Consider the following 54,701-nt stretch of genomic DNA (forward strand, 5'->3'; position numbering starts at 1 on the left):
GTTCCGCGAGGCGGCTGCTGCGGTCGATCACGAGGCCGCCGAGCGTCAGCACGTCGTTCGCGTGGCCGCTGTTGCGGCGCAGGAGCGCTTGCACGCGCGCGTCGAGTTCGCGATAGTCGAACGGCTTCACGAGGTAGTCGTCCGCGCCGAGGCCGAGGCCGCTCACGCGGTCGTCGATCGCCGAGCGGGCGGTGACGAGCAGCACGGGCGTCGTGCTGCCCGACGCGCGCAGATTGCGCAGGACGGTGAAGCCGTCCATGCCGGGCAGGTTCGCATCGAGCACGACGAGATCGAAGCGCTCGACGCGCAGCAGCCCGTTCGCGGTCGCGCCGTCGGTTTCGAGATCGACGGCGTGGCCGAGCCGGGCCAGACGGCTGCGGATCGCCGCGCCGATTTCGGCATCGTCCTCCACGACGAGAATGCGCATGGTGCCGTTCGCAGGTAGGTGGATTAGGGGTTTCCCCGGGGCCGGGATGTCAGCATTTTCTCAGACTCGGTCGATAACCTGTGTCGAGCCGGAAGCAGTACGCAAGGCGGCATTAATACCAGAAATATTCAAGGAGACGGCAACATGCAGCATGTCACGGGCACGACGAACGCGCGCCGCGGCGTCACGCCGGCCTGCGCGGGGCCGTCGGTCGTCCGCCGCACGGCAGCACGCGCATGACGACGTCGCCGCGCCGCCGCGCACTGATCGCCGCCGGGCTCGGCATGCTCGCCGCGCCGGCGCTGGTGCGCGCGAAGCCGCGCACGGTGCGGATCTCGAAAGGCTATGGCGTGCTGTACCTGCCGCTGCTCGTGATGGAGAAGCAGCGGCTGTTCGAGCGGCATGCGGCGCGCCACGGCGTGCGCGACGTCGCGGTCGAATGGGTGCTGCTCGACGGCGGCAATTCCGTCAACGACGCGATGATGGCCGGCACGCTCGATTTCGCGGGCGCCGGCGCGCCGGGTTTCATCGAACTATGGGCGCGGGCGCGCGGCATTCCGAACGTCGAGGTGATCGGCATCAGCGGGCTGTCGACCACGTCGCTGTCGCTGAACGCGAACCGTCCCGGCCTCGTGTCGCTGCGCGACTTCACGCCGTCCGACCGGATCGCGGTGCCGGGCATCCGCACGTCGCTGTCGGCGGTCGTGCTGCAGATGGTCGCGAGCCGGCAGCTTGGCGCCACGCATTTCGCGCAGCTCGATTCGATCACCGTGAACCTGCCGCATCCGCAGGCGATGCAGGCGCTGATCCGCCGCGAGAACGGCGTGACCGCGCATTTCACGTCGCCGCCGTTCTCGACGCTCGAGTTGCGGCAGCCGGGCATCCATCGCGTGGTGAGCTCGGTCGACGTGCTCGGCCCGCTGACGCTCGACGTCGTGTTCGCGCCGAAGCGGCTCGTCGATGCGGAGCCCGCGCTGGCCGTCGCGTTTCTCGGCGCGCTCGACGAAGCAAACCGCCTGATCGCGCAGGACCCGCGCGCGGCGGCCGCGCTCTACGCGGCGTCGTCGGGCGTCGGCGTGTCGCACGACGACGTGATGCGGATGCTCGCCGCGCCCGACACGCGCTTCTCGGTGCTGCCGAACCAGCTGATGGACTACGTCGAATTCCTGTACCTGGCCGGCACGATCAAGGCGAAGCCGCGCGCGTGGCACGAGATGTTCGCGCCGATGCTCGACGACTACCGGTCGGGTTGAGCGCCGCCGGCCGCCGTGCCCCATTCATCGAAACACCCCGTGCCCGCGCGTTCGTCACGCGCGGCGCCGATCCAACCGACACGCAACCGATTCACCCAAGGAGCCTGAAGTGAACGCTACCGACACCCTGGACCCCGCGTCCGCCGAAGAACAGCGCATCATGTCGAAGATGGCGCGGCGCCTGCTGCCCATCCTCGTCGTGATGTTCCTGATCGCGTTCATCGACCGGCAGAACGTCGGTTTCGCGAAACTGCAGATGGTGCACAGCCTCGGCATGACGGAAGCCGCGTTCGGGCTCGCGTCGTCGCTGTTCTTCATCGGCTACCTGCTGTTCGAGGTGCCGAGCACGCTTGCGCTGCATCGCTACGGCGCACGCGTATGGCTCGCGCGGATCATGCTGACGTGGGGGCTCATCACGGTGCTGATGGGCTTCACGACGTCGATGCCCGCGCTCTGCTCGCTGCGCTTCCTGCTCGGCATCGCCGAGGCCGGCTTCTATCCGGGCGTGATCTATTACCTGACGCTGTGGTTTCCGCAGAGCTACCGCGCGAAGGTGCTCGGCATCTTCACGCTCGGCAGTGCGCTCGCGAACATGCTCGGCTCGCTGGTCGGCGGCGTGCTGCTGAGCCTGAACGGCGTGTGGGGGCTGGCGGGCTGGCAGTGGGTGTTCGTCGCGACGGGCATTCCGGCGGTGATCGTCGCGATCGTCGTGTTTCGCGTGCTGCCCGCATCGTTCCGCGAGGCGCCGTTTCTCGACGAGCGCGAGAAGCAGATCGTCGCGGCCGCGCTGGAGCGCGAGAAGCCGGCGCAGGCCGAGCACGGTCAGCCGTGGAAGGCGTTGCTCGATCCGCGCGTGATGCTGTTCGCAGCAACCTACATGCTGATGTCGACGTCGCTGTACGGCGTCACGTACTGGCTGCCGACGCTCGTGAAATCGTTCGGCGTGTCGAGCACGACGAACGGGTTCCTGAGCATGCTGCCGTGGGCGCTCGCCGTGGTGTTGCTGGTGTGGCTGCCGGCGAAGCTGCGTCGCGCGAAGAGCATCCTGCGCACGATCGCGATCGTCGCGGCGCTGGGCGCGCTCGGCTTCCTGCTGAGCCTCGTGCTGCCGTCGACGCCGTTGCGCTTCATCGCGCTCGTGCTCGGCGGCGCGTGCATTCCGCTGCTGTATCCATGCTTCTGGTCGATGCCGCCGCGCTATTTCACCGGCGCGCGGGCGGCCGCGAGCGTCGCGGCGATCAACTCGATCGGCAACCTCGGCGGCTTCTTCAGCCAGAACCTGATGCCGTTCGCGGGCAAGGCGACGGGCACCGCGTTCGGGCCGATGATCGTGCCGATCGTGTGCCTCACGCTGCTCGGGATCGGCGCGCTGGTCGCGTGGACGCGCTCGGAGCGGGGGATGGTGGCGGCGCGGGCGTGAGAGGAATGCAAGCCGGACCCTCTGTTTGATGCGTCGGCTATGCCAAATGGCCGACTGCCCGCGATCATGCCAGTGTGCTACCATGCATTACATATGTAATGCATGGAGGTTGCGATGAAAACAGCCACGATGCCCGCACTGCGGGTCGATCCCAAACTGCGTGAAGAGGCGGAATCGGTACTGGCGGAAAACGAGACGCTGTCCGCGTTCATGGAGTCGGCGTTGCGCGATGGCATTGCGCGACGGCGCCTGCAGCGCGAGTTTGTGGCCCGTGGTCTGGCGTCGCGCGACGAGGCGCGTCGTACCGGTGAATACGTCGAAGCCGCGGACGTGCAGGCCGAACTCGAGGGCATGCTGAAAGTCGCGCGCGCGGCGAAGGCGGCTGATTGATCTACCGGGTCCGATATACGCGGGCAGCGCGTGAAGACCTGATGCGACTGTATCGATACCTGCTCGAGCGTGATGTTGACGTGGCGGCGCGGGCTGCAGAGGCAATCGAGCAAGGTATGGCCATGCTTCGAATGTTTCCGTTCACGTGCCGCAAGATCGACGATGGCAATCCGTTTCTACGCGAACTGATCGTGTCTTTCGGCTCGTCAGGCTATGTTCTCCTGTTCGAAGTCGCAGCCGCGGAGCAAGTCACGATTCTTGCCGTGCGGCATCAACGGGAAGACGATTACCACTGAGCGGCCGTCGATACGGCGGTCCGCGTCCGCCGATGTCTCCGCAATCGGTCAGTCATCCGCGCGCGAAACCCCAGCCCCGCCATGCGCGAGCGCCACAGGCGCGTGCGGCAGCGGAATGTCGACCTCGACCGTCGTGCCCTCGCCGAGCGTCGTCGCGATCCGCAGCGTGCCGCCGACCAGATACGCACGCTCGCGCAACCCCACCAGCCCGAACGAACTCGACTTGCGCGGCACCGCGGGATCGAATCCCGCGCCGTCGTCGCGAATAGTCAGCGCGATCGCTTCGCCGCCGTGCACGAGTTCGACGCTCGTGTGCGACGCAGCCGCGTGCCGGGCGACATTCGCGAGCGCTTCCTGCGCGATGCGGAACACGGCCGTCGCATACGGCTCGTCGAGTTGCAGTTCGGGCGGCTCGACGTGCAGCGAACAGGCAATCCCGTGACGGTGCCGGAAATCCGCCACGAGCCATTGCATCGCCGCCGCGAAGCCGAGATCGTCGAGCATCAGCGGGCGCAGGTCCGACGCGATGCGGCGCGTCGCGGCCACCGCGCCGCGCGCAAGCGCATGCATCGCCGCGATCTTGCGCGCGAGCGATGCGTCGTCCTGTGGCACGCGGTCGATCAGCCATTCGAGATCGTTCTTCAGCGTCGCGAGCGTCTGCGCCAGTTCGTCGTGCAGTTCGCGCGCGATGCGGCGCTGCTCGGCTTCGCGCGCGCTGGCGCTGATCGCGGCGATCTCGCGCAGGTCCTCGCGCGACGCCTGAAGCGCCCGTTCCGCGCGCACGCGCTCCTCGACTTCGCGCCGCAGGTCGCGGTTCGACGCGCTCAATTGCGCGGTGCGCGCGGCGACGCGCTGTTCGAGCCGTTCGTTCGCATCGTTCAACTGCGCGCTTTTCTGCACGACGAGCAGATGCTGGTAGCGCGCGCCGGCCAGTGCGCGCACCGTTTGCGCATGCAGCCGGCCGTTCTCGAACAGCATCGCGAACAGCACGACGCCCGACGCGACGAGACCGTACGCGCGCCCCGCATAGAAGCCGAGATCGAAGCGACCGTGATTCAGCATCGACGACAGCGCGATGTCGAACAGCCACGCGACGAGCACCGTCATCACCCACAGGTCGAGCACCGAATGACGGCGCCGCTGCCGCCACATCAGCATCAGCGCGACGAGGTTCAGCCCCCAGACGACCGTGATCGCGTTCGTCATCGTCGCGGTCATCCGGTTGCCGCTCATGATGCGCGGCAGCAGGTCGTGGCCGGCGGTCGCGAGCAGCGCGAGCGCGACCGTCGCGCCGACTGCCGCCGCGATGCAGAGGACGACCGGAATCGCCGCGCGCCGCCGCGGGGCCGAGGCCGTGGCCGGGCGCCCGCGCGACATCGCGCGCAGCAGCGCGTACGCGGCGACCGACAGCGGAAAACCGCCATGCCAGAACAGGTACAGCCACGCGGTGGTCTGTTCGCCGGCGCCGAGCAGGCCGGTCGGCGCGAACAGGCCGGGGAAGGTCAGCATGTGCGTGCCGGCCATGAACGCCGTGAACAGGTAGCCGCCCGCCAGCACGAGCAGCGGCTTTTCGCGCAGGATCGCGTACTGGCCGAGCAGCAGGCCGGCCGTCACCATGTCGTTGACGACGATCGCCGACTGGTACACGGGAATGAACGCCCAGCCCGGCGCGAGCGGCATGGCCGCGAACGGCGCGAGCGCGGCGAAGATCACGGCCGATACGAGCACCGTCGCGAACGCGAGCCGCTGCTCGCGCCGGCCCGGCGGCAGCGACGACATGAACAGGCGCGACGTGTCCGGATCGTCGTCCGGCGGCGGCGCGGGCGGGAAGCGGAAGGCGGCCGTCATGCGTCGTCGGCGCCGAAGTCGAGATCGTGGCGCACCGCGTAGCGGACCAGTGCGGCTTCGTGCGGCAGCCCCATCTTCTCGAGGATCCGCGTCTTGTACGTGCTGACCGTCTTCGCGCTCAGCGCGAGGTCGGACGCGATCCGCGTGACGGTCTGGCCCGTGACGATGCGGCGCATCACGTCGAGCTCGCGCGCGGACAGCCGCTCGTGCGGCAGCGCCTGAGCTGGCGCGCGCAGCGTATGAGCGAGGCTTTCGGCCGCGGACGGGCTCACGTAGATGCCGCCCGCCGCCACCTTGCCGACGGCCGCGACGAGCTCGGCGGTCGCACTGTCCTTCGTCAGGTAACCGGTGGCGCCGGCCTTGAACGCGCGTGCCGCGTACTGGGTTTCCGCGTGCATCGTCAGCACCAGCGTGCGCAGCGACGGCACATGGCGCTTGACCAGCCGGATCAGTTCGATGCCGGTCGGCGCGGGCATCGACAGGTCGAGCAGCAGCACGTCGGCGGCGGCGCGCTCCGCCAGCGCGAGCGTGCCCGCGCCGTCGCTCGCCTCGCCGACGATCTCGAAACCGCCGGCCCTCTCCAGGATGTGACGCAGTCCGTCCCGCATGACTGCGTGATCGTCAGCCAGAATTACCCTGATCATCTTCCAGCGATCCTCTTCGGGATGACGCCGCGTGTTGCCGTCGGAGTTGTCGCAGCGGCCGTTCTTCTGATCAATATATGCCTCCGAACCCGAAAACGGTACGCGTTCGCGAAATTTTCGGGATGGCTGGTCGCGGAATGTGCACTGAAACGAAATAATTCCCTGGAATGCGTACCGTGCGCGGGTCATGCGAATCAGGGTATTCCCGGGTGATCGTGGCAGCCGACACGGGCCCGCGCGGCATCGTCGGAGTCACCCCGCGAACCGGTCTGATTCGGGACTAAACTGGTGCCCGATGCCACCTGAGCGAACCGAGGAGCCCTGCAATGATCGACCTGGCCGATATCCTGCAGTCCGCGCTGCCCGCCGCCGTCGCCTGGGCCGAAGCGGAGGCGGCGCGTGGGCTCGCGCAGGGCGCGCCGCTGACGCTGGCCCAAGCCGACGACGCGCGCACGGTGGGCGTCGCGCAACCGGAGCGGATCCGCGTGGTGGCGGTCGACCGCATGCCGTTTCCCGACACGCCGACGCTTGCCGCGATCGCCCGCGACACGGGGCTGCTGTCGCCCGGCACGATCGGCCTCACGCTCGGTCACGCGGTGTACGTGCTGCGCGGGCAGGACACACGCCGCCTGCTGACGCACGAATTCCGGCATGTGCATCAATACGAAGCCGCCGGCTCGATCGGCGCGTTTCTTGCGCGCTATCTGCACGAGGTTGCCACGGTCGGCTACCACGACGCGCCGCTCGAGGCCGACGCACGGCAACACGAGTTCGATTGATCCCTGACCCCGACACCGGCGCGAGCGTGCGCATGTCGCGATGAACGTATCCAATTCCCCCGCCGGCTCGTTGTTCGTGCACCGGGCTGCACCGTTCGGGCGTATGCGATGAGCGACACGATCCACGCATGGATCGGCGCGATCGGCGCGCATCCGCTGCTCGTGTTGGCGATCGTGTTCGCGGCCGCCTGCGCCGAGGCGATCGCGCTGATCGGCACGATCGTGCCGGCCGGCGCCGTGATGTTCGCGGCCGGTGCGTTGATCGGCGCGGGCGCGCTCGACGCATGGGCGACGATCGGCGTCGCGGCCGTCGGCGCGGTGATTGGCGACGGGATCAGCTACGAAGTCGGGCGACGTTACCGCGGGATGATCCGCAATGCGTGGACGCGCTTCGGCTATGGAAGCGCCTACGCGCGCGGCGAGGAATTCGTGCTGCGTCACGGCATGAAGAGCATCGTGCTCGCGCGCTTTCTCGCGCCGGTGCGTGCGGTCGTGCCGGTCGTCGTCGGCTGCGCGACGCTGCCGCGCCGGTCGTTCTATCCGGTCAACGTGCTCTCGGCGCTCGTATGGGCGCCTGTCCACGTCGCGCCCGGCATCCTGTTCGGCGCGTCGGCCGCGCTGGCCGCGGCGATCAGCGTGCGGGTCGCCGCGATCCTGCTGGTCGTGGCCGCGCTGGTCGCGCTCGTGTGGATCGGCGTGCGCGTCGCGCTGCGGCGCGGCTGGCCGTTGTTGTGCCGCGCGCTCGCCGAAACCGTGCATGCATGCGCGCGCCGCTGGCCGCGGTTCGGTGCGCGGCTGCACGACGGGATCGCGTACCTGCGCGGGTTGCCGGGCGCGGTGCCCGTGCTCGCGCTGTTGTTCATCGGCTGCGTGTGGCTGTTCGCGGGGATCGTGCAGGACGTCGTCGCGAACGATCCGCTGATGCATGCGGACATCGCGCTGTATGCGTTCCTGCAGAACCTGCGCACGCCGCCCGTCGACGCCGCGATGAGCGCGCTCGCCGTGCTGCACGGACACGACACGGGCCTGATCGTCGCGGCCGCGTTTCTCGTCTGGCTGCTGATCCATCGCTGCTGGCTGACGGCTGCATGGTGGCTCGCGACGGTCGGCGTCGCCGTCGTGCTGGTGCCGGTGTTCGGCGCGGGCGTGTCCGGCGCGACACCTGCGAGCCTGCCGCCCGGCGCGCCGCACGTGCCGCTGCCCGATGCCGACGCCGCCTTCGCGATCCTCGCGAGCAGCGGCCTCGGCTGGGTGCTCACGCGCGACCGGCCCGCGCTGTGGCGCATTCCGGTCGTGACGGCGGTCGTGCTGTGGATCGTGCTCGGCGGTTTTGCGCGGCTGTACGTCGGCGATACCTGGTTGTCGGGGCTGCTGGGCGGATGGAGCCTCGGGCTCGCGTGGTTCGCATTGCTCGCCGGCGCCTATGCGTACTGGCACGTGCGTGAGCATGTGCAGTCGAGAGGCGCGCTCGTCGCGGTCGTCGTCGTGCTCGCGACGGCCGGCGTATGGACGGTTCCCGCGCAATGGCAGCTCGATCGCGCGGCGCGTCCGCACGTCGGCGATGTGGTCGCGATGACCGTCGACCAGTGGCTGCGCGGCGGGTGGCAGCGCGTGCCGACGCGGCGCACCGAGATCGGCGGCGACCGCGAGGAATATCTGCCGCTGCAATGGAGCGCGACGTCGGACACGCTCGTCCGTCATCTCGCGCAGGCCGGCTGGCAGCGCGCGACACCGTGGTCGCCGGCCACCGCGCTGCGCTGGCTGCTGCCGCAGGCGCCCGTCGACACGCTGCCCGTGCTGCCGCGCTACACGCATGGCGAAAGCACGCGGCGCGTGTTCGTCCGCATCGATCCGGCCTACCCGGAAAGCCGCTTCGTGCTGCGGTTGTGGCGTTATCCGTACGTGTTGCAGGATGCGCTCGGCACGCGGCCACTGTGGTACGGCGCGCTGTACCGCGAAACGCTGCGCCGGCCGGCGCGGCTGATGACGATCGTGCATACGACGACGATCGACGATGCGGCGGCGATTGCGCATGCGTTGGCGGTCGAGCCGACGATCGCGCATCCGCCGGCGGGGACGACGGCCGCGCCGGCGGAGATGCTGCTAGTTTGGATGGTCACGCCGTGAGGGGGCAGGCGGGACGTGCGCCCTTTACGCGTGCGATGGCTGTGCGGGAACGACGGACAGGCGCAGGCCGACCGTCTTGAGCACCGCGAGCAGGGTTTTCAGCGTCGGATTGCCGTTCGGGGACAGCGTGCGGTACAGCGATTCGCGGCTGATGCCGGCTTCGGCCGCGACGGCGCCGAGCCCACCGTAGGCTTCCGCGACCGTGCGCAGCGCGAGCAGGCCGGCCGCGCGGTTGTCCGGATCGTCGAGCGATTCCATCGCGACGCGCAGATAGGCGACCGCGAGTTCGCGGTCGGCGCCGAGTTCGGCGACTTCCGCGTCGTGGTGCGATACCGCGCCTTTGAGCTTGTTCACATTTGCCTCCGTTTCCAGTTCGACCAGTGTTCCTTGGCGCGCCTGATGTCGTCGGACTGACGGGCCTTGTCGCCGCCCGACAGCAGCAGCACCAAGGCGCCCCCGTGCCGGCCGAAGTACACGCGGTAGCCGGCGCCGACATGGACGCGCAGTTCGATCACACCTTCGCCGACCGGCTCGCAATCGCCGAAATTGCCGGTCTGCACGCGGCGCAGGCGCTCGCGGATTCGTGCCTGCGCGAGCTTGTCACGCACGGCGTTCAGCCATTCGGTGAAAGGCTCGCGACCATCGTCGCGTTGATAGCGAAGCAGTTCGAACTTGGAGAGAATTGTAACTTATAAGCTACAAAAAAGTAAATGGAACGAGGCGGTTCGCGTCGCAATGGATTTGCGGCCGCCGCGCATGCGGCGTCTTCATGGCTCGGGATGTCAGGGCGTGAAGCCGGCTTCCCGGACGACGATCATTCTTTCATCCGGTATGGCGCATGACGATTCGGTCGAACGGCCGGTATCGATGGCGTGATGGCGGGAGACGCGCCCGGGGGCACTGCCCGGCTTCAGCGATCCATCCAGTTTCGCAGGCGTTCAAACGCCGGTACGACACGCCGCCGGGCGCGTATCGCAGCGCAGCACGGCGAGAAGGCGACCCGCGATGAATCGCGGTACGATCGCTCGTCTGCCTGTCTTGCCTGCCTACATCACCGTCACGAGAGCCCCCGCATGATCACGATCCGCCCGATGACCGAGGACGATTTCGCGCGCTTCTGGCCGACCTACCGCGCCATCGTCGCCGCTCAGGAAACCTACGCATTCGATCCCGAACCGACGCCGGAAGCGGCACGCGCACTGTGGCTCGACGCGCCGCTCTGCACGTGGATCGCCGAGGAGGACGGCGTGGTGCTCGGCTCGTATTACCTGAAGGCGAACGCGGGCGGCCCCGGCAAGCACGTGAGCAACTGCGGCTACATGGTGAGCGAGGCCGCGCGCGGACGCGGCGTCGCGCGCCTGATGTGCGAGCACTCGCAGCAGGTGGCGCGCGAGCGAGGCTTCCTCGCGATGCAGTTCAATTCGGTGGTCGCGACGAACGAGGTCGCGGTCGCGCTGTGGCAGAAGCTGGGATTCGAAATCGTCGGCCGGCTGCCGCGCGCCTACCGCCACGCGCGGCTCGGCTTCGTCGACTGCTTCGTGATGTTCAAGTGGCTCGGCGACGCGGCGGCCGCCGAAGCCTGAGCAACCCGCCGCCGCGTCAGACGGCGAACGCGCCGTCGAACACGATCCGTTCGTCGAGCGCGAGCGTGCCGCGCGCGAAGATCAGGTCGAGATGGTGGCTGCCGTTTTCGCCGCCGCCAAGCCCCAGATGCAGGCCCGGATGGCGTTCCTCGAACCCCGCGTTGCGGCCGTACAGGCCGCGAATGCCGAGGTTCGTGCCGATGCCGAATTCCTCTATTCGCCGGTGATTCGCGTGCCGGTCGAGATAGGTCGAGAAATCGCGCCGGAAGCCCGCATCGTCGGTGTCGAAATCGACGATCGTGCTGCGTTCGACATGCAGCGTTGCAAGCCGCTCGGCCACCTTGTACTTGATCGCGAACGGCACGGTGCCGAGAAACGTGCCGCTGAACACGACCGAGCCGTTGAGGTCGGTCACGTGCGTCGCGATCTCGCCGGGCACGACGTCGAGGTTGCCCATGCCGTCCACGCTCGTCCATTTCTGGTCCGGCGCGAGCGAGCCCGTCAGCGCGTTGCCGGCTTCGTCGATGAAGCGGATCTGCGACGCGCGTGCGGCGGCCTCGATCAGCCGGCCGTTGCGCGCGGCGATGTCGTCGAGCGATTCGGCGAACGCCTCGTCGAGATGCGGGCCGTAATCCTTGAATAAAACCGACTTGCTCCAGTGCTCGACGATCGCGGGGCGGATGGCGGCGAGGAACGGCGGCCCGCTCGGCGACGGCGTTGGCAGGCACGACGAGTCGTACAGGAGCACGAATAGGTCGGCGTCGCCGAGCGCGGCGGCAATATCGGCAGGCGGGGTGCTTTCGAGGCAGAGGGTGGTCGCGGCGAGCGAATCGGGCAGGGCGGAAAAGGCGCGCAACGCGATGTCGCGGTTGCGGGTGTCATAGCCGACCAGCAGTTTTCCCGATTCGCCGCGTGCCAGCTTGTCGCGCAGCGCCGGGTGAAAGCCGAGCGCGCGGTGGAGGTTCAGCATGCGTATCTCCGGAAGCGGCGGAAGGGCCGCAGCCCTTCCGCGAGAACGGGTGGCCCGCTCAGACCGGCCAGAGCGCCGTGCCGAACGGCACCACGGCGTCCTCGACCATCATGTCGACGGCCTCGGGGTGTGTGTCTTCCTGCATCCAGTCAAGCAATTCGATTTGCTGGGTTTCCTGCATGTCAATTCTCCTGTGATGAACATGAGTGATTCAACATGAAAGTGCGGCAAAAAAAATCATGCCGCTTCTCGTTCGGCATTTTGTGAATACCGGACAAGTGGCGTCGATATTAGTCTGACGAATTTGCGAATGCAATGCGTTGCAAGGTTTTTAGCGGAAGCGTGCTAAACACGGGCTTTTCCCAGCGAATGCCGGAAATGGTCAATAAATCGAATAACGGGACGGACGTGATTTTTCAATAATCGGGATTCAGGCCGATTAAACGATTCCGGCGATTTTTTTGAATTGGACATGTAATTGACGGGATTATTTCGGATCGCGTGATTCACGAAAGGCGATGGCGGCTGGCCAATGCGCGCCGGCCCCCGTGCGGCGGTGCGCACGGTTTTCTGGCACCATCTGACGATCCTGCGCGGTGGCTGCGGCCGTATGCGCGGCCACCCTGGTGGCATGACAACGATGGAGACACCCCGATGCGCGCAGTGTCGCAACCGGAGCGTGCCGGCCGCTCGCGGCCGGACGCCGGCGCAACCGATCCCGGCCGCATGGCCGCGTGGCGGCTCGCGATCTGCCTGTCGCTCGGCAGCGCGATCGCGCTCGGCCTCGCACGCTTTTCGTATGCGCTGCTGCTGCCGCCGATGAAGGCCGATCTCGGCTGGACCTTCGCGCAGGCCGGCGCGCTGAACACGGCGAACGCGGCCGGCTACCTGATCGGCGCGCTCGCATTCCCGCTGTTGTCGCGTTGCTGGCGCGCAGGCACGCTGCTCGCGGCCGGCTGTGTGCTGACCGCCGTGCTGATGGCCGCCGGCGGGTTCACGGCGGACATGCACGCGTTGCTGGCGCAGCGGCTGGCGACGGGTGTCGGCAGCGCGTTGATCTTCATCAGCGGCGGCGTGCTGGCCGCGCGGCTCGCGTCCGCGTCGCCGCGCGATGCGGGGCTGCTGCTCGGTCTTTACTACGGCGGCACCGGATGGGGCATCGTCGCGTCGTCGCTGCTCGTGCCGGCCACGCTCGTGCCGCGCGTGCACGGCTGGCAGCCGGCGTGGCTCGCGCTTGCAGCGGCGTGCGTGCTGTTCTCGGCGGCGGCCGTGTCGGCCGCGCGTCGCATCGAGCGCTTGCATGCGGCGCCGGTCGTGCAGGCCGACGGCGCGAGATCGGCGGCGACCGCGAGCCCGGCTCGCTTCGCGTTCGCGCTGGCCGGCTACGGCCTGTTCGGCGTCGGCTACATCGGCTACATGACATTTATCGTCGCGCTGCTGCGCGGGGCGGGGATGAGCGGCACGGTGGTCGCCGCGTTCTACGTGATGCTCGGGATCGCGACCGTGGTGTCGGCGCGGCTGTGGTCGGGGCTGCTCGACCGGATGCGCGGCGGGCAGGCGCTCGCCGTGCTCAACGCGCTGCTCGGCGTCGCGACGCTGATGCCCGCGCTGTTCATGCATCCGGCCGCCGCATTCGCCTCGGGTCTGCTGTTCGGCGCGACGTTCCTGTCGGCGGTCGCGTCGACGACGGCCTTCGTGCGGCACAACCTGCCGCCGAACGGCTGGGCGAAGGGCATCAGCGCGTTCACGACGGTGTTCGCGTTCGGGCAGATCGCGGGGCCGGTCGCGATCGGCTGGGTGTCGGACAGTGCGGGGCTCGCGCGCGGGCTCGCGTATTCCGCGCTGACGCTGTTCGCGGGCGCTGCATTCGCGGCCGGGCAGCGCGCGCTGCGCACGTCCGCGTAGTCAAGGGCCTGTCACCGCACACATGCGGTACGCGACACGCGATGAAACGCGCGGCTGAAGTAGATGAGGCTGTCGCCGTCGTCGCGAACGCGAATCGACGTCGCCTCGATGAACATCACCGAATGCGAGCCGACTTCCTTCATCTCCGCGATCGTGCCCTGCAGGCTCGCGAGCGCATCGCGCAGCACCGGCACGTCCTGTTCGCCGCGATCCCAGACGGGCAACTGGAAACGCTGCTCCATCGGCAGGTCGGTGAGTCCCGCGAAGTGTCGCGCGAGCAGCTCGTGCTCTGCCGGCAGCACGTTGATGCACACCTGGCGGTTGCGCTCGAAGGTCGCGTGCATCGCGCTCGACCGGTTCAGGCACACGAGCAGCGTCGGCGGCGCATCGGTGACGGAGCACACGGCGCTCGCGGTGATCCCGCAGCGGCCGTGCGGCCCGGCGGTGGTGATCACGTTGACGGCCGCGCCGAGGTGGGCCATCGCCTGGCGGAAGGCCTTCTGCGCGTCGGTCGGTTCGACGCGCGCCGGTCGCTGGATATCGGTCGTGGAAGACATGGGCGCTCCTGATTGGACGAAAACGGCGAACGGTGCAGCGCGGCGAGCGCAGCGCCGGATCGCCGACGATGACCCGAGCGTACGTCGCGAAAATGCGGCCGACCATTCGCACGATTGACGATCGGGATGGCGTTCCTGCCAACGCGTCTAAAGGTTCTACCTAGATGCGCGTCGCCGCGCGCGAAAAAAAACCGGGATTGCGCGTTCGTGCGGCACGTGAAGGGGTGTTCAGCGGGTTTTCGGCTCGTTATGATGTGCCGCACATCCCCAAGCGAACGACGCACGCAACAAGCCGGCAATCGGCTTCACGCGCGGCGCGTGCGATACCGATACCGATATTCAGCGAGACACCCGCGATGACGTCACCCGCACCGATCGTATACATCGTCGACGACGACAGCGGCATGCGGACGTCGCTCGCGTGGTTGCTCGAATCGGTCGGCATCGCGTCCGAGGGATTCGCGAACGCCGCCGACTTTCTCGCACGCTTCGACGTGAACCTGCCCGCCTGCCTCGTGCTCGACGTGCGCATGCCGGAGAAAAGCGGCTTCGACGTGCAGGCCGAATTGAATGCGCGCGGCGCGACGCTGCCGGTGATCTTCGTCAGCGGGCACGGCGACATTCCGATGTCGGTGCGCGCGCTGCAGAACGGCGCGATCGATTTCGTCGAGAAGCCGTACAACTCGCAGCAGATGCTCGAGCGCGTGCAGCGTGCGCTGCGGCTCGCGCAGCAGCGGCACGCGGTGAGCCAGCGCCACCGCGAGCTGCGCCAGCGGCTCGATGCGCTGACCGCGCGCGAGAAGGAAGTGCTGCGCGGCGTCGTGGACGGCAAGGGCAGCAAGCAGATCGCGTCGGATCTGTCGATCAGCGTGAAGACCGTCGACGTGCATCGCGCGAGCATCAAGGAGAAGCTCGGCGCGACGTCGATCGCCGCGCTGGTGCGCGACGTGATGGTCGTGTGGGGCGACGGCGGGGAATCGTCGCGATGAGGCTCGGCGCGTTCAGCGCATGTACAGCCCGCCGTTGATGTCCCAGCATGCGCCGTTCGCGAAATGCGCGTCGCCCGACGCGAGCAGCACGGCGGCATCCGCGACGAAACCGGCCGACCCGAGTTTGCCGCCCGGCAGGCTCGCGAGCACCTGACGCAGTTTGTCGGGCGCGACGCTTTCGTACACGATCGGCAGATCGAGCGGCCCCGGCGAGATCGCGTTGACGGTGACGCCCCGCGCGGCGAGATCGCGTGCGAATACCTTGGTCAATGTCAGCGTGCCGCCTTTCGCGGCCGCATAGTGTGCGCCCGTCGCCGAGCCGCCGTTCTGCCCGGCGAGCGACGCGATATTGACGATGCGGCCCGCGCCGCGCTGCGCGAAGTACTGGCCGAACACCTGGCAGCCGAACAGCACGCTGCGCAGGTTCACGTCGATCACCTGGTCGAACTGCTCGGCCGTGATGTCCATCGCCGGCACGACCTTCGATGCGCCCGCGTTGTTGACGAGCACGTCGATCGTGCCCCAGCGCGCGACGAGCGCATCGCGCGCCGCTTCGAAATCGCGTTTCGACGTGACGTCGAGCGGCAACGCGATCGCGCGTTCGCCGCTCGGGTCGAGTTCGCCCGCATGCGCTTGAATGGCGTCGGCGGCGATGTCGGCCAGCGCGACGCGATAGCCGGCCGCATGGAAGCGTTCGGCGATGACGGCGCCGAGCCCGCGCGCGGCGCCGGTGACGAGGACGACTCGGTCTGACATGGTGTGGAGTTCCGTGGTTCGCGGGCGCACGCCGGTGCAAGCGGCGCCCGCATCGTGGGTCATGCGGCCAGTGCCGCTTCGAAGTGTGCCGCGATCGCGCAGACCCGTTCGTCCGCGCCCTTGCGCCCGACGATCTGCAAGCCGGCCTTCAGCGGCGAACCGGCGAGCGGCAGCGGAAGGCTGAGCGCCGGATGGCCGCTGAGGTTGAACGGCCGGATCAGCGACGACATCGCGATGACCGATACGCCGTCGCGCGCCTGCTGCAGCGTGATCGGCAACGCGGGCAGCGTCGGCAGCACCAGCACGTCCGCGTGTTCGAGCGCGGCATCGACCTGCGCGGTGAAGCGTGCGCGCACGGTTTCGGCTTCCGCGAGCGCGGCCGGGGTCGTCGTCGCGGCCGTGCGCAGTCGCGCGTCGAGATCGGCGCCGAGCCGGCCCGTTTCGACCAGATGGCCGAACGCGCGCGACGTTTCCGCGTTGATCACGGTGAGCCCCGCCGCGAACGCGGCCGGCATTGCATCGAGCACGATCGTGTGCGAACGCAGGCCCGACGCGCGAACGGCCGCGTCGAGCGCGGCGGCGATCGCCGGATCGGCTTCGACGGCGAGTTGCGCGACCGTGCAGCCGGCCACGCGAGCCTCCGCTTGCGCTCGGTCGAAGTCGGGCGCGATCGCGGCCATCGCCGCGACGAGCGTGCGGATCTCGCGGGCGAACGGTCCGACGCAGTCGAGCGTCGTGTCGACGGGCGCGACGCCGCGCCGCGACACGCGGCCGAACGTCGGCTTCAGCCCGGCCACGCCGCAGCATGCGGCCGGCCCGCGAATCGAGCCGCCGGTATCGGTGCCGAGCGCCGCGTCGACGGCGCCGAGCCCGACGAGCGACGCGGAGCCGCTCGACGATCCGCCCGGAATGCGCGTGGCGTCCTGCGGATTGACGGGCGTGCCCGTGTAGTCGTTGATGCCGGTCATGCCGAACGCGAGCTCGTGCATGTTCGCCTTGCCGGCGATCTGCCAGCCGGCGTCGAGCAGCAGGCGGACCACGTCCGCGTGTCGGATTGCCGGCGGCGCATCGGCGAGCGCGCGGCTGGCCGCGCGGGTCGGATGGCCCGCGATGTCGATCGTGTCCTTGATCGCGATCGTCGGGCCGGGGCCGCCGAGCGTGAAGGTGTCGATGAAGCCTGTCATGGTCGGTATCGTGCGAAAGCAGCGGGAAACATCAGGACCGTGGCGCGGCGGCGAGCGGCCACGGGCCGTCGAGCACGCGTTCGGTGCGGAAATGGCGGATCAGCCACGCGGAGCCGTTGGCGGCCGGCGCGAAATCGACGGTCAGCCGCGCGGCGATCAGTTCGGCCGAACCGTCCGCGTAGCGCGACGCCTGCAGCATGATCCAGCGGCCGCGCGCGCTTGCATGGCCGGCACCGATCTCGATCGACTCCGACGTCAGGAAGTGCAGGTTCGCCGAGAAATGCGGATCGGGCGGCAGATAGCGGCCGAGCATCGCGACGATCGCGGCGGTGCCTTCGAGGCGGCCGAACTTCCGGGCGTATTGCGGGCCGATGCCTTCCCACACGGCGTCGGCGGTGAACAGATCGGCCAGCGACGGGCCGGCGCCGGCCTCTTCGGGTACGTCGCACAGCGCCATGTAGCGCGTGAGCGTCGCACGCACCGCGCGCTCGGCATCGAGCGCCGCGACGCGCTGCGCGAGCGCATCGATCGCAGCAGGTGACAGATCGGTCATCGCGCGCCTCACGCCGCAGGCTTCGCGGCCGGCGGCACGGTCAGCGCTCGGCCCACGCGTGCCTCGATCTTGCCGTAGCGCCACAGGTTGTATTCGCCGACGGGCGTCGTGCGGTACAGGTTGCACACGGCGACCGTCGTGTCGAAATCGGCGACGTCGGCCATGATGTAGAAGGTCCACGGCGCGCCGTCAGCCTGGCCGACCACGAGACGGTCGTCGTCCATCACGCCGAGCACGCGCACGCCGGGCATCGCTTCGACGGCCGCGAGCATCGCGCCGTACGCCTGCCACACTTCGCCGATCTGCTCGCGCGGCAGGTCGAAGAAATTCTGCGACACGCCGCAGCAGAACAGGACGCGCAGCGGCAGCGGATTCGAATCGGACATATCGGGTTCTCCAGAGGAATCGGTCGGGCGCATGAGCCGGCCGGCGACGTGCGTCGGGTCCGCGTTCATGCGCGTTCGTCAAAAGCGTCGGTCGATGCAGGTTACAGATAGCCGGGAAACGGCGTGACGCCGGTGAATACCGCCCCGGCGCCGTCGAAGTTGCCTTCGGCGAGGAACGCGTGCTGCGTGACGACCATCGCATCGCGCAGCAGCCGTTGCAGCGGATGCGTTCGATAGATCGCCGCCGTGCCGCCGAGGCGGTACGCGCGCTCGACGACGCTCGCGCCTTCGCGGGCGATCTGCGTGGCCGCGAGCCGCAGCAGGCTGACCTGGTCGGGCGTCACCGGATTGCCCGCGAGGATCGATTGCCAGACCGAGTCGGTCGCATCGTAGAAGAACGCGCGCGCCGAGCGCAGTTGCGCCTCGGCCTTCGCGAGCTCGATACGGAAATACGCACGATCGGCGAGACGCGGCGCGCCGGTCGTCGTCTGGCGGCCGCCGGACATGCGGTTCACGACGTCGAGCGCCGCGCGTGCGAGGCCGAGATTGACGACGGCCAGCACCTGCGCCGCGTACGCGACGGTCGGGTAGCGGTACAGCGGCTCGTCGACGGTCGGCTCGCCGCCGCGCACGAAGGTCCACGCCTCGGGCACGAAGCGGTCGTTCACGCGCAGGTCGTGGCTGCCGGTGCCCTGCATGCCGACCACGCTCCAGTTCTCGACGATCTCGACGTCGGCGGCGCGGAACACCGCCGTGCGCGGCTTGTTCGGTGCGGCGTCCTGCGCGCCCGGCACGGCGATGCCGACGCCGAGCCAGTCGGCGCCCTTGCAGCCGCTCGCGAATTTCCATGTGCCGTTCACGCGCCAGCCGCCCGGTGCGGCGAGCGCGGGCTGCACCGGGAACAGGCCGCCCGCGAACACCTGATCGGGGCCGCTCGCGTACAGCTCGGCCTGGGTCTCGAGCGGCAGCGCGGCGAGGTAGACGTTCGCGGAGCCGAAGCTCGCGACCCACGCGGCCGAGCCGTCGGCGGTCGCGATCCGTTCGATCATGTCGAGGAACGCGCTCGGTGCGAGCGCGTCGCCGCCGAAGCGGCGCGGCGTGCCCGCGCGATAGATGCCGGCCTGCTTGAACAGTGCGACGACGTCGCGCGGCACGTGCGACAGCCGGTCGAATTCCTCGCGGCGCGCGGCGACGGTTTCGATCACCGCGTCGAGCGGCGACAATTGCCCGGCCGCGGGACTTGCCGCGGGCGGCGAGGTCGGCGCGGATTCGATGGCGAGGGCGGCTTGCGGCATGAAAGTCTCCTGGGGATGGGGCGATGTCGGTGTCGGTTGCGGGGGGCAAGACGGTGCAAAGACGATGCAACCAGTCTAGAAACGCCGAAAACACGCGGCAATTGGTGCGTTGGGCCGCGCGACTGGTGAGGCTCCGTGCCGACCTAAAGAAATCTTCAGATGCGATCGGCGCGCGCCGGTGCTATGTTGGGTTTCCGGCCGCGCGATGCCGCGCGCCTTCCTTCGAATCCGATCATGAGTTTTCCCGACGAAGACGATTTCCACCGGCTGCTCGACGCGCTGACCACTTGCGTGCTGCTGCACGACGCGCGCACCAGGGCGATCGTGTGGGCGAATCGCGCCGCGTGCATCGCGCTCGGTTTTTCCGTCGAGGAACTGCTGCCGCTGAAGGCGCCGGACATGACGCGCCCCGAGCCGAAGTACCGCCGCGAGATCGCGGTGAGCGCATGGGATCGTGCTCTCGTGGATGGGCCGCAGGTGTACGAATGGTGCTATCGATCGCGTACGGGCGTCGACATGCTGTCCGAGGCCACCGCGACCTACGTGCCGCTGCGCGGGCGCGACGTCGTGATGGTGCAGTTCCGCGACATCAGCGCGGAAGAGGCGGTTCGCCAGCAGTTGCGTCGCTACGAGGCGCGGCTGCGCGAGTTCATGCAGGATCTCGACGAAGGCATCGCGGTCGTGACGCCGCACGGCGGCGTGCAGTTCATCAGCGAGTCGGGCCGCCGCCTGCTCGGGCTCGCGCCCGACGATCCGCCCGGCGAGGTGCTCGACTATTGCTGCGCGGCCGATCGTGACCGGCTCGTCGCGCAATTGCGCGATGCACCGTCGGCGCATCCGTCCGCGCCGCAGCGCTACCGGATCGTGCGGCGCGACGGCTCGGCATGCTGGCTGCGCATCCTGTGCCGGCAGGTCGAGATCGAGGACGATCTCGACGGGCTGCTCGTGCAGTTCCGCGACGTGAGCGACGAAGTCGCGATCGAGGACGCGCGGCGCGCCGAGGCGCGGATGCTCGAATACGCGGGCCGCTACAACGCGATGGGCGAGATGGCGACCGTGATCGCGCACGAACTCAGCCAGCCGCTCGCGGCCGTGCGCAATTTCATCGAAGGCGCGGTGCGGCGGCTGAACGGCAACGGCGCCGTCGACGACGCGATCTGGGGGCTGCGCAGCGCGGACCGGCAGGCCGAACATGCGGCGCTGATCATCAAGAGCGTGCGCGAATTCATCGTGAAGCGCGAGCCGGCCGTGGCGCGGGCCGACCTGCGCGACATCCTCGCGGACGTCGCGTACTTCATCGAGCTGCGCGCGAAGGAGGCCGGCGTGACGGTCGCGATCGTGCAGGCCGACGCGCCGTTGCCGATCCGCTGCGAGCGCGTGCTGATCGGGCAGGTGATCCTGAATCTCGCGTTCAATGCGATCGAGGCATTCGCCAGCTGCGAGCGCGTGCCGCGCACGCTGACGCTCGGCACCGCGAACGTGGCCGGCCATGCGGAGTTGCGGGCGATCGACAATGGCCCGGGCATCGAAGCCGGTGCGCACGAGCGGCTGTTCGACGGCTTCTCGTCGTCGAAGGTGGGCGGCAACGGGATCGGGTTGTCGCTGTGCAAGAGCATCGTCACGCGCCACGGCGGACGAATTGCCGCGAGCCCGGCCGTGGGCGGCGGGCTCGACTGCCGCGTGACGCTGCCGCTCGCCGGCGCACCCGCGTAGCGGCTGCGTCGCATCACGGCGGGCCAGCGACGCGCGGCGCATGGTCAGCGCCCCAGCGCCCGCGCGGTCCGGCCGCCGATGCCGAAGTCCGTGTTCGGAATGTCCTTGATGATCACGCGCGTCGCGTGCAGCGGCGCGTCGAGCGCATTCGCGCCGGCGTCGGACAGCGCGGCGATCAGCGCGCGTTTCTGTTCGTCGGTACGCCCCGCGATCAGGATCGCGACGATCACCGGCAGCGATGGCGGCGCGCCGTCCGCGGCGCTGCGGCCGCCGAGGCCGATATGCGTCGCGGGTAGTTCGGTGAGCAGCACGCGCACCGATTCGACCGGTGCGCCGATCGCATCGACGGTCGCACCGGTCAGCCTGGCGATCAGCTCGGCCTTGCGCGCGTCGTCATGGCCGGCCGGCAGGAAAACTTCGAGTGTGGGCATGAGGGTCCGGAAAGGTGAAGGTGACCGGTTCACCTTTGCACGTGCAGCGGTGAACCGGTCACGGCTTACAGCAGGAAGCCGATCGCGCTGAGCGCTTCGGTCGAGTCGATCAGGCGCACGACTTTCTCGGCAATCCGTATCTCGCCGTCGGCATCGACGTGCAGCTTGTGCGTGACGTCGGCCGCGAACAGCGTCGCGACGCCGCGCTTGTATGCGACGACGACCTGCGCCGATTTCAGCTCGACGGTGTCGGCACCGCTGCTTTCCAGCGTGAAGCGCGACACGGTGCGCACCGTGCGCGCCGCGTCGACGGCCGACGCCGAATAGCCGGACACCATCCGCTGCACGCGCTTCTCGCGCATGTCCCGGTCGTCGAACACGTAGTTCAGCGTCGCCGCGAAATCGGTCGTGTCGGGATCGATCGGCACCACGTAGTGGCCGGCCGGATCCCACAGGTCGAGCCACGCGCGGTAGTCGCGGCGGTCGAGCATCTCGGCTTCGCGCCACACGAATTCGACCGCGCGGGCGAAGGTCTGCTCGGAAAAGAGAGCGTTGCGGTCGTCCATCATTGCTGCTCCATCATGTTGTGCCATTGCCGGTAGGCCTCGCGCATGCCGGTTTCGTCGGTCGCATGCGCGGTCTTTTCTCCGTTCGCGGCGGTCGTCTCGCGGTTCAGCCCGCGATTCACGAGGATCGGCACGTCGGGGCCCGCGTGCGCGCCGCGCTGCACGCGTTCCCAGGCTTCCGCGTCGTCAGGGCTGCCGAAGCCGAACGGGCCCTGAAAGTGTTCATGGATGCGAAGCCGCTCGCGGTTCGCTTCGTCGGGGCCGCCGTCCATCGCGAGCGCGACGTGGCGGATCTCGGTTTCGTTCGCGGAGATCGGCCGCAGCACGCGGAAGAACGCCATCGACAGCGCGAGGTTCGGGAACAGGTTCAGATTGAAGCCGACGCCCATCAGCGAGCGCACGATGCGGCGCACCTCTTCGGGCGTGTGACGTTCGGCGAGTTTCGCCGCGAGCGGCGCGAAGCGTTCGGCCAGCGGCGCGCCGTCGTCCTCGTCGAGATCGATCAGCTCGGGCATCAGCACCGCGAGGCTGTGGCCGTTGCCGAGCGCGCGGCAGAACGCGTCCTCGCTCGTCATGAAGCTCGTGATCGCGGCGGCCGTCTCGTCGTCGATCGACTTCATCCACGACTTGTGCACGACCGGGAAGTGGTAGAGGTCGGTGGTGTTCTCGAGCTGGATCTTCCAGTTGCCCTTGAACTTGAACTTGTGCTCGCCGTTCGCCTTGATCGGGTAGCCGGCACCCTGTTTCATGAACAGGTCGATCCACGGCTTCGCGCCGCCGAGGAAATCCTCGAGCGGCTCGATCGCATCGTTAAAGCTCGCGAAAATCAGCCCCTGGTACACGCCGACGCGCAGCTTCACGAGCGGCAGATCGCCTTTCTCGCACACGCCTTCGTAGCCGTCGCCGTACGGCAGCGCGCGCAGCGTGCCGTCGAGCGCGTACGACCAGCTGTGATACGGACACGTGAAGCCCTTCGCGTTGCCCTTGTGCGCTTCGCACACGGTCGCGCCGCGATGGCGGCAGCGGTTCTGCAGCACGTTGATCTCGCCGGTCTTGTCGCGCACGACGATCACCGGCTGGCGGCCGATCGTCGTCGTGATGAAGTCGCCCGGGTTCGGCAGTTCGCTCTCGTGCGCGACCCAGATCCAGGTGCGGTAGAAGATGCGGTCGAGCTCGGCTTCGAACAGCGCGGGATCGTGATACATCGCGGGCGCGATGCGGTCGGGCTGCGCGAGACCATGCAACGCGCGGGTGTCGATCGTCTGGTAGGGAATGTCGCTCATCGTCGTCGTGGGGAAAGAGTCGCGAAAACGGGCCGCGCCGTGCGCAGCGTCCGGGAACCAGTCTCGTCTCCTGCTATATATCCGTCAAATTGATCTAAAATTGCTCATCGAATAAATACGGCAAATGAAGGGGGGTGCGATGACGTCGGTCGATCATCTCGATCTGAACCTGTTGCGCGTGTTCCAGGCGATCGTCGAGGAACGCAGCCTGACGAAGGCCGGCGAGCGGCTCGCGCTGTCGCAGCCGGCGGTCAGCTATTCGCTCGGACGGCTGCGCACGCTGTTCGACGATCCGCTGTTCGTGCGTACGCGTTCGGGCATGCAGCCGACGCCAGTTGCGCTCGAACTCGCGGGCATCGTCGGCAAGGCGCTCGACATGGTGCGCGTCGCGCTGCGCTACGCGGAGCGCTTCGATCCGGCCACCAGCACGCGCACATTCCGGCTGTCGCTGTCGGATGCGGGCGAGATGGCGTACCTGCCGGCGATCTGCCAGGCGCTGCGCGACCGTGCGCCGCGCGTGACGCTGAGCGTGCAGCCGCTGCCGGTGGAGGAGATCGAGGAAGCGCTGCGCGCGAGCCGGCTCGATTTCGCGATCGGCAACCTGCCGGAGTTGATGCCGCGCACGCGTCATCAAGTGCTGTTCGAGGAAACCTACGTGTGCATGACGGGGCGCCGGCGCGGGCTGCCGACGGCCGCCGCGCTGAATCTCGAACAATTCGTGCGCGCCGCGCACGTCAACGTGAAGTCGGTCGAGCACAGCCACCACGCGCTCGACGACGCGTTGCGCGCGCAGGGCGTGGGCCGCAACATCGCGCTCGAGGTGCCGCACTTCGTCGCGCTGCCGAGCGTACTGTCGGTCACCGATCTGTATGCGACGCTGCCGAAGCGGCTCGCGCAGATCCTGAACCGCGACAACGCATTCCGTCTGTACGACCTGCCGGTCACGCTGCCGCCCGCGCCGGTGACGATGCACTGGCACGAGCACTTTCACGAGGACGAGGGCAACGCATGGATGCGCGCGCTGCTCGCCGAGATCGTCGAGCGTTTCGACGACGCGTGACGTGGCCGGCGCGCGCCGGACGCGTCATTCAGAGATCGAGCACCAGCACGGCGGAACGCGCGCGCGACACGCAGCAGCAGATCACCGCGTTGCTCGCGCGTTCGGCCTTGCTCAGGCAGTGGTCGCGGTGGTCGGGCTCGCCGTCGACGACGGGCACCATGCAGGTGCCGCACACGCCTTCGCCGCATGACGTATCGACCTCGATGCCGATGCGCGCGAGCGCGTCAACGATCGACGTATCGGGCGTCACGCGTACCGATTGCCCGCTGCGTTGCAAGCGTACTTCGAAACCGTCGGCAGGGCCGGTGCCCGCGTCGACGTCTCCATTCGCATCGGCGGTTGCGGGTTCCGCCGCGAAGCGTTCGAGATGAATCGCCTCGTCGGGAACGCGCGTGGCGGCCGCGGCGACGACCGCGTCCATGAACGGCCCCGGGCCGCACGTATAGACATGTGCGTGCGCATCGATCGATGCGACGCAGCCGCCGAGTTCGGCCGCGAGCGCGTCGGGCTCGACGCCGTAATGGAACGTCACGTGCGAGGCGAACGGTTCAGCCGACAGTTCGTCGACGAAGGCGGCGTGGTCGCGGCTGCGCGCGAAGTAATGCAGCCGGTAGCGCGCGCCGCGCCGGTTCAGCGCATACGCCATCGACAGCAGCGGCGTGATGCCGATGCCGGCCGCGACGAGCACGTGCTCGCTCGCGTCATCCGTCAGACGAAACAGGTTGCGCGGCGTGCCAATCGACAATTCGGCGCCGACGCTCACGTCGTCGTGCAGCGAACGCGAGCCGCCGCGCGACCGCGCTTCCTTCTTCACCGCGAAGAGATAGCTGCCGCGTTCGTCGGGGTTGCCGCACAGCGAGTATTGTCGCGTGATGCCGGACGGCGCGGTGACGTCGATATGGGCGCCCGGTTCGTACGCGTCGAACGGCTGGCCGTCGACGCGCGAGATCCGGAAACAGCGGATGTCCTGCGCCGCGTCGATCAGCGCGTCGATCCGGACCTGGTGGCGGTTCGCTTGCATGGGAAATTCCGTGGGGTCGAGGAAAGCGGCGCGGCAGAGCCCCGCGCCATCATGCGATCGAGAATAGGGATGGGCATCGCATAAATCAAATCGATTAAAAAGCGATGCCTGAATCAGTGGGATGGATAATGCCAGGGCGCTCTATCGTAGCCGGCGCCTCGTGTCTCGTGTCTCGGTGTCTCGGTGTCTCAGCTTCTCAGCGCACGGCGACCGCGGCGCTAGCGTCGGCCGCCTGCGGCGCCGCGGCCGACGCGTGACCGCGTTCGCGATCGAGGCTGCGGCGATAGTGGCGGCAGCCGACGGCGAGCAGCAGCGCGGCCAGCGTGGCCGCCGCGACGTTGACGATCGACATCGAATGGCCGACCGCGGCCGGCGCACCGAACACGCGATCGGTGAACAGCGCGACGACGGTCGTGCCGATTCCGAGCGCGATCAGGTTCGACACGAGGAGGAACAGCGCGGAGATCTGCGCGCGCATCTGGTTCGGTGCGAGCGTCTGCATCGCGGCGGTCGACGTCGGCATCGGGAACGACGCGAAGAACATCGCGACGACCAGCATCGCGAGCGACGCCGGCAGGCTGTCGAGCTGCGTGAACAGCGTCGCGGGGATCACCATGCACGCAGCGCCGATCGCACCGGCACGCATCGGTGCATCGTCGCGGCCGCGCCGCAGCAGCCAGTCGTTGAGCCAGCCGCCGCAGAACACGCCGGCCGTGTTGGCGACCAGCAGCACGATGCCGAGCGTGTAACCGGCTTCGACGGCCGTCATTCCGAAGCGGCGGATATAGAACGCGGGTGTCCAGCTCAGCAGGCAGTACAGCGTCATCGCGTAGAACGAGAAGCCGAGGTAGTGGCACGAGAAGGTCGCCCGGTGGGTGCCGACGAAGCGCAGCGAATCGCGCATCGACACGCGCCGCACCGCGCCCGAGCGATCCTGCGCGAGCCCCTTGCGCTGGGGGTCGCGCACGGTCGCGGCGAACAGCAGCGCAACGACGATCCCCGGCAGCCCGACGATCAGGAACGTAACCTGCCACGCATGCACCTGCCCGACGATCGGCAGCGTGAATGCGCTCGCATGCTTGAGCAGCGCGATCACGTAACCGCCGATCAGGAACGCGATGCCGCCGCCGATGAACGAGCCGAGCGAATACACGGCGACCGCGCGCCCGAGCTTCTCCTTCGGGAAGTAGTCGGCGAGCATCGAATACGCGCCGGGCGACAGCGCGGCCTCGCCGACGCCGACGCCCATGCGCGCGACGAACATCTGCACGAAATGCTGGCTGAGTCCGCACGCGGCGGTTGCGACGCTCCACAGTGCGATGCCGAGCGAGATGATGCGCGGGCGCGCATAGCGGTCGGCGAGATACGCGACGGGCAGCCCCATCACCGCATAGAACAGCGAAAACGCGAAGCCATTGAGCAGACTGAACTGCGTATCGGACAGGTGCAGGTCGCGCTTGATCGGTTCGATCATCAGCACGAGGACCTGGCGGTCGACGAACGAAAAGACGTACGCGAGCATGCAGATGACGACGACATACCATTCGTACGTATAGCGCTTGCCGTCGGCAGCGCGGGCCGTGGATGCGGACATGCGGGTTCTCCAGGAGCGGGCGGTGGAAAAGCGCGGCATCGGCCCGGCGGGCCGGGCGCCGTCGCGGCGCGAAAGCGTGCGGGTGACACGATCGGAGACGCAGCGTAGTCGGCCAAATTCGGCCGCCATAGCCGGAGTGACAGCCGCGCCACACGGACATTTACCGACCCGGATAAAGAAAACACCGAGGCCGTGCGCGCGGGCCGCCGCGCAGCGCGCGTGCGGCGGGGAGCCTGCGCTTCATGCGGCGCATCTATAAGCGTTATAGAGCGCATTGCGTCGACGTCCGAAATTGTCGTTCCTAGACTCGGCCCGTTTTTTATCGGCAGCGTTGGCCGCTCGCGGCGAACGCGATTCACACCGCGCGGCGCATGGCCGACCGGCGCCGCCACTTCTACGGGACGACGAACATGAACCAACCGAACGGGCGGGCCGACCGGCTTGCCGTACCGCTTGCCGCGCTGCTCGCGTGCATGGCGCTGCCTGCCGTCGCGCAATCGAGCGTGACGCTCTACGGCCGCATCGACACCGCGATCGAATACGCGAACGCCGGGCCGAACCACGTGACGCGCATGGGCAGCGGCAACCTGTGGGCGTCGCAGTGGGGGCTGAAGGGTATCGAGGATCTCGGCGGCGGCTACGCGACGATCTTCAAGCTCGAGGACGGTTTCAACGCGGCGAGCGGCGCACTGTCGAACAGCAGCGCGCTGTTCGGCCGCGAAGCGTGGGTCGGCATCACCGGGCCGTTCGGCGGCGTGCAGTTCGGCGAGCTCTACACGATCCTGCATACGACGCTCGTCACGTACAGCCTGCCCGGGCTCGGCGCGGGGCTCGCCTGGGGCAACGCGACCAACAACTTCGTCGGGCCCGCGTTCCTGCGCGTGCGCAATTCGATGCGCTACACGTCGCCGCGCTATGCGGGCTTCATGCTGCGCGCGATGGCCGCGCGCGGCACGAACGGCGCGGCCGGGCAGCCGGCGACGTTGGGCGATACGTACGGCGCGGGGCTCAACTACGTGCACGGCGGCCTGTCGGTCGACGTCGACTACATGCAGCAGAAGTTCAGCCCGGTCGCGGCGTCCACGCTCGGCAACACGAGCCCGGCCGCGAACGGCAACTACACGCTCGGCGCGATTTCGTACGACTTCAACGTCGTGAAGGTGGCCGCGCTGTACATGCGCCATCGCGGCGGCCCCGACGTGGCGACCGCGATCGACAGCCAGAGCGCCTATCCGCACAGCGACATCATGGAACTCAGCGCGACGGTACCGATCGGGCGCGCGTCGCTGCTGCTGAGCGTCGGCCATTACCGGAAGGTGGCCGACAGCGACGGCAACGCCGATTCGTACGGCATCCGCTTCGACTATCCGCTGTCGAAGCGCACGGTGTTGTACACGGGCGCCGCGATGGTGCGCAACGGCGCGCATGCACGCTTCGTCGTCAACGGCGCGGCGGGCGGCGGCGTCGCGGTGGCGAAGCCCGGCGCGACCGCGAGCTCGCTCGTCGCGGGTATCCTCACGTCGTTCTGACCGTTTCGGCGGGCCCGCTTGCGCCGCTACGCGCAGGCGGGCGGCTGCGGCGCGAGCCATGCGTCGAACGGCGCCTGCTCGCCGATATTGAACAGTTCGAGCAGCAGCGCACGCAGCCAGCGATGGCCGGGATCCGCGTCGAAGCGGCGATGCCAGTACGCGTTGACGGCCCATTCGGCGGCGCCGGCGATCTCGTACAGCACGCACGGCTGGCGTGCGGCGAACGTGATCGCGATCGTCTCCGGCAGGATCAGCGCGTAATCGCCGTCCTGCAGCAACGCCGGCACCACCATGAAATCGGGCAGCGCCGCGCGCACGCGCGGCATCAGTTCGTGCCGCTCGAGCAACTGCATCGATTGCGGATGCGACGAGATCGCGACGAAGCGCAGCGCGTCGGGCGCCGCACCGTCGAGTACGAAATCGTCGGGCAACCCGGCGCGCTGCGCGGTGCGCCGCGGCATCAGCAGCACGCAGCGCTCGTGCAGCAGCGCGGTGCGCTGGAAGTGGCTCGACGCATCGGCGAAATGCCCGAGCGCGAAATCGATGCGCCCCGATTCGAGCGCGACGTTGAGCTGGCATTCGTCGACGTGCAGCGTCTCGATCACCGCGCCCGGCGCGCGCCGGTCGAACGCGGCGAGCAGCGTCGGCAGGAACGCGCTCGCCGCGAAATCGCTCATGTGCAGGCGGAACACGCGCTGCGTGCTGTCGGGCGTGAAGCGCGAGCCTTCGTCGAGCACGTCCTGCAGGATCGCGAGCGCCTTGTCGACCGAGATCGCGAGCCGTTGCGCGCGCGGGGTCGGCTCGACGCCGGTACCGGTGCGCACGAACAGCGCGTCGCGGAACATCAGCCGCAGCCGGCCGAGCGCGTAGCTGACGGACGGCTGCGTGACGCCGAGCCGCAACGCCGCGCGGCCGACGTGCCGCTCTTCATACACCGCGCGAAACGTCTTCAACAGGTTGAGATCGAGATCCTGCACGCGCAGGCCATCGGATGCGTCCGCGTCGTGCGGCGCAGGGTCGGAGCGGGCCGGCGGCCGGCCGGGGGCGGAGTGCGTCATCGAGCTTGCCTCGCGGTGACCGAAGGCGCATGGCCGTAACGCTGCGCATACGCCTTCGCGAAATGGCCGAAGCCATGGATGCCGTGCGCGATCAGCACGTCGGTCACGCTGCGCGTGTCGCCGCGTTGCAGCGCCGCGTGCACGGCGGCGAGCCGGCGCTCGCGGACGTAAGCGGCCGGCGTGGTGTGCAGGAACGCGCGGAACGCATGCTGCAGCGTGCGCGGCGCGACCCCGGCGACGGCCGCCAGCGCGGCGAGCGCGAGCGGTTCGCCGAGGTGTGCATCGACGTGAGCGCAGGCGCGCCGCACGTGGGCGGGCAGCGGCGGCGTGCCGCGCAGCAGCGCGTCGCTGTACGTGTGCGGCAGGTGCGTGAGCAGCAGCGACATCAGCCACGCGGTGAGGTCGGCGCCGAACGCCGGCGAGGCCGTGCCGATGCCCGGCTGCGCGCCGAGCTGGCACAGGTACTCGAAGGTCGGCGCCACGATCGCCGCGCCCGCGCCCGCGCCGGCGCGGCCGGATGCGAGGTCGAATTGCAGCGGCCGCGTGAGCGTTGCCTGCAGCATGTCCTGCAACTTGCGTTCGAGCGCGCCGCGTTCGAGCCGCAGCACGAGGTTGCGGCAATCGGGGCTCGTGTGCAGGCGGCTCGCGAGCGCGGGCGACGACACGGTCAGCTCGCCGGGGCCGGCGCGCGTGACGACGCTGCCGGCCTGCAACTCGCACGCACCGGCGAGCGTCAGCCGGAACAGGAAGTGATCGGCGTCGTCGCCGAAATCGATGCGCGTTTCGCGGCCATAGCAGAGTTCGAGCAGCGCGCCGTGATGCAGGGGAACCTCGTACAGCTCCGCATGAAACGGGTCGCGGCCGGACGCGGCCATCCGGTGCGGCCCGAGCCGGTGCGCGACCGCGCGTTCGACTTCGTCGGGCGCCTGTAGCGTGCCGAGCCGGTTCGGCGCATGGCGGGAAAGGGCATTGTGCATTCGTGGACCTCGTGGCGGATGCAGGGGCGCGACGGCATGCGCAGCCTTGCGAATGCGTTGCGCGAACGGGCGCGTCGTTGCGCGTTTCGAAGCGACGCGGGGCGGGCGGCCGCGTAGTCTCGGACGGACTCGATCACCAGGAGAAGACGATGAAGGTATGTGTTCTGGGCGGCGGCCACGGCTGCCATGCGGCGGCCATCGACCTGCTCGAAAAAGGCCATGACGTGACGTGGTGGCGGCGCGATCGCGAGCCGCATGCGCGGCTGCGCGCGCTGGGCGTGCTGAACGTCACCGACTATCGCGGCAAGCGGGCGGTGCCGCTCGGCGATGGGCCGGGCGCGATCCGCCCGACCGACGATCTCGCCGCCGCGCTGCGTGGCGCACGGCTCGTCGTGGTGCCGCTGCCGGCCACGTCGCACGATGCGCTCGCCGCGCAGGTCGCGCCGCTGCTGGAGGACGGCCAGGTCGTCTTTCTGCCGCCCGGCACGTTCGGCAGCGCCGTGTTCGCCCGCGCGGCGGCCGACGCCGGCAACCGTTCGCGCGTCGCGTTCGCCGAAACGGGCACGCTGCCGTACCTGGTGCGCAAGCATGGCGACAACGAGGTCGTGATCAGCGCGTACGCGACGCGCCTGCCGACCGGCGTGTTTCCCGCGAACGCGGCCGGCTGGGCGTTCGACGTGCTGCGGGCCGGCTATCCGTCGGTCGAGCCGGTGGAGGATGCGCTGTCCGGCGCGCTGATGAACGCAGGCCCGGTGATTCACCCGCCGCTGATCCTGATGAACGCCGGGCCGCTCGAACACTTCGACGCGTGGGACATCCACAACGAAGGCACGCAGCCGTCGATCCGCCGCGTGACGAACGCGCTCGACGCCGAGCGCATCGCGGTGCGCGAAGCGCTCGGCTACCGCGCGCCGCATTTCCCGCTCGCCGATCATTACGCGGCCGAGGGCGACGAGTGGATGTACGGGCGCGGCGCGCACGGCAAGCTGACCGATAGCGGCGACTGGCGCGAGAAGATCGATCTGCGCACGCATCGCTACATGCTCGAGGACACCCGGCTCGGGCTGTCGTTCATCGTGTCGTGCGGGCGCAGGGCTGGCGTGCCGACGCCTGTCGCGCACGGGCTGCTGAGCATCGCGAGCGCGGTCGCGGTGCGCGACCTGTATGCGGAAGGCCGTACGCTGGAGCGGCTGGGGCTCGCGGCGCTGTCGAAGGACGCGCTGCGCGCGCTGCTCGACGCGGGGTACGCGGCATGAAGGCGGCCGCCGATGTGACGCGCGTCCACGTGCTCGGCGCGGGACGCATGGGGCAGGGCATCGCGCTCGTATTCGCGTTCGCGGGCCTCGACGTGACGCTGATCGACTTCAAGCCGCGCGATGCGGCCGGCTCGCGCACGTTCGGCGAACGCACGCGCGACGAGATCGCCCGGCCGCTGCATGCGCAGGTCGCGCTGGGCCGCATCGATGCCGCGCAGGCCGACGCCGTCGTCGCGCGCATCGCGCTCGTGGCGCGGGACGGCGCCGCGGCCGCGGTGCGTGGCGCCGATATCGTCTTCGAAGCGCTGCCCGAAGTGCTCGATGCAAAGGCCGACGCGCTGCGCTGGCTCGGCGAACACGTCGATGCGCACACAACGATCGCGTCGACCACGTCGACGTTCGTCGTCACCGAACTGCAGCGCCATGTCGCGCACCCGGGGCGAATGCTCAACGCGCACTGGCTGAATCCCGCGCTGCTGATGCCGCTCGTCGAGGTCAGCCGCAGCGATGCGACCGATCAGGCCGTCGTCGACGCGCTCGCGGCGCTGCTCGAACGCGTGGGCAAGAAGCCGGTGATCTGCGGGCCGGCGCCCGGCTATATCGTGCCGCGCATCCAGGCGCTCGCGATGAACGAGGCGGCGCGGATGGTCGAGGAAGGCGTGGCGAGCGCCGCGGACATCGACACGGCGATCCGCACCGGCTTCGGCCCGCGCTTCGCGGTGCTCGGGCTGCTCGAATTCATCGACTGGGGCGGCTGCGACATCCTGTACTACGCGTCGACGTACCTGGCCGGCGAGATCGGCCCGCGCTTCGCACCGGCCGCGAGCGTCGTGCGCAACATGGAAGCCGGCCGCGACGGCGTCCGCACGGGCGCCGGCTTCCACGACTATGCGGCGGTCGACGTGCCTGCGTACATGCGGCAGCGGCTCGGCGAATTCGCGCGGCTGCTCGATCATCTCGGGCTGGCGCCGGCGTTCGACAGCGCGCGGCGCGACGCCGGGCGCTGAGCGTCGCGCGGTCATGCCGGGTCGTCGCGCGAAGCGTGGGCGGGCGTGGTGCGCGTCTCGCGCATCACGCACAGCGTCGCGACGGTCACGAGGCCGAGCGCGACGAGGAACAGCGACACCGGCCACGACGCGTGGTAGCGCGCGAGCAGCGCGGTCGCGATCAACGGCGACATCCCGCCCGCGAAGATCGACGCGACTTCGTGGCCGAGCGCGACGCCCGAGTAACGCACCTCGGTGCTGAACAGCTCGCCGACGAGCGCGGGCAGCGTACCGATCATCGCGCCGTGGCTCACCGCCGTGCCGACCGTCAGCGCGAGCCACACGAGCGGTGTCGCGCGCGTATCGAGCAGCCAGAAGAACGGAAACGCGCACGCGACGAGGCTCAGCGCGCCGATCAGATACACGGGCTTGCGGCCGATCCGGTCGGACAGCCGGCCCCATGCGAGCATCGCGCCCATCTCGACGATCATCGCGATCATCACGCCGGTCAGCATCGTGCCGTTCGGGATGCCGACGTATTTGCCATAGACGAGCGAGAACGCGAGGAAGATGTACGCGCCGCCGTTCTCGGCCACACGCAGCCCCATCGCGAGCAGGATTTCCTTCGGATGGCGGCGGATGCACTCGACGATCGGCAGATGCGTGTGCGCGCCGCGCTTGCCGGCCTGCTCGAAGTCGCGGCTTTCCGGCAGATGGCGGCGGATATAGATGCCGATCGCGAAGATCGCGATGCTCGCGAGGAACGGCAGCCGCCAGCCCCACGCGCGGAACATGTCGTCCGGCAGCGCCTGCGCGGCGAGAAACGCGGCCGACGACAGCACGAAGCCGCCGCCCACGCCGAGCTGGCTCCACGCCGCGTAGTAGCCGCGCTGTTCGGGCGGCGCGTTCTCGCTGATCATCAGCACGCCGCCGCCCCATTCGCCGCCGGACGCGATGCCCTGCAGCAGGCGCAGCACGACGAGCGCGGCCGGCGCCCACAGGCCGGCTTGCGCGTAGGTCGGCAGCAGGCCGATCGCGAAGGTCGACGCGCCCATGATCAGCAGCGTCCACACGAGCGACGCCTTGCGCCCGTAGCGGTCGCCGACGTGGCCGAACACGATCCCGCCGAGCGGCCGCGCGACGAAGCCGAGCGCGAATGCCGCGAACGCGGCGAGACTGCCGGCGAGCGGCGATGCGCCGGGCGGAAAGAACACGTGGCCGAACACCAGCGCCGCGGCCGTGCCGTACACGAAGAAGTCGTACCACTCCATCGCGTTGCCGGCGACGGAGGCGATGACGATCCGGCGCAGTTGCCGGTCGGCGAGCGGCCGGGCGGCGCTCGGGGATTGCACGGTGTCGGTCGGGTACATGGCGGCTCTGATGGGGGGGCGGGTGCGTGCCGTCTTTCGCAGCACTGCGGGCTAGTGTTGTCGGCCCGCGTCTCCCCGGTCAAATCCGCAGAAAAAGGGGAGTGTCATCACTCCCGCAAATGATGGTCGCGGCGCGCGTGGCCGTGCCCGCGCGCGCCGGGGCCCGTCACCGCTCGATCTGCCGGTTCCAGCGCGTATCCCACTGTGCGCGGCGCGCGTTGATCGCGGTCCAGTCGACCACCGTGACCTTTCGCACCAGATCGTCGACGTTGCCGAGGCTTTGCTGCATCCCGGCCGGCATCTTCGCGAGGCGGTTGGTCGGGATCTGCTTGCCGGCCTCGGCCGCCTTCGTCTGCGCGGGCGCGGACAGCAGGAACTGCGCGAGCTTCTGCGCCAGTTGCGGATCGGGGTTGTTCGCGACCACGCACAGGTCGACGAGCAGCAGCACCGGGCCTTCCTTCGGATTCGCATAGGCGACGGGGATGCCCTTGTCCTGCAGGTCGCCGACGGCGGTCGGCGTGAGGGGGAACAGGCCGGCCTCGCCGGTCTGCACCATCTCGGAGATCTTCGCCGAGTTCGGGATGTACTCGACGACGTTCGGCCCGACCGTGCTCGCCCACTTGCTGAAACCGGGCTCGACGTTCTGCTCGCTGCCGCCGAGCAGCCGGTTGATCGCGAGGAAGCCGTGCAGCCCGAACGTGCTGCTCGACGCCGACTGGAACACGACCTTGCCCTTGTATTTCGGATCGGCGAAATCCATCCACGACGTCGGCGCCGCCCAGCCTTTCTCGGTGAACAGCTTCTTGTTGTATGCGATGCCGGTCATGCCGAGCTGCACGCCCGCGCCGACGTCGTCCTTCATCCGCGCGAACGGATACAGCTCCTTGAGCACCGGCGAATCGTCGAGTTTCTGGCACACGCCGAGGCTTACCGCGCGCGCCATCACGCCATCGTCGAGGAACGCGACGTGGATCTGCGGCTTGTTGCGGTTCGCGAGCAGCTTCGCGAGCACGTCCGACGACGTACCGGGCACGACGACCACCTTCACGTTGTTGGCCTTTTCGAAGTCGGGCAGCACCTGGCTCGTATAGGCCTTTTCCATGGGGCCGCCGTTCATGCCGACGTAGATCGTCTTCGTTTGTGCGAACGCGGGCGCACCGGCGCCTGCGATGCAGAGAGCGGCAGCCGCCGCGATCGTTCCGAGCAGTTTCATTTTTGGATCTCCTCTTGACGGAAAGGGGCGGTCGGCGTGGCTTGCGGGAAGAAGCGGCCGATTGAGAATGCATCGAGTGGCGTGACGGTTTCGCCGGTGGTGACGAGATCGGCGAGCACGTCGCCGACGCCCGGCGCGAGCAGGAACCCGCCGCCGGAAAAACCGAACGCATGCAGCAGGCGCGGCGTCGTGCCGCTCGCGCCGATGATCGGGTTGTGGTCGGGCGTGCAGCCTTCGACGCCGCTCCAGGTGCGGATCAGCAGCGCGTCGCGCAATGCGGGCAGCAATGCGCACGCATCGCGCATCACCGCGCGCGTCGTGTCGACCGACGGCTGGCCGAACTCGCCGTCGCCGCGGCCTCGGCCGCCGCCGATCACGCAGTTGCCGCGCGCGACCTGGCGCGCGTACACGCCGCCGCCATACACGCCGAGGTTGTGCGCGATGAACGGCGGCAACGGCTCGGTCACCCACATGTTCGGGTAGATCGGCTCCATCGGTACGGCTTCGCCGAAGCGTTCGGCGATCGTGTTCGCCCAGGCGCCGGCCGAATTGATCAGCCACGTCGCGGTGTGCGTGCGCCCGCCCGCCTGCAAGTGGAAGCGCGTGCCGTCGTGGTGAACCTCGTCGACGGGCGTGTGCTCGAACACGTCCGCACCTGCCGCGCGGGCCGCGCGCGCGAAGGCGGGCGACACGAGGCGCGGGTTGGCGTGGCCGTCGGTTTCGCACAGCGAGCCGCCGAGCGCCGCGCGGCCGAGCCACGGGTAGCGGCGGCGGAATGCGTCGCCGCGCATCACCTGCAGCGGCAAGCCGTGTTCGCCGGCGAGCGCGGCGTATGCGTCGAGCGCGTCGAGATCGGCGTCGCTGCGCGCGAGCCGCAAGTGGCCGGACACGACGAATTCGCCGTCGATGCCGATCAGTTCGGGCAGCCGATCCCAGATGCGCCGCGCCCGCAGCGCGAGCGGCAATTGCTCGGCCGGGCGGCCCTGGCAGCGCACGCCGCCGTAGTTCACGCCGCTCGCCTGCGCGCCGCAGTCGCGCCGCTCGAACAGTCCGGCGCGCAGCCCGCGGCGCGTCAGCGCGAGCGCGGCCGACGCGCCGACGAGGCCGCCGCCGACGATCGCGACGTCGTAATGCCGGATCTCACTCATCGCGCGCCTCGTCGGGAATCGCCGCGACGGCGTCGCCCGCGAGCGCGGCCGAGATCGGGAACGGCTTCACCGGTGGTTGCGCGCGCAACCGGCCGACGTCGGCGAGCGGGCGACCGGTTTCGGCGGCCAGCACGAGCGCGGCCGCGTCGCCGCACATGCGGCCCTGGCAGCGGCCCATGCCGACGCGCGTCAGCGCCTTCAGCCGGTTCAGCTCGGTCGCTTCGCCGCCGCGGATGCAGCGGCGCAGCGCGCCCGCGTCGATCTCCTCGCAGCGGCACACGATCGTGTCGTCGGGGCAGCGGGCAGCCTGGTCGGCCGGCGGCGCGAACGCCGTTTCGAGGCCCTCGCGGAATGCGCCGATGCGTGCGAGCGTACGGTCGAGCGTCGCCGCGTCGGGTTTGCCGGACGGCGCGCGCGACGCGATGCCGGCATCGTCGAGCAACGCGAGCGCCGCGCGTCGGCCCGATGCCTCGGCCGCGTCGGCGCCCGCGATGCCCGCGCCGTCACCGGCGACGTAGATGCCGCGCACCGACGTGCGTCCGGCCGCGTCGCGTTCGGGCAGCCAGGCGCGATTGAGCGGGTCGAAGCCGAACCGGCAGCCGGCGAGATCGGCGAGCTGCGTTTCGGAACGCAGGCCGAAGCCGAGGCCGAGCGCATCGCAGTCGAGCAGGCGCGGCGCCGCGGCCCGTGCATCGTCGCCTGCGGCACGCCATGCAAGTCCCGTCACGTGTTGGTCGCCGAGCACGCGCTCGAGCGTGACGCCCGTTTCGATTGCCACGCCATGCGCGCGCAGCCAGCCGATCATGTAGAGCCCTTTCGCGAAGATCGACGGCATGCGCAGCAGCGCGGGCGCGGCCGCCGACTGGCGTCGCAGCGGGCTCGTGTCGAGCACGGCCGCGACGTTCGCGCCGGCCTTCGCATACTGGTAAGCGACGAGGTAAAGCAGCGGTCCCGTGCCCGCGAACACGATGCGCCGGCCGATCGCGCAGCCTTGTGCCTTCAGCGCGACCTGCGCGCCGCCGAGCGTATAGACGCCCGCGAGCGTCCAGCCCGGCACGGGCAGCATGCGGTCGGTCGCGCCGCTCGCGACGATCAGGTGCGAGTACGGCACCGTCACTTCGCGGCCGTCCTGCAGCGTGTCGACGCGGCCCGCGCCGCACGACCACGCAAGCGTGTCCGGCCGATAGTCGACGTGCGGTAGCAGGGCGGCCATCGTTCGGTGCACGGCGTCGGCCTTCGCGGCCTCGAACCCGTACAGCGTGCGCTTGCCGCGCACGAATGTGGCGTCGGCCGGCGGTTGACGATAGATCTGTCCGCCCCAGCGCGCGTTCTCGTCGATCACGACCGGGCGCAGCCCCGCATCGGCCAGCGCCTCGGCCGCGCGCACGCCGGCCGGCCCCGCGCCGATGATCACCGGTTGCAGTACGGCGCTCACGATGCGTCTCCGGTCGCGGCCGGCCAGGCGACCGTGAGGATTCGCATGCCTTCGGCGATCGGCGTCGAGCACGCGCGCACACGTGCGCCGGCTTCGGTGCGCACCCAGCAGTCCTGGCATGCGCCGATCAGGCAGAAACCCGCGCGCGGCTGCCCGCTGAATTCGCTGACGCGCACGCGACGCTGCGCGACCAGAATCGCGGTGAGCACGGTGTCGCCGGCCAGCGCCTGCATGGGCCGGCCGTCGAGCGTGAACGCGACGGCGGCGCGCTCGCGTTCGTCGACGCGCACGAACTGCGCGCCGTCTTCCGCGCGGTCGGTGGAACGGGAAACGGGAGTCGTCATCAATGTTGGCCGATCAGGATGCGGTTCAGGCCGTACACGCGATCGAGCAGCAGCATCGCGCCGGCGGTGATGAAGATGACGAGCGCCGACACCGAGGCCATCATCGGGTCGATCGATTCGGTCGCGTACATGTACATGCGCACGGGCAGCGTGACCGTCTGCGGCGACGTGACGAAGATCGACATCGTCAGTTCGTCGAAGCTGTTGATGAACGCGAGCAGCCAGCCGCCCGTGATGCCGGGCACGATCATCGGCAGCGTGATGCGGCGGAACGTCGTCCACGGGTCCGCGCCGAGCGAGCACGCGGCCTGCTCGATGCTGCGGTCGAGGCCGGCGACGGACGCGAGCACGAGCCGCATCACGAACGGCGTGATGACGATCATGTGCGCGAGCACGAGCCACGCGAACGAGCCGGTCGCGCCGATCAGCGCGAAGAAGCGCAGCAGCGCGATGCCGAGCACGAGGCCGGGAATCACGAGCGGCGACAGCAGCAAGCCGTTCAGGAACGCACGGCCGGGAAACGCCGCGCGGCCGATCGCGAGGCCCGCCGGCAACGCGATCGCGAGCGACAGCGTCGCCGACGCGAACGCGAGCTTCACGCTGTTGAAGAACGCGGTGACGAAGTCGGGATAGTCGAGGATCGCGCGGAACCAGCGCAGCGACACGCCGTGGGTCGGCAGCGTCAGCGTTTCGTCGGGTGTGAACGCGACGAGCACGACGATCACGAGCGGCGCGAGCACGAACAGGATCACGAGCGTGTGGAACGCGAGGGCGAAGGGGCCGTTCTTTCTCATCGCGATGCGCCTCCGAGGCTGCGTGCGTAGCGGCGTTCGAGCACGCGGTAGTAGGTGAGCATCACGACGAGGTTCGCGGCGAGCAGCAGCACCGCGATCGTCGCGCCGAGCGGCCAGTTCAGCGAGCCGAGGAATTCGTCGTAGACGGCGGTGGCCGCGACTTTCAGCCGGCGTCCGCCGAGCAGGCCGGGAATCGCGAACGCGCTCGCCGACAGACCGAACACCATCAGGCTGCCCGACAGCACGCCCGGCATCAGTTGCGGCACGACGATGCGGCGCAGCGTCGTGAACGGCGACGCGCCGAGCGACAGCGCCGCGTGTTCGGTCTGCGGATCGAGCCGCTGCAGCGCGGTCCACACGGGAATCACCATGAACGGCAGCATCACGTGCACCAGCGCGATGACGATCGCGAAGGTCGTGTATTCGAGTTTGTAGGGGCCGAGGCCGACGAGCCCGAACGCCTGGTTCACGAGCCCGCTGGTGTTCAGCAGCATGCTCCAGCCGAACGCGCGTACGACCACCGACACGAGCAGCGGCGCGAGGATCGCGAGCAGGAACAGCGAGCGCCACGGGTCGCGCATCTTCGACAGCACGTACGCTTCCGGCGTGCCGATCGCGACGCAGATCGCCGTCGTCAGCGCGGCGATCCCGAACGTGCGCGCGAAGATCGTGTGGAAATACGACGAGCCGAGCACTTCCGCGTAGTTGCCGAACTGGAACGCGGCGATCGGGCCGGTGGCCGGGTCGAAGCGATAGAACGTCAGGATGAACGTCATCGCGAGCGGCACGAGCACGAGCGCGGCGAACAATGCGAAGGCGGGCGCGCACATCAACCACGGCGGCGCGTAGGCGCGCCAGCTCGCGCGCGGCGCGTGGGCGCCGACGGCGCGGGGCGACACTGCATCGGCGGCCGCGCCGGCGGGCGCGGTCGCCCCCGATTGCGCGAGCCCGGCCGGTGCGCCGTCGCTCGACAGCGGGCGGGAAGGCTGCCTCATTCAGGCCTCCCGGCGCATCACGCGCACCGCATCGCTGTGCCAGTCGATGCCGACCGGCGCGCCTTCCGCGAGCGGCTCCGCGCCTTCGTTCTGGCAGCACACGAGCACTTCGCCGAGCGCGCTGTCGACGCGGTACAGCCACTGACTGCCGAGGAAGAAGCGGCTCGTGACGGTGGCGGCGAAGCGGCCGGCATCGGGCGCGCACAGCCGCAGCTTCTCCGGACGAATGCACACCGATACCGCGTCGCCCACGCGTATGTCGCGCTCGCGCGGCGGCAGGTGCGCGGCGCTGCCCGTTTCGGCGAGATCGTGCCCGAGGTCGATGCGGATCGCATCGCCGTCATGCGCGACGATCGTGCCGGGCAGCAGATTCGCCTTGCCGATGAACTGCGATACGAAGTGGTTTTCCGGGCGCTCGTACGCGCGGTACGGCGTATCGGTTTGCGTGATGCGGCCGGCTTCCATCACGACCACGCGGTCGCTGATCGACAGCGCTTCCGACTGATCGTGCGTGACCATGATCGTCGTCGTGCCGATCTTGCGCTGGATCGCGCGCAGCTCGAACTGCATCTCCTCGCGCAGCTTCGCGTCGAGATTCGACATCGGCTCGTCGAGCAGCAGCACGGGCGGCTCGATCACGACCGCGCGAGCGATCGCCACGCGCTGTCGCTGGCCGCCCGACAGTTCGCGCGGAAAGCGGTGCGCGAGCGCGTCGAGCCGTACGAGCGCGAGCGCCGCACGGATGCGTTCGGCGCGCTCGGCCTTGTCCACGCCGCGCATGTCGAGGCCGAAGCCGACGTTCTCCGCGACGCTCATGTGCGGAAACAGCGCATAGCTCTGGAACACGATGCCGAGCCCGCGGCGGTTCGGCTTCAGGTGCGTGATGTCCTGCCCGTCGAGCGCGATGCGGCCGCGCGTGACGTCGACGAAGCCGGCGATCATCTGCAGCGTGGTGGTCTTGCCGCAACCGGACGGGCCGAGCAGCGACACGAATTCGCCTTGCTCGACCGACAGGTTGACGTCCGCGACGGCGGTGAGCTCGCCGAAGGTTTTCGTCAGATCCGTAAGCGTGAGAAACGACATGGAGAGCTCCGGGTTCGCACACCGCATGGCCGGTGCGCCGATGACGCGGACTCTAGCCAGCCATATTTCGGAGCGTCAATTTCGAATTCTGCTGAACGGGATGAATTTCGAAAAAATTCCATTCAGCGGAACGAATCGATAAATCACCCGCAAATCGTTCCGATGGATGAAGAGCGGTCGAACCGCGAAACGCGCGCGTCAATCCCGTGCACACCCGGATGCCCGCGGATTTTCGGCCGGACGACAATGGCGACTGTCGTATTCCGTTCAATGAAATCGTCGAGGAGAGCCGGCATGCAGGAACCCCATTCGCCCGGAATATCGCCGGCCGCGCGCATGCCGCACCCGGACGAGGGCGTCGTGTCCGATTCCGCCGGCGCGCCCGGCACCGGCATGCTGCAGCGTGCGTTCGCGATCCTGCGCGCGCTGGCCGGCATGCAGCAGGACGGCGTGCGCGTCACGCATCTCGCGAAGGCCGTCGGCCTCACGCAGGGCACCGCGCACCGGATTCTGCAATCGCTGATCGCCGAAGGGATGGTCGAACAGGACGAACAGTCGAAGCTGTACCGGCTGAGCGTCGACTTCTTCGCGCTCGCCGCGCAGGCCGGCAACCCGAGCAGCATGCGCACGCTGTGCCGTCCCGCGCTGCTGCGGCTGTGCGCGAGCCTCGGCGAAACCATCTTCCTGCTCGTGAAGAGCGGCTTCGACGCCGTGTGTCTCGACCTGTGCGAAGGGCCGTTTCCGATCCGGTCGTTTACCGGCGACATCGGCGGACGCATCGCGCTCGGCGTCGGGCAGGGCAGCCTCGCGATCCTCGCGTTCCTGCCCGAAGCCGAACGCGAGGAGGTGATCCGCTTCAACGTGCCGCGCATCCGCGGCTACGGCGTGCTCGACGAGGTGTATCTGCGCACCGAGATCGAACGCGTGCGGCAGCTCGGCTACGCCGGCCGCAACAGCGGCGTGCTCGACGGGATGGCCGGCGTCGCGGTGCCGATCCTCGATCGCACCGGTTATCCGGTCGGCGCGCTGAGCGTCGGCACGCTCGTGTCCCGCCTCGGCGACGACCGGATGCCGATGGTCGTCGAGCTGTTGCGGCGCCAGGCCGACGCGATCGGCCCGCGCACCAATCCGTTCGACGCCGCGTTGCGGCGGCCGATGCTCGGGCTATCGGCGAAAACCGTATAACCGCGTCGGGCGTTGCCGTTTCGTCGGCGCCCGTTCGCACCGGATGGCGTTTTTCGAGGGTTATAAGACCTTTGCGCCATCTGCCTCCCGCTCCATACTTCACGTGAACGATCAAGCCGGAGCAAGCACGCAAACGCCATCGCGTGTCGCGTATCCGGCCTGATCAGTCACCACATGAAAAGGAACGGAAGATGAGACTCGAGAACAAATCGGCGTTGATCACGGGTGGCACCAGCGGTATCGGTCTTGCTACCGCGAAGCTGTTCGTTGCAGAAGGGGCGCGCGTCGCGGTGACGGGGCGCGACGAGACCGTATTCGAGCGCGTGAAGGCGGAGCTCGGCGAGCATGCGGTCGTGCTCAAGGGCGACGTGCGTTCGCTCGACGACATGCGCGCGATCGCCGCGGGAGTCAACGAGACGTTTGGCGGTCTCGATGTCGTGTTCGCCAATGCCGGCTGGGCGTTCCCGTCCGCCGTCAACGACATCGACGAGACGCTCTATGACGCCATCATGGACGTCAACGTCAAGGGCGTGGTGTACACGCTTAAAGCAGCGCTGCCGTACTTGCGCGAAGGTTCATCGGTAATCCTCAATACATCGTTCGTCGCGCAGACCGGCAAGCACGGCATCTCGTTGACCGCGGCGGCGAAGGCCGCCGTGCGGTCGCTGGCCCGCAGCTGGTCGTACGAGTTTCTCGACCGGAAAATCCGCTTCAACGCGATCGCGCCTGGCGCGATCGATACGCCTCTGCTCTCCAAGTGGGGCATGCCCGACGAATGGGTGCGTGAGCGCAAGGCCGAATTCGCCGAAGCGATTCCAGTGGGCCGCATGGGCAACGCCGACGACATCGCGTACGCGGCGCTTTATCTCGCCAGCGACGAATCGTCCTTCGTCGTCGGCACCGAGCTGGTGGTCGATGGCGGTGCGTCGCAGCTTTAAAGCCTGCGCTTCACGCTTTCCGAGCCCGGCACGTCATCGCGACTCATTCCCATCCCGATTTCACGTCCGCCACGCCGTTCGCCGTGGCGGTTATTTCATCCGGCCCGGCGGGGTTGCGCTCGCCCATGGGCCAAAGTGCAAGGAGCAATCATCATGACCGACAGTAGCGATAACCCTGTCCCGGCCGGGCACCTCACGCGGGCAGGCCGTTCGCGCCGCGATGTCCTGAAGTTCGGCAGCGCGGCCACCCTCGGCGCCGTGCTGGGCGGCGGCGCGTTGCTCGGGCGCGCCACGCCAGCGCTTGCGGAGACCGGCGACGCGGCGCTGCTTGCGCCGAACGAGCCGCTCGACATTCTGATCGTCAATTACGACGGCGGCACGCTGCTCGACTTCGCGGGCCCCAGCGAGATTTTCCACCGGCTGCCGAATACGAACGTTCGCTACGCGAGCCTCGATGGCGGCAACGTGACGCTCGAATTCGGCGTCGTGTACGGCAAGACCGAACGGCTGGCCGACATCGACAAGACCGACCTGATCCTCGTGCCCGGCGGGTCCGATTTGTCGGCGCCGATGCGGCCGGCGTATCAGGCGCAGATCCGGCGCCTCGCGGAAAGCGCCAAACACGTGACGTCGGTGTGCAACGGCTCGCTCGTGCTCGCCGCGACGGGCGTGCTCAATGGCAAGCGCAGCGCGTGTCACTGGGCCTTCGTCAACAAGCTGTCCGAGTACGGCGCGATTCCCGTTCCCAATCGCTTCGTCGAAGACGACAACGGCCGCTTCATGAGCGGCGGCGGTGTGACGGCCGGCATCGACTTCGCGCTGCGCGTGGCGGCGAAACTGCGCGGCCAGCAGGCGGCCGAGTTCACGCAACTCGTGATCGAATACGATCCCGCTCCGCCGTTCCACTCCGGTCATCCGAGAGATGCGCGGCCCGAACTCGTCGCAATGGTCGACAAGAAGCTGCCCGGCGCGTCAAAGGGGCTCGCTCGCGTTCCCGGCGTTCGCTGACACGCTTGCCGGCCACGCATGCAGGTCGCCACCTCTTCAATTCAAACCCGATTCGGAACTCACTCGATGCGACAGATTCATCTTCGTACTGCTGCGCTCGCAGCATGCTTGTCCTTTTTTGCATTCACGGCGCCGGCTATCGCCGGCGGTTCGCAACGTTTGCCCGAAGCGGCCATCAAGGCCGAGAACGCGCGATGGGCGGATGCCTTTGCGCGAGGGGACTACGACGCGATAGGCCGTCTCTATACCGACGACGGCGCGCTCTTGCCGCCCGGAGGCGACAAAGTCACCGGGCGCCGCGCGATCACCGAGTACTTCACCAACGGGTATGCCGGATCGAAACCCGGCACCGTATCGTTCAGCAACGACGAGTTCTACGGTAATGACCGGGTCGCGACGGAGGTATCGGATGTGGAGGTTCGCGACGGTGACGGAAAGCTCAAGATCCGCGCCAAGCAGACGCTCGTCTTCCTGAAGCAGGGCGGCACGTGGAAGCTGCATCGCGACATGTGGAACGCTTATCCGCCCGTCAACGATTGACGATTATCGAAGCGCGGCGAAATGGCGCGTTGCGTACCCACGCGCCGATCATCCGTTAGCGCGACGTCGACCATGCGGCGTGCCGATCGGCAGGCGGTCGATCAGCGCGCTGCGTTCGACCTGCTCTCGCGTCGAATCGCTTGCGGCGGGTGCCCATGCAGCTTGATGAACGCCCGGCGCATCCGTTCCGGATCGGTGAACCCTACCGCCAGCGCAATCTGTTCGATCGGTTCGCTGCCGCCCTGAAGGCGCAGCCTCGCTGCTTCGACGCGTAAACGCTCGACGGCGCGCGCCGGTGTTTCACCGGTTTCCCGGCGAAACGCGCGCCCGAACTGTCGCAAACTCAAGCGGGCGGCATCGGCGAGCCGCTCGACCGGCAGCGCTTCGGCCAGATGTTCCCGGGCGAAATTCAGCGCGATGCGGATGCGATCCGATTCCGGCTCCATTTGCGACATCGCGGAGAATTGCGACTGCCCGCCGGGGCGCCGATACGGAACGACCAGAAGCCGGGAGACCTCGCGCGCGATCTCCGTACTCATATCCCGTTCGATCATGCCGAGCGCCAGGTCGATGCCGGAGGCGATGCCCGCCGACGTCCAGACATGGCCATCGACGACATAGATACTGTCGCCGTCCACCCGTGTGCGAGGAAAGCGCGACTGCAATTGCGCCGCGTAGCGCCAGTGTGTCGCCGCTCTCAAACCGTCCAGCGAACCGGTTTCCGCAAGCAGAAATGCGCCCGTACACACGCTGGCCACCCGCGACGCCTTGGCGGCCAGCTTGCTGGCCGCGGCGATATTTTCCGATGTCTGCATCGGCGCGATGTCGCCGCCGACGAACACGACGGTGTCGAACGCGCGCCTGCCGATCGGTTTCGTGTCGATCGAAAGGCCGGTATTGCCGGGAATCGGGCCGCCGAAGGGCGAGACGACGTGAAGATCGTATGGCGTATGGCCGGCGGCCGTGGCCACCTGATTGAAGGCCGACAGCGGCCCGCCAAGATCGAGCGCGTCGTAGCCGTGGCAGACGAAGAATCCAATTCGATGCATGACGAAGCAATGAGTCGATAACGCCGGAATGGCGAATTTTACCGGGAACCCTCGGATCGTGCCAATTGGCTCGAAACGAGGGAAAAACGACGTTTACGCCGTCATCGATCGACTGTACCGGTTTGCGCCGCGCTTACGCGATGCCGACAGGAAGCGACGGTCAGCGACGGTAGATGAACTCGAGATCGGTCGATTCGCCGACCTTGAAATCGTACGTGCCGACACGCTTGAAGCCCGCCTTTTCGTAGAACGCGATGGCCTTCGCATTGCCCGACCACACGCCCAGCCATACCGGGCCGGGGCGCGTCGCGGCGAGATACTGGAGCGCGGCGTCGAACAACGCGCGTCCGGCGCCGGTTCCCTGCGTGCCGCGTCGAAGGTAGAGTTGATGGATCTCGCCCGCACCGTCCGTTACTTCCGGGTGGGGAAGCTTGCACGGCCCCGCATGCGCGTATCCGACCAGCGTGCCGTCGTCGCCTTCCGCGACCCACGTCCGGCACTGCGGGTCGCCGAGCTGCTCGGTGATCGCTGCGACCGAGTACGTCCGGGCTTCGTACTCGGCCAGATCGTCCGGCGGGTAATCGATACCAAACCCGTCGTGCAGAAAGGTTTCGCGAAACGTATCGCGCTTCAATTCGGCAAGCGGGACGGCATCGGCCAGTGTCGCAACGCGGATCAACATTGAGCATCTCTCGGTTCGGTGTCGGGTCGACAGTTTATCCCGGGTGATCTCCAGCAGACGCATCCCCACGCGCTAGCCCGTGACCGTCGCGGTCGGACGCACGACGATCTCGCTCACGTCGACATCGTCAGGCTGCGCGATCGCATACGCAATGGCCGCCGCGATCGCGTCGGGTTCGAGCGCGATGCTGCGGTACCGCGTCATCGCTTCGGCGGCGACCGGGTCGGTAATCGTGTCGGCCAGCTCGGACGTGACGACACCCGGGCAGATGCTCGTGATGCGCAGCTTGTCGTTCTCCTGCCGCAAGCCGTCGGAGATCGCGCGCACCGCGTACTTCGTCGCGCAATAGACGGCGGCCGTCGGCGATACCCGCAATCCGCCGATCGACGATACGTTGACGATCTGGCCGAAACCCTGCCGGTTCATCACCGGCAGGGCGGCCGCGATGCCGTACAGCACGCCCTTGATGTTGACGTCGACCATGCGGTCCCACTCGTCGACCTTCAGCGACGCCATCGGAGACAGCGGCATGACGCCCGCGTTGTTGACGATGACGTCGATCTGCCCGTACTCGGCGAGCGCGGCGTCGACGAAGGCGACGCTGTCGTCGCGCTGCGTGACGTCGAGCGCACGCCAGGCCGCGGTGCCGCCATCGGCGCGAATGTCGTCGGCGAGCGCGGCAAGGCGTTCGGTGCGGCGCGCGCCGAGCATCAGCCGCGCGCCGCGCGCGCCCAGATAGCGGGCGGTGGCTTCGCCGATACCGCTGCTCGCGCCGGTGATCAGGATCACTTTCCGTTCGATGTTGTGGCTCGTCATATCCGTTCCTCGGTTCGGGATGAAGAACCGACAGCATTGCGCGGAAGCGGGGGCGACCGTTATCTCGCGAGTCCGCATTTCTTGCACGATTCTCCGGGAGTGCGCCGGGCACGATCCGGTGCGTGGCCGTGCATGCGGTTTTCCGACCCGGTAAAAAAACGCCGATTTTGCAGCGCAGCGAAAGGCGGCGAAGTTCGCCCGGTCGGACCTCCGCCACGAACCGAAATCGCCGATACGGCAATCTTGCGGATGCCGATGGTTGACGGCCGGCGGACATGCTAGGATTTCCGTCAAACAACTCCGGAGACTGCGATGCCGTTCATCTGCGAAAACGTTGAATGTCGTGCCGTGCTGGCTCGCGGGCAGGTCAGGCCCCATCAGGAGGGCGCGGGCTGGTGCTTCTACTGCCCCGACTGCAACGCCAGAAACGAGTTGATGAATATCGGCACGGCCAGCGGCCCTGTCGAGCTGGTTCAGCCGGAGCGGGCCAGCCCGCCGCACAAGGTCGTCGCGACGGCCCGGCCGCTGGACGATGGCCGATACGCGGCGCAGTTGAGCGTCCAGCGGGCGCTCGCCGTGAAAGGCACCTACGCGGCCGAAGAGCACTGGGATCAGCTCGGCGTATTCGGCGACGCGCAGGAAGCCGTCGCGCATGCGAAGTCTTTCGCGACGGACGTGCTGCAGCGCGCGGCATAGTCGGCACTTTTCCGTGAATGAACGAAGGGCGTCGCGCGTTCGCGCGCGGCGCCCCTTTGCGTTTTCCGCCCGCGTTCGTCAGTGATGAATATCGAACGACAAGTACTGCTGCGCGATCCGCCGATACGTGCCGTTCTGAAGTAGGCTCGCAAAAAATTCGTGCGTGGTCACGTGGTCGGCACCGGTGCCGGCGTCCGGCGGGCCTCTTCGCGGGCCGCGACGAGCGCGCGGATCAGCGCGCGGTCGGCGGGCGTCGCCGGCGTGAAGACCACGAGGCTCAGGTCCGGGCGGCCGGTGACCGAGAACGCCGAATAGTCGAACGCGATCCGGCCGGCCTGCGGATGGCGGATCTCCTTCGTGCCTTCGTGATGCGAATGGATATCGTGGTCCCGCCACATCGCGTCGAATTCGGCGCTCGTCGCGCGCATCTCGTCGACGAACGCCTGCACGGCCTGCGTCGCGCCGCTGCGCGCGACGTCCGCACGAAACGCGCCGACCGCGAACCGCGCGATGCGCTCCCAGTTCGGCTGCGCGGCGCGCACGCGCGAGTCGACGAAGATCAGCCGCAGGACGTTGCGCGCGGCCAGCGGCAGCGTCGCGTAGTCGGTCAGCGTCGCGGCCGCCGCGTCGTTCCACGCGACGACGTCCCACGTCGCCGTGCGGATGATCGCCGGGCTCGCGTCGAGCGCATCGAGCACGTGCTGCAGGCGCGGCGTTACGCCGGCCGGCGCGTGATAGCGCACCTCGGGCAGATGGCCGACGCCGATCAGGAACAGGTGCTCGCGTTCGGCCTCGTTGAGCATCAGCGCGCGGGCGAGCCGGTCGAGCACGTCGGCCGACGGCGCACCGCCGCGCCCCTGTTCGAGCCACGTGTACCATGCGGCGCTCACGTGCGCGCGCTGTGCGACTTCCTCGCGCCGCAGGCCCGGCGTGCGGCGGCGCGTGGCCGGCAGCCCGAGCGCGGCGGGGTCGAGTTTCTCGCGGCGGTCCCGCAGGTACGCGCCGAGCAGGTTGTCGGGAGCGTCAGCCATATCCTGTTAGTTCGTTTACCGGTAAACCGTCACGACTTCACCGCGAGCGGCCATCGGCAGATAGTAAGCCTCCATTTCATCCGGAGGTGCTGAACATGCGTGTCTTTGTTACGGGAGCGTCTGGATTCGTCGGCTCGGCCGTCGTCGCCGAACTCGTGGGCGCCGGGCACTCGGTGCTCGGGCTGGCGCGGTCCGATGCGGCCGCGGCGTCGGTTGCCGCCGCCGGCGCCGACGTCCATCGCGGGTCGCTGGAGGATCTCGACAGCCTGACGCGCGGCGCCGAGGCCGCCGATGCGGTGATCCACACGGGATTCAATCACGACTTCTCGCGCTTCGCGCAGAACTGCGAACTCGATCGTCGCGCGATCGAGACGATCGGCGCGGTGCTCGCCGGCTCGGCGCGGCCGCTGGTCGTCACGTCGGGCCTCGCGCTCGTTGCGCCCGGCCGCGCGGCGACGGAGGACGATCCGCACGTGCCGGTGTCGGCGAGCTATCCGCGTGCGTCCGAAGCGACCGCGGTCGCGCTGGAAGCGCGCGGCGTGCACGCGTCGGTCGTCCGCCTGCCGCCGTCCGTGCATGGCGACGGCGATCAAGGCTTCGTGCCGCGCCTGATCGCGTTTGCGAGGGAGAAGGGGGCATCGGCGTTCGTCGGCGACGGCGCGAACCGCTGGCCGGCCGTGCACCGGCTCGACGCGGCGCGCGTGTACCGGCTCGCGATCGAACGCGGCGCGGCCGGCGCGCGCTATCACGCGGTCGACGATACGGGCGTGCCGTTTCGCGAGATCGCCGACGTGATCGGCCGCCGGCTGAACGTGCCGGTGGTCGCGAAGTCGGCGGAGCAAGCCGGCGAGCACTTCGGCTGGTTCGCGATGTTTGCCGGGATGGATGCGCCGGCAACCAGCGAGCGCACGCGGGCGTTGCTCGACTGGGCGCCGACGCAGCCTCGGCTGCTGGCCGATATCGATCGGCCGCGGTATTTCGAAAGCTGACGAGCGGCCGCGCCGCTCGCCCTGGGTGCGGCTCAGACCGTGACGACGATCTTTCCGACCTGCGCGCCGGCTTCCATGTAGCGGTGCGCGTCCACGATGTCGTCGAACGCGAACGTGCGATCGATTCGCGGCTTCAGCGTGCCGGCCGCGAGCCCGTCGACGATGAAGCGCTTCGCGCGTTCGAGCCGTTGCGCGCTGCCGGTGATCTCGAACAGCTCGTAGCCGCGCAGCGTCAGGTGGCGCGCGAGCAGGTCCATCACCGGCACCGGGATGTCGCGCGTATCGAGCGCGCCGTACTGGAAGAACGTGCCGTTGGTGGCCAGCGCGCGCAGCAGGTTCGCCGCGCCGGGGCCGCCGACCGGGTCGAACACGATGCGCGCGCCGATGCCGCCCGTGATGTCGGCCACCTGCTGCGCCAGGTCGGAGGGGCTGCCGACGATCACGTGTTTCGCGCCCGCGTCGAGCAGCGCCTGACGCTTCGATTCGCCGCGCGTCAGCGCGATCGGCATCGCGCCGACATGGTTCGCCACCTGGATCGCGGCCTGCCCGACGCTGCTCGACGCGGCGCCGACCAGCACCGCATCGCCGCGCTCGAGGCCGCCGAGTTCGATCAGCGCGCCGTAGGCCGTGACGAACATCATCCACGTCGCGGCCGCCTCCTCGAACGACAGGCTGTCCGGATGCTTGACCACCGCATGCGCGGGCACGTTGACCACCTCGCCGTACATCCCGTAGTCGGCGAACGAGAATGCCGGCACGACGCTCACCGCGTCGCCTTCGGCGAACCCCGTCACGTTGCGGCCGATCGCCGCGACCACGCCCGACGCCTCGTAGCCGAGCGACGCCGGAAAGCGCGGCGTGAACGTGTATTCGCCGCTGCGGAACATGACTTCCGCGCGATTGAGGCCGAGCGCCTTCACGCGTAGCTGGATGTCGTCGGGGCCCGGCGCGGGCACGTCGACGGTGTCGATCTGCAGGACTTCGGGGCCGCCGATGCGGTGGAAACGAACGATGCGGGTCATGGAGCGCTCCTTCGATGAACGGGTGTCGATGAAGCAGCATCGTAGGCGGGCGCCCGCGCCGGATAAACGCGCAGCCCGATCATTGATTGTTATTCGACGAATAACAATCGACGCGGACCCGTGTTACGCCGGATAACGCCGCGCGAACAGCTCGGTCAGCCAGTCGATGAACGCGCGCACCTTGTCGGGCAGATGCGCGCGGTTCGGGTACAGCACCGACACCGGCTTCGGCACGGCCGGCACGCCGGGCAGCAGCTCGATCAACTGACCCGAGTCGATGCTCGGCTGCAGCGCGGGCCGCAACGCATGCACGATGCCGAGGCCGGCGAGCCCGCACGACAGCAACGCTTCCGAGTTGTCGGTGAGCAGGCTGCTCGCGAGCTTCACCGCGACGGTTTCGCCGCGCGCGCGGAACGTCCAGTCGAGCACGCGGCGATTGCGGCCGGTGAAGAAATTGACCGCGCGATGCGTACGGAGATCGTCGAGCGTGCGCGGCAAACCGTGGCGTGCGATATAGGCCGGCGACGCACACGTGGCCATCGGCACCGCGCCGACGGTGCGCGCGACCATGCTCGAATCCTTCAGCGTCCCGACCCGCACCACGCAGTCGATGCCTTCGCCGATCAGGTCGGCCGGCTGATCGCTCGCGCCGAGCACGAGCTCGATCTGCGGATAACGCTGCTGGAAGTCGGGCAGCGCCGGAATCACGACCGTCTTCGCGAGCGCGAGCGCGATGTCGATCCGCAGCCGGCCCTTCGGCACCGCGCGTTGCTTGGGAAACGACGCGAACGCCTCGTCGATGCTGCCGAGCAGCTGCACGCAGCGCGCATGGAACGCCTCGCCCTCGGCCGTCACGCTGACGCGGCGCGTGCTGCGGTTCAGCAGCCGGACGCCGAGCTCCTGTTCGAGCTGCTGTACGGCTTTCGTGACGGCCGGCCGATGCAGTTGCAGCGCGTCGGCGGCCTGCGTGAAGTTGCCGCGTTCGACGATCTGTACGTAGATCTGCATCGTTTGCAGGCGGTCCATGGCGTTCCCGGATGGCGTGGCGAGCGGCCATCTTCGCATACCGCCGCGGCGCGGTGCGCGGCCGCCCGCCTGCCGTGCGTCATTCGACCGGATGCAGATCCTGCAGCAGCGTCGGCACGAGCTCCGACACGGTCGGGTGGATGTGCATCGCGCGGCTGATCGTCGTGTACGGCGCGCCGGCGGTCATCACGTCGAGCATCCCGTGCACGACTTCATCGCCGGTCACGCCGAGGATCGACGCGCCGAGGATCGCGTGGCTGTCCGCGTCGACGATCACCTTCATGAAGCCCTGGCTTTCGCCTTTCTCGACCGCGCGACCGACGCGCGTCATCGGGCGCGTGCCGACCAGCAGCCGGCGGCCCGTCTGCTTCGCTTGCGCGAGCGTCATGCCGACGCGGCCGAGCGGCGGATCGATGTACATCGCGTAGGCCGTGATGCGGTCGGACACCTTGCGCGGATCGTCGTCGAGCAGGTTGGCCGCGACGATCTCGTAGTCGTTGTACGCGGTGTGCGTGAACGCGCCGCGCCCGTTGCAGTCGCCGAGCGCCCAGATGCCGGGCACGTTGGTGCGCAACTGGTCGTCGACGGTGATGTAGCCGCGCGTGTCGGTGTCGATGCCCGCGCGCTCGAGCCCCAGATCGTCGGTGTTCGGCACGCGCCCGACCGCGAGCAGCAGGTGCGAGCCCGCGACCTCGCGGCCGCCGCCTGAGCAGTCGAGGCCGACCACGATGCCGTCGCCGTCGCGGCGCGCGCTCAGGCAGTTCGCGTCGAGCTGCACGTCGATCCCTTCGTTTTCGAGGATCTCGCGCACGGCCTGCGACACGTCCTCGTCCTCGCGGCCGATCAGGCGGGAGCCCTTCTCGACGATCGTGACCTTCGAGCCGAAACGGCGGTACATCTGGCCGAATTCGAGCCCGACGTAGCTGCCGCCGACGATCACGAGATGGTCGGGCAGGAAGTCGACGTCCATCATCGTCGAGTTGGTCAGGTACGGCACCGTGTCGAGGCCCGGCATCGAGGGCACCTGCGCGCGCCCGCCGACGTTGATGAAGATGCGTTCGGCTTCGAGCACTTCATCGCCCACGCGCACCGCGTTCGCGCGTTCGAATCGGGCATGACCCTGAAAGACGGTCGTGTTGTCGAGGCCGCGCACCCATTGCTCGACGCCGTGGTTCGAGCGGCCGGAGATCTGGTCCTTGCGGGCCTTCACCGCCTTCATGTCGACGGTGACGGGGCCGCCGATCGACACGCCGTATTCGCTGGCGCGCCGGGCGAGCTGCGCGGCGTACGCGCTCGCGATCAGCGTCTTGGTCGGGATGCAGCCGGTGTTCACGCAGGTGCCGCCGAAGCGGCCGCGCTCGACGATCGCGACTTTCATGCCGGCGCCGGCGAGCCGCGCGGCGAGCGGCGGTCCGGCCTGGCCGGTGCCGATGACGATCGCATCGAAGTGTTGCGTCATGACGTCCTCCTGTGCGGGTGCAACGAGGAAAGGGGCAGGCGCAAGCCGCATGCCGTGCCGGCGGTCGCCCGCGGGCGACGAGCGCCTATGGTAGACCCGTTGGCCGGCTGTCGCGAGCGGCGGGCGGGCGACGCGCCGGATTGAAAAACGGCGCCGCCGCCGGCATCGCGGCGCGCAGCCTTTAGTCCTTGGGCGTCCATTGCCCGAACGACACCGGCCGGTGCGGGTCGGCGCGCGTGACCGTGACGTGGTCGGGCTTGCCCTCGAGCGGAAACGATTCGGTGACGATCTGGTTCGAAAAGAGCCAGCCGTGCGTGCGCGGGTCGTAGCGGAACGTGATGTAGTCGGTCCAGTGCTGCCCGCACGCGACGAAATTCTGCACGGTGAAATAGCGGCCCTTCACCGAAAAGCCGTTGTCGGCGGCATCGTCGGGGTCGAACGGATCGCACTGGCCGCCATCGTTCGCGCGCAGCACGACCTGATCGTTGCGTGCGGCGAGCCGATACGTGCGATCGGCCTGCTCCTCGTAGATCAGCAGCGGGCGCGGCGACGGCTGTTCGCGCGTATCGACCGCGCGATGCACGACGACGAGAAAGCTGTGTCGCCCGTTGTCGAGATCGGGGCCGGCGTGCGCGACCAGCGGCTGGTAGCCGGGTGGCAATTGAGCGGCGATCGACTTCGGCAGGCCGTCGGCGCGGGCGCCGAGCGGGAGTGCGGCGAGCAGCGGGAGCAGCAGGGCGGAAAGGCGAAGAGCGCGCATGGCGGGAGGGTTGGTCGAAGGAAGAAAAAGGGGGGCGAGCCGCGCGGGGTGACCGATCGCGCCCGGGAAACTCGGTGCCGGGCGTGGGATTTCCGGGCGCGTCGCCGTCGAATTCGATGCCGACGGTCGGGCGCGCATCGTCCTCGCGCGAGATCGCTTCGACGGCAGCGGCAGCGGCGGGATGGCGGGCGACGCGGGTCTCGATCATGGGGCGGCGCGCAATGACGGGAAAGAGGGCCAGCATAGCAGCGCACGACCGCTTTCGGCTACGCGCGAAGCGTG

Annotated in this window: 56 protein-coding genes (1 of these 56 cut by a window edge); 20 read left to right on the forward strand and 36 right to left on the reverse strand. The window is 68.7% G+C overall.

The genetic code is table 11. From position 1 onward, the window contains the following. On the reverse strand, positions 1–427 hold the 5' portion of the coding sequence (locus tag CFB46_RS21935; RefSeq protein WP_027782307.1) for a response regulator transcription factor. 239 nt of this gene lie to the left of the window's left edge; the window shows 427 of its 666 coding nt (coding positions 1–427); it begins with the start codon at positions 425–427; its stop codon lies beyond the left edge, outside the window. Between the two features lie 236 nt (positions 428–663). On the opposite strand from CFB46_RS21935, the gene CFB46_RS21940 reads away from it, so the two are divergent. From CFB46_RS21940 to CFB46_RS21955, 4 genes are all read left to right on the forward strand, one after another. Continuing rightward, on the forward strand, positions 664–1,680 hold the full coding sequence (locus tag CFB46_RS21940) for an ABC transporter substrate-binding protein (protein ID WP_089501262.1): 1,017 nt from the start codon (positions 664–666) through the stop codon (positions 1,678–1,680). Positions 1,681–1,789: 109 nt separating this feature from the next. Then, a complete protein-coding gene (locus CFB46_RS21945) occupies positions 1,790–3,100 on the forward strand; it encodes an MFS transporter (RefSeq protein ID WP_089501263.1) in 1,311 nt (436 codons plus the stop codon). 114 nt (positions 3,101–3,214) lie between these two features. Next, positions 3,215–3,490, forward strand: a complete 276-nt coding sequence (locus CFB46_RS21950) for a YlcI/YnfO family protein (protein ID WP_027782310.1) — start codon at positions 3,215–3,217, stop codon at positions 3,488–3,490. Next, entirely contained in the window at positions 3,487–3,786 is a 300-nt protein-coding gene (locus tag CFB46_RS21955; protein ID WP_089501264.1) for a type II toxin-antitoxin system RelE/ParE family toxin, read from the forward strand. Before CFB46_RS21950 ends, CFB46_RS21955 begins: the two co-directional genes overlap by 4 nt. Positions 3,787–3,834: 48 nt before the next feature. On the opposite strand, the gene CFB46_RS21960 is transcribed toward CFB46_RS21955, so the two are convergent. Together CFB46_RS21960 and CFB46_RS21965 are read right to left on the reverse strand one after the other, a co-directional pair. Further along, the gene (locus CFB46_RS21960) at positions 3,835–5,634 is read right to left on the reverse strand and encodes a sensor histidine kinase (RefSeq protein WP_089501265.1); all 1,800 of its coding nucleotides are present in this window, start codon (positions 5,632–5,634) and stop codon (positions 3,835–3,837) included. Continuing rightward, entirely contained in the window at positions 5,631–6,278 is a 648-nt protein-coding gene (locus CFB46_RS21965; protein ID WP_027782313.1) for a response regulator, read from the reverse strand. The genes CFB46_RS21960 and CFB46_RS21965 overlap by 4 nt, the downstream gene beginning before the upstream one ends. 326 nt (positions 6,279–6,604) lie before the next feature. On the opposite strand from CFB46_RS21965, the gene CFB46_RS21975 reads away from it, so the two are divergent. Both CFB46_RS21975 and CFB46_RS21980 read left to right on the forward strand, forming a co-directional pair. Then, positions 6,605–7,057 carry a hypothetical protein gene (locus tag CFB46_RS21975; protein ID WP_089501266.1) on the forward strand — a complete coding sequence of 151 codons (453 nt, stop codon included), beginning with the start codon at positions 6,605–6,607 and terminating at the stop codon, positions 7,055–7,057. 108 nt (positions 7,058–7,165) lie between these two features. Next, positions 7,166–9,184 (forward strand): VTT domain-containing protein, encoded by a 2,019-nt coding sequence (locus tag CFB46_RS21980; protein ID WP_089501267.1) that lies wholly within the window; start codon positions 7,166–7,168, stop codon positions 9,182–9,184. 24 nt (positions 9,185–9,208) lie between these two features. Here the strand turns inward: CFB46_RS21980 and CFB46_RS21985 are convergent, their stop codons facing one another. Then, on the reverse strand, positions 9,209–9,538 hold the full coding sequence (locus tag CFB46_RS21985) for a helix-turn-helix domain-containing transcriptional regulator (RefSeq protein ID WP_006479699.1): 330 nt from the start codon (positions 9,536–9,538) through the stop codon (positions 9,209–9,211). Then, positions 9,535–9,867, reverse strand: a complete 333-nt coding sequence (locus CFB46_RS21990) for a type II toxin-antitoxin system RelE/ParE family toxin (RefSeq protein WP_089501268.1) — start codon at positions 9,865–9,867, stop codon at positions 9,535–9,537. The genes CFB46_RS21985 and CFB46_RS21990 overlap by 4 nt, the downstream gene beginning before the upstream one ends. Positions 9,868–10,257: 390 nt before the next feature. Here CFB46_RS21990 and CFB46_RS21995 point away from each other — a divergent pair, with 390 nt between their 5' ends. After that, the gene (locus tag CFB46_RS21995) at positions 10,258–10,767 is read left to right on the forward strand and encodes a GNAT family N-acetyltransferase (protein ID WP_089501269.1); all 510 of its coding nucleotides are present in this window, start codon (positions 10,258–10,260) and stop codon (positions 10,765–10,767) included. A 16-nt stretch (positions 10,768–10,783) separates the two neighbouring features. On the opposite strand, the gene CFB46_RS22000 is transcribed toward CFB46_RS21995, so the two are convergent. Together CFB46_RS22000 and CFB46_RS36545 are read right to left on the reverse strand one after the other, a co-directional pair. Further along, the gene (locus CFB46_RS22000) at positions 10,784–11,737 is read right to left on the reverse strand and encodes a leucyl aminopeptidase (aminopeptidase T) (protein ID WP_027782319.1); all 954 of its coding nucleotides are present in this window, start codon (positions 11,735–11,737) and stop codon (positions 10,784–10,786) included. Between the two features lie 58 nt (positions 11,738–11,795). After that, positions 11,796–11,918, reverse strand: a complete 123-nt coding sequence (locus tag CFB46_RS36545; RefSeq protein ID WP_006479692.1) for a hypothetical protein — start codon at positions 11,916–11,918, stop codon at positions 11,796–11,798. Between the two features lie 473 nt (positions 11,919–12,391). Between CFB46_RS36545 and CFB46_RS22005 the strand changes: the two genes are divergently transcribed. Continuing rightward, positions 12,392–13,642 (forward strand): YbfB/YjiJ family MFS transporter, encoded by a 1,251-nt coding sequence (locus CFB46_RS22005; protein ID WP_089501270.1) that lies wholly within the window; start codon positions 12,392–12,394, stop codon positions 13,640–13,642. A gap of 11 nt (positions 13,643–13,653) precedes the next feature. Here CFB46_RS22005 and hpaC read toward each other — a convergent pair whose 3' ends face one another. Further along, positions 13,654–14,199, reverse strand: coding sequence for a 4-hydroxyphenylacetate 3-monooxygenase, reductase component (gene hpaC / locus CFB46_RS22010; protein WP_006490502.1), 546 nt, complete (start codon positions 14,197–14,199; stop codon positions 13,654–13,656). A gap of 356 nt (positions 14,200–14,555) precedes the next feature. On the opposite strand from hpaC, the gene CFB46_RS22015 reads away from it, so the two are divergent. Continuing rightward, positions 14,556–15,188 carry a response regulator transcription factor gene (locus CFB46_RS22015; RefSeq protein ID WP_089501271.1) on the forward strand — a complete coding sequence of 211 codons (633 nt, stop codon included), beginning with the start codon at positions 14,556–14,558 and terminating at the stop codon, positions 15,186–15,188. A gap of 12 nt (positions 15,189–15,200) precedes the next feature. Here the strand turns inward: CFB46_RS22015 and CFB46_RS22020 are convergent, their stop codons facing one another. The 5 genes from CFB46_RS22020 to CFB46_RS22040 all read right to left on the reverse strand — a co-directional run bounded on the left by CFB46_RS22020 (position 15,201) and on the right by CFB46_RS22040 (position 19,362). After that, positions 15,201–15,944, reverse strand: coding sequence for an SDR family NAD(P)-dependent oxidoreductase (locus CFB46_RS22020; RefSeq protein WP_089502297.1), 744 nt, complete (start codon positions 15,942–15,944; stop codon positions 15,201–15,203). A 59-nt stretch (positions 15,945–16,003) separates the two neighbouring features. Then, positions 16,004–17,128: an amidase gene (locus tag CFB46_RS22025; RefSeq protein ID WP_089501272.1), complete on the reverse strand. Its 1,125-nt coding sequence runs from the start codon at positions 17,126–17,128 to the stop codon at positions 16,004–16,006. Positions 17,129–17,159: 31 nt separating this feature from the next. Further along, positions 17,160–17,681 (reverse strand): nuclear transport factor 2 family protein, encoded by a 522-nt coding sequence (locus CFB46_RS22030; RefSeq protein WP_089501273.1) that lies wholly within the window; start codon positions 17,679–17,681, stop codon positions 17,160–17,162. 8 nt (positions 17,682–17,689) lie between these two features. After that, positions 17,690–18,067: a hypothetical protein gene (locus CFB46_RS22035; protein WP_006490490.1), complete on the reverse strand. Its 378-nt coding sequence runs from the start codon at positions 18,065–18,067 to the stop codon at positions 17,690–17,692. Positions 18,068–18,168: 101 nt separating this feature from the next. Then, positions 18,169–19,362, reverse strand: a complete 1,194-nt coding sequence (locus CFB46_RS22040) for an acyl-CoA dehydrogenase family protein (RefSeq protein WP_089501274.1) — start codon at positions 19,360–19,362, stop codon at positions 18,169–18,171. Between the two features lie 159 nt (positions 19,363–19,521). On the opposite strand from CFB46_RS22040, the gene CFB46_RS22045 reads away from it, so the two are divergent. Beyond that, positions 19,522–21,075: a sensor histidine kinase gene (locus tag CFB46_RS22045; RefSeq protein ID WP_089501275.1), complete on the forward strand. Its 1,554-nt coding sequence runs from the start codon at positions 19,522–19,524 to the stop codon at positions 21,073–21,075. A 44-nt stretch (positions 21,076–21,119) separates the two neighbouring features. Here CFB46_RS22045 and CFB46_RS22050 read toward each other — a convergent pair whose 3' ends face one another. The 3 genes from CFB46_RS22050 to CFB46_RS22060 form a co-directional block, all read right to left on the reverse strand. Beyond that, positions 21,120–21,506: a tautomerase family protein gene (locus CFB46_RS22050; RefSeq protein WP_089501276.1), complete on the reverse strand. Its 387-nt coding sequence runs from the start codon at positions 21,504–21,506 to the stop codon at positions 21,120–21,122. A gap of 65 nt (positions 21,507–21,571) precedes the next feature. After that, positions 21,572–22,075: an aromatic-ring-hydroxylating dioxygenase subunit beta gene (locus tag CFB46_RS22055; protein ID WP_089501277.1), complete on the reverse strand. Its 504-nt coding sequence runs from the start codon at positions 22,073–22,075 to the stop codon at positions 21,572–21,574. Continuing rightward, positions 22,072–23,355, reverse strand: coding sequence for an aromatic ring-hydroxylating oxygenase subunit alpha (locus CFB46_RS22060; RefSeq protein WP_089501278.1), 1,284 nt, complete (start codon positions 23,353–23,355; stop codon positions 22,072–22,074). Before CFB46_RS22060 ends, CFB46_RS22055 begins: the two co-directional genes overlap by 4 nt. A gap of 139 nt (positions 23,356–23,494) precedes the next feature. Here CFB46_RS22060 and CFB46_RS22065 point away from each other — a divergent pair, with 139 nt between their 5' ends. Further along, on the forward strand, positions 23,495–24,415 hold the full coding sequence (locus CFB46_RS22065) for a LysR family transcriptional regulator (RefSeq protein ID WP_089502298.1): 921 nt from the start codon (positions 23,495–23,497) through the stop codon (positions 24,413–24,415). Positions 24,416–24,443: 28 nt separating this feature from the next. On the opposite strand, the gene CFB46_RS22070 is transcribed toward CFB46_RS22065, so the two are convergent. Together CFB46_RS22070 and CFB46_RS22075 are read right to left on the reverse strand one after the other, a co-directional pair. Then, a complete protein-coding gene (locus CFB46_RS22070) occupies positions 24,444–25,436 on the reverse strand; it encodes a PDR/VanB family oxidoreductase (protein ID WP_089501279.1) in 993 nt (330 codons plus the stop codon). 196 nt (positions 25,437–25,632) lie between these two features. Further along, on the reverse strand, positions 25,633–27,030 hold the full coding sequence (locus CFB46_RS22075; RefSeq protein WP_089501280.1) for a spinster family MFS transporter: 1,398 nt from the start codon (positions 27,028–27,030) through the stop codon (positions 25,633–25,635). A 410-nt stretch (positions 27,031–27,440) separates the two neighbouring features. Between CFB46_RS22075 and CFB46_RS22080 the strand changes: the two genes are divergently transcribed. Continuing rightward, positions 27,441–28,559 (forward strand): porin, encoded by a 1,119-nt coding sequence (locus CFB46_RS22080; protein ID WP_089502299.1) that lies wholly within the window; start codon positions 27,441–27,443, stop codon positions 28,557–28,559. A 26-nt stretch (positions 28,560–28,585) separates the two neighbouring features. Here CFB46_RS22080 and CFB46_RS22085 read toward each other — a convergent pair whose 3' ends face one another. After that, the gene (locus tag CFB46_RS22085; protein ID WP_089501281.1) at positions 28,586–29,617 is read right to left on the reverse strand and encodes a LysR family transcriptional regulator; all 1,032 of its coding nucleotides are present in this window, start codon (positions 29,615–29,617) and stop codon (positions 28,586–28,588) included. After that, positions 29,614–30,594: an AraC family transcriptional regulator gene (locus tag CFB46_RS22090; RefSeq protein ID WP_089501282.1), complete on the reverse strand. Its 981-nt coding sequence runs from the start codon at positions 30,592–30,594 to the stop codon at positions 29,614–29,616. Before CFB46_RS22090 ends, CFB46_RS22085 begins: the two co-directional genes overlap by 4 nt. Before the next feature lie 149 nt (positions 30,595–30,743). Here CFB46_RS22090 and CFB46_RS22095 point away from each other — a divergent pair, with 149 nt between their 5' ends. Both CFB46_RS22095 and CFB46_RS22100 read left to right on the forward strand, forming a co-directional pair. After that, the gene (locus CFB46_RS22095; protein WP_089501283.1) at positions 30,744–31,850 is read left to right on the forward strand and encodes an NAD/NADP-dependent octopine/nopaline dehydrogenase family protein; all 1,107 of its coding nucleotides are present in this window, start codon (positions 30,744–30,746) and stop codon (positions 31,848–31,850) included. Then, on the forward strand, positions 31,847–32,857 hold the full coding sequence (locus CFB46_RS22100) for a 3-hydroxybutyryl-CoA dehydrogenase (protein ID WP_089501284.1): 1,011 nt from the start codon (positions 31,847–31,849) through the stop codon (positions 32,855–32,857). Before CFB46_RS22095 ends, CFB46_RS22100 begins: the two co-directional genes overlap by 4 nt. A gap of 11 nt (positions 32,858–32,868) precedes the next feature. On the opposite strand, the gene CFB46_RS22105 is transcribed toward CFB46_RS22100, so the two are convergent. The 8 genes from CFB46_RS22105 to CFB46_RS22140 form a co-directional block, all read right to left on the reverse strand. Next, a complete protein-coding gene (locus tag CFB46_RS22105) occupies positions 32,869–34,206 on the reverse strand; it encodes an MFS transporter (protein ID WP_027782344.1) in 1,338 nt (445 codons plus the stop codon). A 166-nt stretch (positions 34,207–34,372) separates the two neighbouring features. Continuing rightward, positions 34,373–35,419, reverse strand: a complete 1,047-nt coding sequence (locus CFB46_RS22110) for an ABC transporter substrate-binding protein (RefSeq protein WP_089501285.1) — start codon at positions 35,417–35,419, stop codon at positions 34,373–34,375. Then, positions 35,416–36,567, reverse strand: coding sequence for an NAD(P)/FAD-dependent oxidoreductase (locus CFB46_RS22115; protein ID WP_089501286.1), 1,152 nt, complete (start codon positions 36,565–36,567; stop codon positions 35,416–35,418). Before CFB46_RS22115 ends, CFB46_RS22110 begins: the two co-directional genes overlap by 4 nt. Next, positions 36,560–38,002 (reverse strand): FAD/NAD(P)-dependent oxidoreductase, encoded by a 1,443-nt coding sequence (locus CFB46_RS22120; RefSeq protein ID WP_089501287.1) that lies wholly within the window; start codon positions 38,000–38,002, stop codon positions 36,560–36,562. The genes CFB46_RS22115 and CFB46_RS22120 overlap by 8 nt, the downstream gene beginning before the upstream one ends. Continuing rightward, a complete protein-coding gene (locus CFB46_RS22125; protein ID WP_089501288.1) occupies positions 37,999–38,346 on the reverse strand; it encodes a (2Fe-2S)-binding protein in 348 nt (115 codons plus the stop codon). The genes CFB46_RS22120 and CFB46_RS22125 overlap by 4 nt, the downstream gene beginning before the upstream one ends. Continuing rightward, entirely contained in the window at positions 38,346–39,140 is a 795-nt protein-coding gene (locus CFB46_RS22130) for an ABC transporter permease (RefSeq protein WP_089501289.1), read from the reverse strand. Before CFB46_RS22130 ends, CFB46_RS22125 begins: the two co-directional genes overlap by 1 nt. Next, positions 39,137–40,135 carry an ABC transporter permease gene (locus CFB46_RS22135; RefSeq protein WP_089501290.1) on the reverse strand — a complete coding sequence of 333 codons (999 nt, stop codon included), beginning with the start codon at positions 40,133–40,135 and terminating at the stop codon, positions 39,137–39,139. Before CFB46_RS22135 ends, CFB46_RS22130 begins: the two co-directional genes overlap by 4 nt. Next, the gene (locus CFB46_RS22140; protein ID WP_089501291.1) at positions 40,136–41,218 is read right to left on the reverse strand and encodes an ABC transporter ATP-binding protein; all 1,083 of its coding nucleotides are present in this window, start codon (positions 41,216–41,218) and stop codon (positions 40,136–40,138) included. It abuts the gene before it with no gap. A 294-nt stretch (positions 41,219–41,512) separates the two neighbouring features. Here CFB46_RS22140 and CFB46_RS22150 point away from each other — a divergent pair, with 294 nt between their 5' ends. From CFB46_RS22150 to CFB46_RS22165, 4 genes are all read left to right on the forward strand, one after another. Continuing rightward, entirely contained in the window at positions 41,513–42,403 is an 891-nt protein-coding gene (locus CFB46_RS22150) for an IclR family transcriptional regulator (protein WP_089501292.1), read from the forward strand. A gap of 191 nt (positions 42,404–42,594) precedes the next feature. Beyond that, complete coding sequence (locus tag CFB46_RS22155) at positions 42,595–43,341, forward strand: SDR family oxidoreductase (protein WP_089501293.1); 747 nt, start codon at positions 42,595–42,597, stop codon at positions 43,339–43,341. 153 nt (positions 43,342–43,494) lie between these two features. Further along, positions 43,495–44,349, forward strand: coding sequence for a DJ-1/PfpI family protein (locus tag CFB46_RS22160; protein WP_089501294.1), 855 nt, complete (start codon positions 43,495–43,497; stop codon positions 44,347–44,349). A gap of 66 nt (positions 44,350–44,415) precedes the next feature. Continuing rightward, entirely contained in the window at positions 44,416–44,889 is a 474-nt protein-coding gene (locus tag CFB46_RS22165; protein WP_089501295.1) for a YybH family protein, read from the forward strand. A gap of 101 nt (positions 44,890–44,990) precedes the next feature. Here CFB46_RS22165 and CFB46_RS22170 read toward each other — a convergent pair whose 3' ends face one another. From CFB46_RS22170 to CFB46_RS22180, 3 genes are all read right to left on the reverse strand, one after another. Then, complete coding sequence (locus CFB46_RS22170; protein ID WP_089501296.1) at positions 44,991–45,938, reverse strand: GlxA family transcriptional regulator; 948 nt, start codon at positions 45,936–45,938, stop codon at positions 44,991–44,993. Positions 45,939–46,098: 160 nt separating this feature from the next. After that, a complete protein-coding gene (locus CFB46_RS22175) occupies positions 46,099–46,620 on the reverse strand; it encodes a GNAT family N-acetyltransferase (protein WP_027782357.1) in 522 nt (173 codons plus the stop codon). A 72-nt stretch (positions 46,621–46,692) separates the two neighbouring features. Then, a complete protein-coding gene (locus CFB46_RS22180) occupies positions 46,693–47,436 on the reverse strand; it encodes an SDR family oxidoreductase (protein ID WP_089501297.1) in 744 nt (247 codons plus the stop codon). Positions 47,437–47,748: 312 nt separating this feature from the next. Between CFB46_RS22180 and CFB46_RS22185 the strand changes: the two genes are divergently transcribed. After that, positions 47,749–48,132, forward strand: coding sequence for a hypothetical protein (locus tag CFB46_RS22185; protein WP_027782359.1), 384 nt, complete (start codon positions 47,749–47,751; stop codon positions 48,130–48,132). Between the two features lie 167 nt (positions 48,133–48,299). Here the strand turns inward: CFB46_RS22185 and CFB46_RS22190 are convergent, their stop codons facing one another. Then, positions 48,300–49,163: a helix-turn-helix transcriptional regulator gene (locus CFB46_RS22190; protein WP_089501298.1), complete on the reverse strand. Its 864-nt coding sequence runs from the start codon at positions 49,161–49,163 to the stop codon at positions 48,300–48,302. A gap of 95 nt (positions 49,164–49,258) precedes the next feature. Between CFB46_RS22190 and CFB46_RS22195 the strand changes: the two genes are divergently transcribed. Next, complete coding sequence (locus tag CFB46_RS22195; protein ID WP_089502300.1) at positions 49,259–50,152, forward strand: SDR family oxidoreductase; 894 nt, start codon at positions 49,259–49,261, stop codon at positions 50,150–50,152. A gap of 32 nt (positions 50,153–50,184) precedes the next feature. Here CFB46_RS22195 and CFB46_RS22200 read toward each other — a convergent pair whose 3' ends face one another. The 4 genes from CFB46_RS22200 to CFB46_RS22215 all read right to left on the reverse strand — a co-directional run bounded on the left by CFB46_RS22200 (position 50,185) and on the right by CFB46_RS22215 (position 54,419). Further along, positions 50,185–51,174, reverse strand: coding sequence for a zinc-dependent alcohol dehydrogenase family protein (locus CFB46_RS22200; protein ID WP_089501299.1), 990 nt, complete (start codon positions 51,172–51,174; stop codon positions 50,185–50,187). A 123-nt stretch (positions 51,175–51,297) separates the two neighbouring features. Beyond that, complete coding sequence (locus tag CFB46_RS22205) at positions 51,298–52,200, reverse strand: LysR family transcriptional regulator (RefSeq protein WP_089501300.1); 903 nt, start codon at positions 52,198–52,200, stop codon at positions 51,298–51,300. A gap of 79 nt (positions 52,201–52,279) precedes the next feature. Beyond that, entirely contained in the window at positions 52,280–53,659 is a 1,380-nt protein-coding gene (locus tag CFB46_RS22210) for an FAD-containing oxidoreductase (protein WP_089501301.1), read from the reverse strand. A 181-nt stretch (positions 53,660–53,840) separates the two neighbouring features. Continuing rightward, on the reverse strand, positions 53,841–54,419 hold the full coding sequence (locus CFB46_RS22215; RefSeq protein WP_089501302.1) for a hypothetical protein: 579 nt from the start codon (positions 54,417–54,419) through the stop codon (positions 53,841–53,843). Positions 54,420–54,701 lie beyond the last annotated feature (282 nt).

The organism is Burkholderia sp. HI2761 (genome assembly GCF_002223355.1).
Taxonomy (GTDB): domain Bacteria; phylum Pseudomonadota; class Gammaproteobacteria; order Burkholderiales; family Burkholderiaceae; genus Burkholderia.

Bases quoted from the DNA above. Each gene is read 5' to 3' on its own strand.
- CFB46_RS22195 (WP_089502300.1), top strand. From the start codon at position 49,259: ATGCGTGTCTTTGTTACGGGAGCGTCTGGATTCGTCGGCTCGGCCGTC.
- CFB46_RS22215 (WP_089501302.1), bottom strand. From the start codon at position 54,419: ATGCGCGCTCTTCGCCTTTCCGCCCTGCTGCTCCCGCTGCTCGCCGCA.
- CFB46_RS22085 (WP_089501281.1), bottom strand. From the start codon at position 29,617: ATGACGCACTCCGCCCCCGGCCGGCCGCCGGCCCGCTCCGACCCTGCG.
- hpaC (WP_006490502.1), bottom strand. From the start codon at position 14,199: ATGTCTTCCACGACCGATATCCAGCGACCGGCGCGCGTCGAACCGACC.
- CFB46_RS22020 (WP_089502297.1), bottom strand. From the start codon at position 15,944: ATGTCAGACCGAGTCGTCCTCGTCACCGGCGCCGCGCGCGGGCTCGGC.
- CFB46_RS22210 (WP_089501301.1), bottom strand. From the start codon at position 53,659: ATGACGCAACACTTCGATGCGATCGTCATCGGCACCGGCCAGGCCGGA.
- CFB46_RS21950 (WP_027782310.1), top strand. From the start codon at position 3,215: ATGAAAACAGCCACGATGCCCGCACTGCGGGTCGATCCCAAACTGCGT.
- CFB46_RS22090 (WP_089501282.1), bottom strand. From the start codon at position 30,594: ATGCACAATGCCCTTTCCCGCCATGCGCCGAACCGGCTCGGCACGCTA.
- CFB46_RS22105 (WP_027782344.1), bottom strand. From the start codon at position 34,206: ATGTACCCGACCGACACCGTGCAATCCCCGAGCGCCGCCCGGCCGCTC.
- CFB46_RS22205 (WP_089501300.1), bottom strand. From the start codon at position 52,200: ATGGACCGCCTGCAAACGATGCAGATCTACGTACAGATCGTCGAACGC.
- CFB46_RS22065 (WP_089502298.1), top strand. From the start codon at position 23,495: ATGACGTCGGTCGATCATCTCGATCTGAACCTGTTGCGCGTGTTCCAG.
- CFB46_RS22180 (WP_089501297.1), bottom strand. From the start codon at position 47,436: ATGACGAGCCACAACATCGAACGGAAAGTGATCCTGATCACCGGCGCG.
- CFB46_RS22040 (WP_089501274.1), bottom strand. From the start codon at position 19,362: ATGCCGCAAGCCGCCCTCGCCATCGAATCCGCGCCGACCTCGCCGCCC.
- CFB46_RS21965 (WP_027782313.1), bottom strand. From the start codon at position 6,278: ATGATCAGGGTAATTCTGGCTGACGATCACGCAGTCATGCGGGACGGA.
- CFB46_RS36545 (WP_006479692.1), bottom strand. From the start codon at position 11,918: ATGCAGGAAACCCAGCAAATCGAATTGCTTGACTGGATGCAGGAAGAC.
- CFB46_RS22030 (WP_089501273.1), bottom strand. From the start codon at position 17,681: ATGACCGATCTGTCACCTGCTGCGATCGATGCGCTCGCGCAGCGCGTC.
- CFB46_RS22200 (WP_089501299.1), bottom strand. From the start codon at position 51,174: ATGACCCGCATCGTTCGTTTCCACCGCATCGGCGGCCCCGAAGTCCTG.
- CFB46_RS22185 (WP_027782359.1), top strand. From the start codon at position 47,749: ATGCCGTTCATCTGCGAAAACGTTGAATGTCGTGCCGTGCTGGCTCGC.
- CFB46_RS22045 (WP_089501275.1), top strand. From the start codon at position 19,522: ATGCGATCGGCGCGCGCCGGTGCTATGTTGGGTTTCCGGCCGCGCGAT.
- CFB46_RS22055 (WP_089501277.1), bottom strand. From the start codon at position 22,075: ATGATGGACGACCGCAACGCTCTCTTTTCCGAGCAGACCTTCGCCCGC.
- CFB46_RS22160 (WP_089501294.1), top strand. From the start codon at position 43,495: ATGACCGACAGTAGCGATAACCCTGTCCCGGCCGGGCACCTCACGCGG.
- CFB46_RS22140 (WP_089501291.1), bottom strand. From the start codon at position 41,218: ATGTCGTTTCTCACGCTTACGGATCTGACGAAAACCTTCGGCGAGCTC.
- CFB46_RS21940 (WP_089501262.1), top strand. From the start codon at position 664: ATGACGACGTCGCCGCGCCGCCGCGCACTGATCGCCGCCGGGCTCGGC.
- CFB46_RS22115 (WP_089501286.1), bottom strand. From the start codon at position 36,567: ATGAGTGAGATCCGGCATTACGACGTCGCGATCGTCGGCGGCGGCCTC.
- CFB46_RS22025 (WP_089501272.1), bottom strand. From the start codon at position 17,128: ATGACAGGCTTCATCGACACCTTCACGCTCGGCGGCCCCGGCCCGACG.
- CFB46_RS22170 (WP_089501296.1), bottom strand. From the start codon at position 45,938: ATGCATCGAATTGGATTCTTCGTCTGCCACGGCTACGACGCGCTCGAT.
- CFB46_RS22075 (WP_089501280.1), bottom strand. From the start codon at position 27,030: ATGTCCGCATCCACGGCCCGCGCTGCCGACGGCAAGCGCTATACGTAC.
- CFB46_RS21960 (WP_089501265.1), bottom strand. From the start codon at position 5,634: ATGACGGCCGCCTTCCGCTTCCCGCCCGCGCCGCCGCCGGACGACGAT.
- CFB46_RS22080 (WP_089502299.1), top strand. From the start codon at position 27,441: ATGAACCAACCGAACGGGCGGGCCGACCGGCTTGCCGTACCGCTTGCC.
- CFB46_RS22155 (WP_089501293.1), top strand. From the start codon at position 42,595: ATGAGACTCGAGAACAAATCGGCGTTGATCACGGGTGGCACCAGCGGT.
- CFB46_RS22100 (WP_089501284.1), top strand. From the start codon at position 31,847: ATGAAGGCGGCCGCCGATGTGACGCGCGTCCACGTGCTCGGCGCGGGA.
- CFB46_RS21995 (WP_089501269.1), top strand. From the start codon at position 10,258: ATGATCACGATCCGCCCGATGACCGAGGACGATTTCGCGCGCTTCTGG.
- CFB46_RS22110 (WP_089501285.1), bottom strand. From the start codon at position 35,419: ATGAAACTGCTCGGAACGATCGCGGCGGCTGCCGCTCTCTGCATCGCA.
- CFB46_RS21975 (WP_089501266.1), top strand. From the start codon at position 6,605: ATGATCGACCTGGCCGATATCCTGCAGTCCGCGCTGCCCGCCGCCGTC.
- CFB46_RS22000 (WP_027782319.1), bottom strand. From the start codon at position 11,737: ATGCTGAACCTCCACCGCGCGCTCGGCTTTCACCCGGCGCTGCGCGAC.
- CFB46_RS22135 (WP_089501290.1), bottom strand. From the start codon at position 40,135: ATGAGGCAGCCTTCCCGCCCGCTGTCGAGCGACGGCGCACCGGCCGGG.
- CFB46_RS22125 (WP_089501288.1), bottom strand. From the start codon at position 38,346: ATGACGACTCCCGTTTCCCGTTCCACCGACCGCGCGGAAGACGGCGCG.
- CFB46_RS22070 (WP_089501279.1), bottom strand. From the start codon at position 25,436: ATGCAAGCGAACCGCCACCAGGTCCGGATCGACGCGCTGATCGACGCG.
- CFB46_RS22095 (WP_089501283.1), top strand. From the start codon at position 30,744: ATGAAGGTATGTGTTCTGGGCGGCGGCCACGGCTGCCATGCGGCGGCC.
- CFB46_RS22050 (WP_089501276.1), bottom strand. From the start codon at position 21,506: ATGCCCACACTCGAAGTTTTCCTGCCGGCCGGCCATGACGACGCGCGC.
- CFB46_RS22130 (WP_089501289.1), bottom strand. From the start codon at position 39,140: ATGAGAAAGAACGGCCCCTTCGCCCTCGCGTTCCACACGCTCGTGATC.
- CFB46_RS22175 (WP_027782357.1), bottom strand. From the start codon at position 46,620: ATGTTGATCCGCGTTGCGACACTGGCCGATGCCGTCCCGCTTGCCGAA.
- CFB46_RS22015 (WP_089501271.1), top strand. From the start codon at position 14,556: ATGACGTCACCCGCACCGATCGTATACATCGTCGACGACGACAGCGGC.
- CFB46_RS22190 (WP_089501298.1), bottom strand. From the start codon at position 49,163: ATGGCTGACGCTCCCGACAACCTGCTCGGCGCGTACCTGCGGGACCGC.
- CFB46_RS22060 (WP_089501278.1), bottom strand. From the start codon at position 23,355: ATGAGCGACATTCCCTACCAGACGATCGACACCCGCGCGTTGCATGGT.
- CFB46_RS22035 (WP_006490490.1), bottom strand. From the start codon at position 18,067: ATGTCCGATTCGAATCCGCTGCCGCTGCGCGTCCTGTTCTGCTGCGGC.
- CFB46_RS22150 (WP_089501292.1), top strand. From the start codon at position 41,513: ATGCAGGAACCCCATTCGCCCGGAATATCGCCGGCCGCGCGCATGCCG.
- CFB46_RS21980 (WP_089501267.1), top strand. From the start codon at position 7,166: ATGAGCGACACGATCCACGCATGGATCGGCGCGATCGGCGCGCATCCG.
- CFB46_RS22165 (WP_089501295.1), top strand. From the start codon at position 44,416: ATGCGACAGATTCATCTTCGTACTGCTGCGCTCGCAGCATGCTTGTCC.
- CFB46_RS22005 (WP_089501270.1), top strand. From the start codon at position 12,392: ATGCGCGCAGTGTCGCAACCGGAGCGTGCCGGCCGCTCGCGGCCGGAC.